The organism is Streptomyces sp. WMMB303 (genome assembly GCF_029351045.1).
In the GTDB taxonomy this organism is placed as follows: Bacteria; Actinomycetota; Actinomycetes; order Streptomycetales; family Streptomycetaceae; genus Streptomyces.
Genome location: NZ_JARKIN010000001.1, coordinates 1,764,362 through 1,821,398 on the forward strand (window position 1 = coordinate 1,764,362; position 57,037 = coordinate 1,821,398).

Annotated in this window: 51 protein-coding genes and 1 pseudogene (2 of these 52 cut by a window edge); 26 read left to right on the forward strand and 26 right to left on the reverse strand. The window is 71.8% G+C overall.

Going from position 1 to position 57,037, the window contains the following annotated elements; genetic code table 11:
- Together P2424_RS07955 and P2424_RS07960 are read right to left on the reverse strand one after the other, a co-directional pair.
- Positions 1-4: the 5' portion of a S8 family peptidase gene (locus P2424_RS07955; RefSeq protein ID WP_276475074.1), read on the reverse strand. Its footprint begins 1,211 nt before the window's first position; 4 of the gene's 1,215 nt are visible here — the first part of the coding sequence; its start codon is at positions 2-4; its stop codon lies off the left edge, out of view.
- Positions 5-132: 128 nt separating this feature from the next.
- Positions 133-1,185 (reverse strand): LuxR C-terminal-related transcriptional regulator, encoded by a 1,053-nt coding sequence (locus P2424_RS07960; RefSeq protein WP_276475075.1) that lies wholly within the window; start codon positions 1,183-1,185, stop codon positions 133-135.
- Positions 1,186-1,327: 142 nt separating this feature from the next.
- Here P2424_RS07960 and P2424_RS07965 point away from each other — a divergent pair, with 142 nt between their 5' ends.
- The 3 genes from P2424_RS07965 to P2424_RS07975 all read left to right on the forward strand — a co-directional run bounded on the left by P2424_RS07965 (position 1,328) and on the right by P2424_RS07975 (position 5,493).
- The gene (locus P2424_RS07965) at positions 1,328-1,867 is read left to right on the forward strand and encodes a hypothetical protein (protein WP_276475076.1); all 540 of its coding nucleotides are present in this window, start codon (positions 1,328-1,330) and stop codon (positions 1,865-1,867) included.
- Positions 1,868-1,979: 112 nt separating this feature from the next.
- Positions 1,980-3,566 carry a multicopper oxidase family protein gene (locus P2424_RS07970; RefSeq protein WP_276475077.1) on the forward strand — a complete coding sequence of 529 codons (1,587 nt, stop codon included), beginning with the start codon at positions 1,980-1,982 and terminating at the stop codon, positions 3,564-3,566.
- Positions 3,567-3,741: 175 nt separating this feature from the next.
- On the forward strand, positions 3,742-5,493 hold the full coding sequence (locus tag P2424_RS07975; protein WP_276475078.1) for an NAD+ synthase: 1,752 nt from the start codon (positions 3,742-3,744) through the stop codon (positions 5,491-5,493).
- Positions 5,494-5,584: 91 nt separating this feature from the next.
- Here the strand turns inward: P2424_RS07975 and P2424_RS07980 are convergent, their stop codons facing one another.
- A complete protein-coding gene (locus P2424_RS07980; RefSeq protein WP_276475079.1) occupies positions 5,585-6,784 on the reverse strand; it encodes an MFS transporter in 1,200 nt (399 codons plus the stop codon).
- Between the two features lie 272 nt (positions 6,785-7,056).
- Positions 7,057-8,106 carry an endonuclease/exonuclease/phosphatase family protein gene (locus P2424_RS07985; protein ID WP_276475080.1) on the reverse strand — a complete coding sequence of 350 codons (1,050 nt, stop codon included), beginning with the start codon at positions 8,104-8,106 and terminating at the stop codon, positions 7,057-7,059.
- A 377-nt stretch (positions 8,107-8,483) separates the two neighbouring features.
- On the opposite strand from P2424_RS07985, the gene panB reads away from it, so the two are divergent.
- The 3 genes from panB to P2424_RS08000 all read left to right on the forward strand — a co-directional run bounded on the left by panB (position 8,484) and on the right by P2424_RS08000 (position 11,350).
- Positions 8,484-9,311, forward strand: coding sequence for a 3-methyl-2-oxobutanoate hydroxymethyltransferase (gene panB / locus P2424_RS07990; RefSeq protein ID WP_276478874.1), 828 nt, complete (start codon positions 8,484-8,486; stop codon positions 9,309-9,311).
- A gap of 153 nt (positions 9,312-9,464) precedes the next feature.
- Complete coding sequence (locus P2424_RS07995) at positions 9,465-10,466, forward strand: ATP-binding cassette domain-containing protein (RefSeq protein WP_276475081.1); 1,002 nt, start codon at positions 9,465-9,467, stop codon at positions 10,464-10,466.
- Positions 10,463-11,350, forward strand: coding sequence for an ABC transporter permease (locus P2424_RS08000; RefSeq protein ID WP_276475082.1), 888 nt, complete (start codon positions 10,463-10,465; stop codon positions 11,348-11,350). The genes P2424_RS07995 and P2424_RS08000 overlap by 4 nt, the downstream gene beginning before the upstream one ends.
- A 102-nt stretch (positions 11,351-11,452) precedes the next feature.
- Here the strand turns inward: P2424_RS08000 and P2424_RS08005 are convergent, their stop codons facing one another.
- The 3 genes from P2424_RS08005 to P2424_RS08015 all read right to left on the reverse strand — a co-directional run bounded on the left by P2424_RS08005 (position 11,453) and on the right by P2424_RS08015 (position 16,509).
- On the reverse strand, positions 11,453-14,821 hold the full coding sequence (locus tag P2424_RS08005; protein WP_276475083.1) for a BTAD domain-containing putative transcriptional regulator: 3,369 nt from the start codon (positions 14,819-14,821) through the stop codon (positions 11,453-11,455).
- 242 nt (positions 14,822-15,063) lie between these two features.
- On the reverse strand, positions 15,064-15,429 hold the full coding sequence (locus P2424_RS08010) for a hypothetical protein (RefSeq protein WP_276475084.1): 366 nt from the start codon (positions 15,427-15,429) through the stop codon (positions 15,064-15,066).
- 123 nt (positions 15,430-15,552) lie between these two features.
- Complete coding sequence (locus P2424_RS08015) at positions 15,553-16,509, reverse strand: LysR family transcriptional regulator (RefSeq protein ID WP_276478875.1); 957 nt, start codon at positions 16,507-16,509, stop codon at positions 15,553-15,555.
- Between the two features lie 145 nt (positions 16,510-16,654).
- Here P2424_RS08015 and P2424_RS08020 point away from each other — a divergent pair, with 145 nt between their 5' ends.
- Together P2424_RS08020 and P2424_RS08025 are read left to right on the forward strand one after the other, a co-directional pair.
- Positions 16,655-17,635, forward strand: coding sequence for an EamA family transporter (locus P2424_RS08020; RefSeq protein ID WP_276478876.1), 981 nt, complete (start codon positions 16,655-16,657; stop codon positions 17,633-17,635).
- A gap of 172 nt (positions 17,636-17,807) precedes the next feature.
- Positions 17,808-18,605, forward strand: a complete 798-nt coding sequence (locus P2424_RS08025) for a site-2 protease family protein (RefSeq protein ID WP_276475085.1) — start codon at positions 17,808-17,810, stop codon at positions 18,603-18,605.
- 10 nt (positions 18,606-18,615) lie between these two features.
- Here P2424_RS08025 and P2424_RS08030 read toward each other — a convergent pair whose 3' ends face one another.
- Positions 18,616-18,822 carry a hypothetical protein gene (locus P2424_RS08030; RefSeq protein WP_276475086.1) on the reverse strand — a complete coding sequence of 69 codons (207 nt, stop codon included), beginning with the start codon at positions 18,820-18,822 and terminating at the stop codon, positions 18,616-18,618.
- 70 nt (positions 18,823-18,892) lie between these two features.
- Positions 18,893-20,374: an MFS transporter gene (locus P2424_RS08035; RefSeq protein WP_276475087.1), complete on the reverse strand. Its 1,482-nt coding sequence runs from the start codon at positions 20,372-20,374 to the stop codon at positions 18,893-18,895.
- Positions 20,375-20,573: 199 nt separating this feature from the next.
- On the opposite strand from P2424_RS08035, the gene P2424_RS08040 reads away from it, so the two are divergent.
- Positions 20,574-21,287, forward strand: a complete 714-nt coding sequence (locus P2424_RS08040) for a VOC family protein (protein WP_276475088.1) — start codon at positions 20,574-20,576, stop codon at positions 21,285-21,287.
- A 121-nt stretch (positions 21,288-21,408) separates the two neighbouring features.
- Here the strand turns inward: P2424_RS08040 and P2424_RS08045 are convergent, their stop codons facing one another.
- The 6 genes from P2424_RS08045 to P2424_RS08070 all read right to left on the reverse strand — a co-directional run bounded on the left by P2424_RS08045 (position 21,409) and on the right by P2424_RS08070 (position 27,451).
- On the reverse strand, positions 21,409-22,122 hold the full coding sequence (locus P2424_RS08045) for a hypothetical protein (RefSeq protein WP_276475089.1): 714 nt from the start codon (positions 22,120-22,122) through the stop codon (positions 21,409-21,411).
- 13 nt (positions 22,123-22,135) lie between these two features.
- Complete coding sequence (npdG, locus tag P2424_RS08050; protein WP_276475090.1) at positions 22,136-22,849, reverse strand: NADPH-dependent F420 reductase; 714 nt, start codon at positions 22,847-22,849, stop codon at positions 22,136-22,138.
- A gap of 135 nt (positions 22,850-22,984) precedes the next feature.
- Complete coding sequence (locus tag P2424_RS08055; RefSeq protein ID WP_276475091.1) at positions 22,985-23,494, reverse strand: hypothetical protein; 510 nt, start codon at positions 23,492-23,494, stop codon at positions 22,985-22,987.
- Positions 23,495-23,594: 100 nt separating this feature from the next.
- Positions 23,595-26,009: a DUF6571 family protein gene (locus P2424_RS08060; RefSeq protein ID WP_276475092.1), complete on the reverse strand. Its 2,415-nt coding sequence runs from the start codon at positions 26,007-26,009 to the stop codon at positions 23,595-23,597.
- Between the two features lie 13 nt (positions 26,010-26,022).
- Positions 26,023-26,280, reverse strand: coding sequence for a hypothetical protein (locus P2424_RS08065; RefSeq protein ID WP_143081796.1), 258 nt, complete (start codon positions 26,278-26,280; stop codon positions 26,023-26,025).
- A gap of 358 nt (positions 26,281-26,638) precedes the next feature.
- Positions 26,639-27,451 (reverse strand): TrmH family RNA methyltransferase, encoded by an 813-nt coding sequence (locus P2424_RS08070; RefSeq protein WP_276475093.1) that lies wholly within the window; start codon positions 27,449-27,451, stop codon positions 26,639-26,641.
- 391 nt (positions 27,452-27,842) lie between these two features.
- On the opposite strand from P2424_RS08070, the gene P2424_RS08075 reads away from it, so the two are divergent.
- From P2424_RS08075 to P2424_RS08090, 4 genes are all read left to right on the forward strand, one after another.
- Positions 27,843-28,037, forward strand: coding sequence for a type A2 lantipeptide (locus tag P2424_RS08075; protein WP_276475094.1), 195 nt, complete (start codon positions 27,843-27,845; stop codon positions 28,035-28,037).
- A 199-nt stretch (positions 28,038-28,236) separates the two neighbouring features.
- Positions 28,237-29,043 (forward strand): HlyD family efflux transporter periplasmic adaptor subunit, encoded by an 807-nt coding sequence (locus P2424_RS08080; protein WP_276475095.1) that lies wholly within the window; start codon positions 28,237-28,239, stop codon positions 29,041-29,043.
- 182 nt (positions 29,044-29,225) lie between these two features.
- Entirely contained in the window at positions 29,226-31,343 is a 2,118-nt protein-coding gene (locus P2424_RS08085; protein ID WP_276478877.1) for an NHLP family bacteriocin export ABC transporter peptidase/permease/ATPase subunit, read from the forward strand.
- Between the two features lie 8 nt (positions 31,344-31,351).
- Positions 31,352-34,327 carry an NHLP bacteriocin export ABC transporter permease/ATPase subunit gene (locus P2424_RS08090; protein WP_276475096.1) on the forward strand — a complete coding sequence of 992 codons (2,976 nt, stop codon included), beginning with the start codon at positions 31,352-31,354 and terminating at the stop codon, positions 34,325-34,327.
- Positions 34,328-34,348: 21 nt separating this feature from the next.
- Here P2424_RS08090 and P2424_RS08095 read toward each other — a convergent pair whose 3' ends face one another.
- Positions 34,349-34,588: a hypothetical protein gene (locus P2424_RS08095; protein ID WP_276475097.1), complete on the reverse strand. Its 240-nt coding sequence runs from the start codon at positions 34,586-34,588 to the stop codon at positions 34,349-34,351.
- A 317-nt stretch (positions 34,589-34,905) separates the two neighbouring features.
- Between P2424_RS08095 and P2424_RS08100 the strand changes: the two are divergent.
- The 4 genes and pseudogenes from P2424_RS08100 to P2424_RS08115 form a co-directional block, all read left to right on the forward strand.
- Positions 34,906-35,709, forward strand: a pseudogene (locus P2424_RS08100) (helix-turn-helix transcriptional regulator); the annotation flags it as partial.
- 28 nt (positions 35,710-35,737) lie between these two features.
- Complete coding sequence (locus tag P2424_RS08105; RefSeq protein ID WP_276475098.1) at positions 35,738-35,938, forward strand: DUF397 domain-containing protein; 201 nt, start codon at positions 35,738-35,740, stop codon at positions 35,936-35,938.
- Between the two features lie 25 nt (positions 35,939-35,963).
- A complete protein-coding gene (locus P2424_RS08110; protein WP_276475099.1) occupies positions 35,964-36,974 on the forward strand; it encodes a hydroxyacid dehydrogenase in 1,011 nt (336 codons plus the stop codon).
- Positions 36,975-37,071: 97 nt separating this feature from the next.
- The gene (locus P2424_RS08115; protein WP_276475100.1) at positions 37,072-38,448 is read left to right on the forward strand and encodes an MFS transporter; all 1,377 of its coding nucleotides are present in this window, start codon (positions 37,072-37,074) and stop codon (positions 38,446-38,448) included.
- Positions 38,449-38,536: 88 nt separating this feature from the next.
- On the opposite strand, the gene P2424_RS08120 is transcribed toward P2424_RS08115, so the two are convergent.
- On the reverse strand, positions 38,537-38,770 hold the full coding sequence (locus tag P2424_RS08120; protein ID WP_069991323.1) for a hypothetical protein: 234 nt from the start codon (positions 38,768-38,770) through the stop codon (positions 38,537-38,539).
- Positions 38,771-38,871: 101 nt separating this feature from the next.
- Here P2424_RS08120 and map point away from each other — a divergent pair, with 101 nt between their 5' ends.
- On the forward strand, positions 38,872-39,729 hold the full coding sequence (map, locus tag P2424_RS08125) for a type I methionyl aminopeptidase (protein WP_069991322.1): 858 nt from the start codon (positions 38,872-38,874) through the stop codon (positions 39,727-39,729).
- Positions 39,730-39,874: 145 nt separating this feature from the next.
- The gene (locus P2424_RS08130; RefSeq protein ID WP_276475101.1) at positions 39,875-40,561 is read left to right on the forward strand and encodes a biliverdin-producing heme oxygenase; all 687 of its coding nucleotides are present in this window, start codon (positions 39,875-39,877) and stop codon (positions 40,559-40,561) included.
- A gap of 60 nt (positions 40,562-40,621) precedes the next feature.
- Here P2424_RS08130 and P2424_RS08135 read toward each other — a convergent pair whose 3' ends face one another.
- Genes P2424_RS08135 through P2424_RS08145 form a run of 3 tightly spaced genes read right to left on the reverse strand, consistent with a single transcriptional unit; the run spans position 40,622 to position 43,807 of the window.
- On the reverse strand, positions 40,622-41,161 hold the full coding sequence (locus P2424_RS08135) for a hypothetical protein (protein WP_276475102.1): 540 nt from the start codon (positions 41,159-41,161) through the stop codon (positions 40,622-40,624).
- Entirely contained in the window at positions 41,158-43,323 is a 2,166-nt protein-coding gene (locus tag P2424_RS08140) for a hypothetical protein (RefSeq protein ID WP_276475103.1), read from the reverse strand. The genes P2424_RS08135 and P2424_RS08140 overlap by 4 nt, the downstream gene beginning before the upstream one ends.
- 22 nt (positions 43,324-43,345) lie before the next feature.
- A complete protein-coding gene (locus tag P2424_RS08145; RefSeq protein WP_276475104.1) occupies positions 43,346-43,807 on the reverse strand; it encodes a hypothetical protein in 462 nt (153 codons plus the stop codon).
- A 196-nt stretch (positions 43,808-44,003) separates the two neighbouring features.
- Between P2424_RS08145 and P2424_RS08150 the strand changes: the two genes are divergently transcribed.
- Positions 44,004-45,197: an RtcB family protein gene (locus P2424_RS08150; protein ID WP_276475105.1), complete on the forward strand. Its 1,194-nt coding sequence runs from the start codon at positions 44,004-44,006 to the stop codon at positions 45,195-45,197.
- A gap of 49 nt (positions 45,198-45,246) precedes the next feature.
- Here the strand turns inward: P2424_RS08150 and P2424_RS08155 are convergent, their stop codons facing one another.
- Genes P2424_RS08155 through P2424_RS08165 form a run of 3 tightly spaced genes read right to left on the reverse strand, consistent with a single transcriptional unit; the run spans position 45,247 to position 47,453 of the window.
- Positions 45,247-45,822: a TetR/AcrR family transcriptional regulator gene (locus tag P2424_RS08155; protein ID WP_276475106.1), complete on the reverse strand. Its 576-nt coding sequence runs from the start codon at positions 45,820-45,822 to the stop codon at positions 45,247-45,249.
- A gap of 1 nt (position 45,823) precedes the next feature.
- Positions 45,824-47,233: an amidase gene (locus tag P2424_RS08160; protein WP_276475107.1), complete on the reverse strand. Its 1,410-nt coding sequence runs from the start codon at positions 47,231-47,233 to the stop codon at positions 45,824-45,826.
- The gene (locus P2424_RS08165) at positions 47,220-47,453 is read right to left on the reverse strand and encodes a hypothetical protein (protein ID WP_276475108.1); all 234 of its coding nucleotides are present in this window, start codon (positions 47,451-47,453) and stop codon (positions 47,220-47,222) included. The genes P2424_RS08160 and P2424_RS08165 overlap by 14 nt, the downstream gene beginning before the upstream one ends.
- 132 nt (positions 47,454-47,585) lie before the next feature.
- Between P2424_RS08165 and P2424_RS08170 the strand changes: the two genes are divergently transcribed.
- Positions 47,586-48,512, forward strand: coding sequence for an MBL fold metallo-hydrolase (locus P2424_RS08170; RefSeq protein WP_276475109.1), 927 nt, complete (start codon positions 47,586-47,588; stop codon positions 48,510-48,512).
- A 107-nt stretch (positions 48,513-48,619) separates the two neighbouring features.
- Here the strand turns inward: P2424_RS08170 and P2424_RS08175 are convergent, their stop codons facing one another.
- Both P2424_RS08175 and P2424_RS08180 read right to left on the reverse strand, forming a co-directional pair.
- Entirely contained in the window at positions 48,620-48,982 is a 363-nt protein-coding gene (locus P2424_RS08175) for a MerR family transcriptional regulator (RefSeq protein ID WP_276475110.1), read from the reverse strand.
- Between the two features lie 95 nt (positions 48,983-49,077).
- Complete coding sequence (locus tag P2424_RS08180; protein WP_276475111.1) at positions 49,078-49,860, reverse strand: SDR family oxidoreductase; 783 nt, start codon at positions 49,858-49,860, stop codon at positions 49,078-49,080.
- Between the two features lie 348 nt (positions 49,861-50,208).
- Between P2424_RS08180 and P2424_RS08185 the strand changes: the two genes are divergently transcribed.
- Positions 50,209-51,723, forward strand: a complete 1,515-nt coding sequence (locus P2424_RS08185; protein WP_276475112.1) for a sugar transferase — start codon at positions 50,209-50,211, stop codon at positions 51,721-51,723.
- A 145-nt stretch (positions 51,724-51,868) separates the two neighbouring features.
- On the opposite strand, the gene P2424_RS08190 is transcribed toward P2424_RS08185, so the two are convergent.
- Positions 51,869-52,858: a GDP-L-fucose synthase gene (locus P2424_RS08190; protein ID WP_276475113.1), complete on the reverse strand. Its 990-nt coding sequence runs from the start codon at positions 52,856-52,858 to the stop codon at positions 51,869-51,871.
- Between the two features lie 162 nt (positions 52,859-53,020).
- Here P2424_RS08190 and gmd point away from each other — a divergent pair, with 162 nt between their 5' ends.
- From gmd to P2424_RS08210, 4 genes are all read left to right on the forward strand, one after another.
- Positions 53,021-54,037 (forward strand): GDP-mannose 4,6-dehydratase, encoded by a 1,017-nt coding sequence (gene gmd / locus P2424_RS08195; protein ID WP_276475114.1) that lies wholly within the window; start codon positions 53,021-53,023, stop codon positions 54,035-54,037.
- Between the two features lie 136 nt (positions 54,038-54,173).
- The gene (locus P2424_RS08200) at positions 54,174-56,261 is read left to right on the forward strand and encodes a DNRLRE domain-containing protein (protein ID WP_276475115.1); all 2,088 of its coding nucleotides are present in this window, start codon (positions 54,174-54,176) and stop codon (positions 56,259-56,261) included.
- Positions 56,258-56,788 carry a hypothetical protein gene (locus P2424_RS08205; RefSeq protein ID WP_276475116.1) on the forward strand — a complete coding sequence of 177 codons (531 nt, stop codon included), beginning with the start codon at positions 56,258-56,260 and terminating at the stop codon, positions 56,786-56,788. The genes P2424_RS08200 and P2424_RS08205 overlap by 4 nt, the downstream gene beginning before the upstream one ends.
- Positions 56,789-56,856: 68 nt before the next feature.
- A protein-coding gene (locus tag P2424_RS08210; protein WP_276475117.1) for a glycosyltransferase family 2 protein crosses the window boundary here: on the forward strand, positions 56,857-57,037 show its beginning. Its footprint extends 761 nt past the window's final position; the window shows 181 of its 942 coding nt (coding positions 1-181); it begins with the start codon at positions 56,857-56,859; the stop codon falls past the right edge of the window.

Below are 57,037 nucleotides of genomic sequence, written 5' to 3' on the forward strand. Positions count from 1 at the left end.
CCATGGGGAGGGTTCCTCCTCGTGTGGGGGGTGCGCATGTGGGGTGCGCGATCGGCACGCTAGAGGCATGGTCACGAGCAGGACAAGAGTTCGATGGATCGCCCGACCGAAGAGCAATTACCCAACGAGCGGTCATACTTGGCGATTCGGGCGTGACTCGGATGCCCCTGACTGCCGAAGCCAGCCGAGGCTCGCGGCACGCATCCCGAGCTGGAACCGGGTCGTCGCCCCCAGCCGCCCCATCAGCCCGTGCAGCCGGCGCTGGAAGGTGCGGTAGCTGATGCCGAGTTGCCGGGCCATCACCTGGTCGGTCAAACCGGTGGCCAGCAGGGCCAGCAACTTGGCCTCCTGCGCGGTCGGGCCGTCCGGGGCACCGGGGCTGCGGCCCGAGAGGTACTCCGAGATCGGCAGCGCCCGGCCCCACAGCACCTCGAAGAAGTCACACAGCACCTCCAGCAGTCCGGAGGGGTGCACGACGACGCTGCTGGCCAGCTCGTTCGGCGCGGCGCGCAGCGGGATCAGCGCCATGCAGTCGTCGGCGATCAGCATCTTCGTCGGCGTGTCGGCCATCACCCGGGCATCCTCGCCCAGTTCGGCCGCGGCGCCGATGTCCGTGTCGAACCGGTGGGAGGTGGCGAGCCCGTCGGTGTCGTAGATGACCCGGTAGTTGACGCCGCGCCGCAGCATCTGGGCCTGCACCGGCATCATGCCGGTCTTCGGGTCGAGCCGGTCGGGGTCGCTGTTGGCGTAGGGCGGCCGGTCGATGCCCCGGATCTCGGCGCGCGCACTGCGCTGGAGTTGGTCGACCTGGCGGATCACGGCGGCCCGCCCCGTGACGATCTCCACCAGTTCCAGGGGGTCACGGCCCGCCGCCTGGGCACGGAACCGGGCGGCCAGGTGCTGGATGTGCCGCCGCGTACGATGGATCTCCTCCTCGCGGGCGAGCAGCAGCGACTCGAAGGCGATCTCCGGCGCCACCGGCAGATAGCGCTCGGCGCCTCTGCTGCCCCGGTCCGCGGGGAAGCGCCCCACCAGGTTGAGTCTCTCCAGCGCGGCGAGTGCGGCCCGCACCCGCGCGGCTCCCACTCCCGCCGCCGCCCGCAACTCGCTGACGGTCACGGCGCCGTCCACCAGCGCCTCGTAGACCTGCTGCTGGACGGGATCGAGATCAAGAGCCTCCAACATGCTGGGCATCCTGTGTGCGGTGGCGAGTTCACGTCAATGACCGAACGCCGCCATCGCCTCGTCATATATGCAGGAACCCTGCGAATTCCGACGCGGGACACCGGCGGGATACCCCCGCCGGGCATCCGGCTAGGGTGGCCCCATGCGACCCATGCTGACCGGCGAGCGCACGACCCGCGCCCGCGGCACGTGGTGCGGGCGCCTTCTCCTGCTCGCCGCCCTGCTGTTGGGGATCGTCAGCATGCACACCCTCGGGCACCCCGCCGCCGGACCACGGGAGTCGCCGCGGGTCGCCGCGGACCTCTCCGCGTCCGCGGTCCACGGCGGGAGCACGGAACCGGTCCGGGCCGAGGACGGAGCACTCCCTCCGGCGCATCCGGCGCACCCGCCCCGCCTGCGGGACGGCGCCACCGACCCGGCGGCCGGGTACGAGGATTCCACGCCCCCGGAGCCGGAGCACGGCGGCGGGCACGGGACGGGAACCGACCCGCTCTCCGTCTGTCTGGCCGTACTGGGCGCGTGGACGGCCGCCGCGCTGCTGGGCGCCGCCGTCTCCGTCCTGGCACCGCGCGGCACGGACGGGCGGGAGCCCTGCCGCACCCGGATACGGCGCGCGCTGCGTCCACTTCCGCCGCCGGACACCTCGTCGAGACTCGCGCGGCTGTCGGTCCTGCGGATCTGAGCGGGCCCGCAGGCACACCGCACCGCCGCGCGGGCGGCCACCGGCCGCCCCGGGGTGCGATGTGCCTGCGCCCGTGTTCAGCGCTCGACACCACACCACACGAGGTATGCGCATGCGTTCCCTTCCCGCCCGCCGGACCGTTCTGGGCGCCGCCGCCCTGGCCGCCACCGGTCTGACCGCCGGCTGCGCCGACCGCGGCCGACCCGACACCGCCGACGCCGAGGGCACCGGCGGCCACGTCCGGCCCGACGGCCCCGAGGTCCGGGCCGCCGAGGCCCGGCGCCCGCACGGCCGCACCCGGCGGGTGCGGCTCACCGCCACCCGCACCCGGCTCGCGCTGGGCTCCGGAGTCACCGTCCCCACCTGGGCCTACGGAGACCGGATCCCCGGCCAGGAGATCCGCGCCACCGCGGGCGGCACCCTGGAGCTCACCCTCGCCAACCACCTCCCGGCGGCCACGTCGGTGCACTGGCACGGGCTGGCCCTGCGCAACGACATGGACGGCGTCCCCGGGCTCACCCAGCGGGAGATCCGGCCGGGCGCGGACTTCACCTACCGGTTCGCCGTCCCCCACCCCGGCACCTACTGGTTCCACCCCCACTCCGGCCTGCAGCGGGACCGGGGACTGTACGCGCCGCTGATCGTGGAGGACCCGAGGGAGCCGCTGCGCTACGACAAGGAGTGGGTGGTCGTCCTGGACGACTGGCTGGACGGCGTGGACGGCGCCACCCCCGACAGCGTCCTGGCCGCACTGCGCCGCGGCATGGGGCACGGCGGAGACGGCTCCGACGGAGACGGCAGCGGGGACGCGCACGGCATGCACGGCATGCACGGCATGCTGGGCACCGGCGCCCGGCCGTCCGCCGCGGCCGGGCCGTCCACCGCCGCGGGCACCGGCAGCCCGCTGCTGGGCGGCGACGCGGGCGACGTGGACTACCCGCACCACCTGGTCAACGGCCGCACCCGGACGGACCCGGAGACCTTCCGCGCGAAGCCGGGCGACCGCATCCGCGTCCGCCTGATCAACGCGGGCGGCGACACCGCCTACCGGGTCGCGCTGGGCGGGCACCGGATGACCGTGACCCACACCGACGGCTACCCCGTCGAGCACACCGCCACCGACACGCTGCTGCTCGGCATGGGCGAGCGCTACGACGTCCTGGTCACCGCGGGAGACGGCGTCTTTCCCCTCACCGCGCTGGCCGAGGGCAAGAAGGGGACCGCCCGCGCGCTGCTGCGCACCGCGCCGGGTTCCGCGCCCCCGGCCGCGGCCCGCCCGCAGGAGCTGTCCGGCACTCCGCTGACCGCGGGGAGGCTGACGGCCGCGGACGCGGTCCGGCTCGCTCCCCGCCAGCCGGACCGGACCGTCACCCTGCGGCTGACGGGCTCCATGGCCCGGTACGACTGGGGCATCGGCGGCCGGCAGTACGACCCCCGGCGGCGGCACCCCGTGACGGCGGGCGAGCGGGTGCGGCTGCGCTTCGTGAACACCACCAGCATGTGGCACCCGATGCATCTGCACGGCCACACCTTCGCGCTGCCGGACGGCGGTCCCCGCAAGGACACCGCGATCGTGCTGCCGGGCAGGACGCTGGAGGTGGACTTCGACGCCGACAACCCGGGCCTGTGGCTGGCGCACTGCCACAACGTCTACCACAGCGGGTCGGGAATGATGACGGTCCTCGGCTACCGCGCGTAGTACCCGGGCGCGGTCCCCGGGCGCGGTCTCCGCACGAACGGCGCACCGGAGCCTGCCGGACGGCGCGGTGCGGGTCCCGGGTGCGTCCCGGGCCCGCCCCCGGGGGCCGGCCGGGGACCGGCACCGGATGGGTGCCCCGAGCCATAACGTCAGCCCGACGATTACACTCGGGTGCGTGGCTCACCTACGTCTCGCGCTGAATCAGATCGACTCCACCGTCGGCGACCTGGAGGGGAACGCCGCCGCGGTCCTCCGCTGGACCCGGCACTCCGTCGAACGGGGCGCCCACCTGGTCGCGTTCCCGGAGATGATGCTGACCGGCTACCCGGTCGAGGACCTGGCGCTGCGCAGGTCGTTCGTGGAGGCGAGCCGCACCGCCGTGCGGGAACTCGCCCGGCGGCTGGCCGACGAGGGGCTCGGCGAGGTGCCGGTCGTCGTCGGCTATCTGGACCGCTGCGCGCAGGCCCGGCCGCACTACGGCCAGCCCGCGGGCGCTCCGCAGAACGCGGCCGCCGTGCTGCACCGGGGCGAGATCGTCCTGACCTTCGCCAAGCACCACCTGCCGAACTACGGGGTCTTCGACGAGTTCCGGTACTTCGTGCCGGGCGACACCATGCCGGTCGTCCGGGTGCACGGTGTCGATGTCGCGCTCGCCATCTGCGAGGACCTCTGGCAGGAGGGCGGCCGGGTCCCGGCGGCGCGCAGTGCGGGGGCCGGACTGCTGCTGTCGGTCAACGCCTCGCCCTACGAGCGGGACAAGGACGACACCCGGCTGGAGCTGGTGCGCAAGCGGGCGCAGGAGGCGGGCTGCACCACCGCCTACCTGGCGGAGGTCGGCGGCCAGGACGAACTGGTCTTCGACGGCGACTCGATCGTCGTGGACGCCGACGGGCAGGTGCTGGCGCGGGCGCCGCAGTTCGAGGAGCGGTGCGTCGTCCTGGACCTGGAGCTGCCCGCGGCCGCCGCGGCCCCGCCGTCGGGCGAGGTGGACGACGGGCTGCGCATCGACCACCGGGTGGTCTCCGCCGAACCGCTGCCCGCCTACCCGCCGGAGGCCGTCGGCAGCGAGGCACCGCGGCTGGCCGACGACGAGGAGATCTACACCGCGCTGGTGGTCGGACTGCGCGCGTACGTGGTCAAGAACGGCTTCAGCTCGGTGCTGATCGGGCTCTCCGGCGGCATCGACTCGGCGCTGACGGCCGCGATCGCCTGCGACGCGGTCGGAGCCGAGCACGTGTACGGCGTCTCGATGCCCTCACGCTACTCCTCCGAGCACTCCCGGGAGGACGCGGCCGAACTCGCCGAGCGCACCGGACTGCACTTCCGCACCGTCGAGATCGAGCCGATGTTCGCGGCCTACATGGACTCACTGGGCCTCACCGGGCTCGCGGAGGAGAACCTCCAGGCGCGACTGCGCGGCACGGCGCTGATGGCCCTCTCCAACCAGGAGGGCCCCATCGTGCTGGCCCCGGGGAACAAGTCGGAGCTGGCGGTGGGCTATTCGACGCTGTACGGAGACGCGGTGGGCGCCTACGGCCCGATCAAGGACGTCTACAAGACGAACGTGTTCCGCCTGGCGACCTGGCGCAACCGCGCGGCCGAGGAGCGCGGCCACACTCCGCCCATCCCCGAGCGCTCGATCACCAAGCCGCCCAGTGCCGAGCTGGCCCCCGGGCAGGTGGACAGCGATTCGCTGCCCGACTACGACATCCTCGACCGCATCCTGAAGCGCTACGTCGACGGCGACCAGGGCGCCGAGGCGATCATCGCGGCGGGCTTCGACGCGGAGACCGTGACCCGGGTGCTGCGGATGACGGACCGGGCCGAGTACAAGCGCCGGCAGTACCCACCGGGCACGAAGATCTCCCCCAAGGGGTTCGGCAAGGACCGCCGCCTGCCGATCACCAACCGGTGGCGGGAGGGCTGACGGCCCGGCCGCAGCAGCCGTCGGCCGCGTGCGGCCGGCGGCCTTCCGGTCGCCGGCTCCGACGGGCCGCGAAGTCCGGAACCCGGGGCCCTCAGCCGCCGGAGGGGACCTCCACCGGGGCCTCCTGCGCCCGGGCGACCACGCGCGAGTCGCCGCGGTCCAGTACGCCCGCCGTCACGGCGATGGCGAGTCCGGTCAACGCGAGCACGGCGCCGACCAGGGTGGGGGAGGTCCAGCCCCAGCCCGCGGCGATGACGACACCGCCGAGCCAGGCGCCGCCCGCGTTGGCCAGGTTGAACGCCGAGTGGTTGGAGGCGGAGGCGATCGTGGGCGCGTGTGAGGCCGCCCGCATCACCAGCATCTGGACCGGCGTGGTGATCAGGAAGCCGACCGCGCCCAGCAGCCCGACCAGCAGCAGCGCCGCCCACTTCACCGGTGCCGCGAAGTGGAAGGCCACCATGAGCACGGCCATCAGCCCGAGGGCCGCGTACAGGGTGCGGCGCGGGGCGCGGTCGGTCAGCGGCCCGGCGATCAGGGTGCCCAGGGTCATGCCGATGCCGAAGAGCGCCAGCACCCAGGTGACCGACGTCTCGGCGAGTCCGGTGACCTCCGTCATCATCGAGGCGAGGTAGCTGTAGACGGCGAAGACGCCGCCGAAGCCGAAGACCGCGGTCAGCAGTCCGAGGACGACCTGGCGGTTGCCCAGGGCGCGCAGTTCGTGGCGCACGCCGCCCTGGTGCTCCAGCGGTATCCGCGGCACGAGCAGCGCGAGGGCCGTCATGGCGAGCAGCCCGATGAGGGTGACGACCACGAAGGTGGCGCGCCAGCCGAGTTGCTGGCCGAGCGCGGTGCCGCCGGGTACGCCGACGATGTTGGCGACGGTCAGCCCCAGGAACATGGTGGCCACGGCGCGGGCCGCCCGGCCCTCCCGGACGAGCCGGGCCGCGACCACCGCGCCGACCCCGAAGAAGGCACCGTGCGGCAGTCCCGCCAGCAACCGCCCGGCCAGCAGGGTGCCGAAGCCGGGAGCGAGCGCCGAGGCGAGGTTGCCGAGCGTGAACAGGCCCATGAGCAGCAGCAGCATCAGTTTGCGCGGCACACGGGCGCCGACGGCGGTCAGCAGCGGGGCGCCGAGGACGACGCCGAGGGCGTAGGCGGACACCAGGTATCCGGCGGTCGGCACGGAGGTGCCGAGATCGTCGGCGACGTTCGGCAGCAGGCCCATCATCACGAACTCTGTGGTGCCGATACCGAAGGCGCCCACGGCGAGTGCGAGCAGAGCCACAGGCATGCGGAGAGAACCTTTCGAAGCGGGCGGGGCCCCGGCGGGATGCGGCGTCGCGTGCCGGGCACCGGGGAGTACCGCGCGCCGGGCGGCAGGGCGGCCCCGGCGCGGCACGGTGCGGTGTAAGAGGGTGAGGTGGTGCGGAGGGGAAGGAGCGGACAGTGGCCGGAGGCGGCACTGCCCCCTATGTATTGCTCCGCAACAAAGTCTCGCAGCCAGATGTTCCAGGGTGCAAAACGAGCCCGCCGCCGGCGGCCGCCGGAGCGGTCCCGGCCGGTTCAGTCCGCCAGGTCGATCGTCGCCGCGATCGGCAGGTGGTCGCTGTCCGTCGCGGGGAGCGTCCAGGCCGAGACGGGGTCGGCTCCCTTGAGCATGATCTGGTCGATCCGGGCCATCGGGAAGGAGGCGGGCCAGCTGAACCCGAAGCCGTCGCCCGCCGCACCCTGCGCGGAGCGCATCTGGGAGGTGATGGGCGCGAGCGCACGGTCGTTCATGGTGCCGTTGAGGTCGCCGAGGAGGAGAACCCGATCGGCGCGGTCGCGGGCGATCGCCTCGCCGAGCGCCTCGGCGCTGCCGTCCCGCTGCCCGGCGGTGAAGCCGGAGCGGAACTGCACGCGCACCGAGGGCAGATGCGCGGCGTAGACGGCGACCTCGCCCTTCGGGGTGCGCACCGTGGCACGCATCGCGCGTGGCCAGCCCATCTTGATGTCGACGGTCCTGACGCCGGAGAGCGGATACTTGCTCCAGATCCCGACCGTGCCCGTGAGCTTGTGGTACGGGTGCGTGCGCTCGAGGGCCGCCCGGTAGGTGCCGGCCTGTGACGAGGAGACCTCCTGCAGCGCGATGACGTCGGCTCCGGAGTCGACCAGCGCCTCGGCGGTGCCGCGCGGGTCGGGATTGCCGGCGTTGACGTTGTGGGTGACGACGGTCAGATCGCCGGCGGCGCCGCCGGTCTTGTCGCTGAAGAGGCCACCGAACAGGTTCACCCACATCAGTGCGGGCACCAGCAGTGCGACCAGCGCCGTGGCCGAGCGGCGCAGCACAGCCGCGACCAGCAGCACCACGATCAGCAAGCCGCCCCAGGGCAGGAAGGTCTCCCACAGCGAACCCAGGTTGCCGACCGCGTTGGGCACCTCGGCGTGCAGGAAGAACGCCAGCCCCAGCAGCAGCGCGACCGCCGCGAGGACCAGGCCGCGCCGCCAGGTGCCCGGACCCCATCGGCCCGGAGCGCCGCCCCCCGGCAGCCGGCCGGACCAGCGGGACCAGAGTCCCCGCCGCCCGTCGCCGTCCTCGCGGTACGTGGCCTCCGACGTGTACGCGCGCGCCATCCGCCGTCCTCACTTGCCTGTGCTGGTGCTCGATGAACGATAGGCGATAACGGTTTTCATCCAGTCGAACCCTGCGGTCCCACCGGCGCTTCCGCCCTGACTCCGGTTTGCGGAGTCGAGAGGAGGACGAGGCGCGGCGCTCCGGGAGTTCCGGCAGGTCGGGGCCGGACCGCGACTGTGACACAACCCGGACACCCGGTGGCGGCAGCGGTTCGCCGCGGCGCGCCCGCAGGCCGTTCACCCCGGTGTCGCGGCGGACCCATTCATGATCCACTTCTAGACGGGGCCCCTACCGGACCGCGGAGGGGCGTGCCAGCATGGACCTGGATCCGGAGACGCCGTTGGGGCGCTTCGAGACGACAACAGGAGTCAACGCCATGCCGCAGACGCTCTACGGGGGCACCCGTAATCGCCGTGTGACCGTGCGCGACCTCGCACTCGCCAAAGAGCGGGGCGAGAAGTGGCCCATGCTCACCGCCTACGACGCGATGACCGCCTCCGTCTTCGACGAGGCCGGTATCCCCGTCATCCTGGTCGGCGATTCGATGGGCAATTGCCACCTCGGCTACGAGACGACCGTGCCGGTCACCATGGACGAGATGACGATGCTGACGGCCGCGGTGGTGCGGGGCACCAGCCGCGGCCTGATCGTCGCCGACCTGCCGTTCGGCTCGTACCAGGAGGGGGAGGTGCAGGCGCTGCGCAGCGCCACCCGGTTGGTCAAGGAAGCCGGCGCGCAGGCCGTCAAGATCGAGGGCGGGGAGCGCTCGGCCGACCGGATCGGCCTGCTGGCGCGCTCCGGCATCCCCGTGATGGCACACATCGGGCTCACCCCGCAGTCCGTGCACGCCATGGGCTACCGGGTGCAGGGGCGCGGCGAGGAGGCGGCTTCGCAGCTCATGCGGGACGCCAAGGCCGTGCAGGACGCCGGAGCCTTCGCGCTGGTCCTGGAGATGGTCCCCGCACCGGTCGCCGCCGAGGTGACCCGGGACCTGCAGATCCCGACGATCGGCATCGGCGCCGGGAGCGAGTGCGACGCACAGGTTCTGGTGTGGACCGACATGGCGGGCCTCACCCCCGGCAAGCTGCCGCGCTTCGTCAAGCAGTACGCCGCGCTGCGCTCGGTGCTGGGTGACGCGGCCCGCGCGTTCGCCGAGGACGTCACCACCGGCGCCTTCCCGGCCGCCGAGCACTCCTACGAGTGAGCCGGACCGGCGCCGCCCCGCCCCCGGGCACCCGGTGACGGTGGTGCGCAGCGCAGCGGCCCGCCGGTGACGGCGGCAGCCCGCCGACAGCGCTTCCCGGTGCTGTCGGCGGGCTGTCGGTCGTTTGTCAGTGGCGGCTGTCATATTGGCCGCATGACGCGAGAGAAGACGACGAACGCGGTCGAGGTCCGCGGGCTGGTCAAACACTTCGGGGAGACGAAGGCGGTCGACGGCATCGACCTCGACGTGCGCGAAGGCACCGTGATGGGTGTGCTGGGCCCCAACGGCGCGGGCAAGACGACGCTCGTCCGGATGCTCTCCACCCTGCTGCAGCCCGACGGGGGCACGGCGAAGGTCGCCGGGTACGACGTGGTGCGCCAGCCCCGCGAGCTGCGCCGCACGATAGGTCTGACCGGCCAGTACGCCTCGGTGGACGAGAAGCTGTCGGGCTGGGAGAACCTGTACATGATCGGGCGGCTGCTCGACCTGTCCCGCTCCCAGTCCCGCGAGCGCGCGGACGAACTGCTGGAGCGGTTCTCCCTGACCGAGGCGGCCCGGCGCCCCGTGATGAAGTACAGCGGCGGTATGCGCCGCCGGCTCGACCTGGCGGCCTCCATGATCGGCCGCCCCAGGGTGCTCTACCTGGACGAGCCCACCACCGGTCTCGACCCCCGCACCCGCAACGAGGTGTGGGACGAGGTCAAGAACATCGTGGCCGACGGCAACACCGTCCTGCTCACCACCCAGTACATGGAGGAGGCGGAGCAGCTCGCCGAGGAGCTGACCGTCATCGACCGCGGCCGGATCATCGCCGAGGGCCGGGTGCCCGAGCTGAAGGCAAAGGTCGGCGGCCGCACCCTGGAGGTCCGCCCGACGGACCCCGGCGAGCTGCAGCGGATGGTCGGCGCGCTGGCCCAGGCCGGGCTGGACGGGCTGGCGGGCGCCACGGCCGACGAGGCGGCGGGCGTGGTCAGCGTCCCGATCGTCAGCGACGAGCAGCTCACGGCCGTGGTCGCGCTGTTGGGCGAGCGCGGCTTCGCGATCGCCGACATCGCCACCCATCTGCCCAGTCTGGACGAGGTGTTCCTCGCCCTCACCGGCCAGAAGGCCACCCACCAGGACGACGACAACGAGCTCGAGGAGGTCGCGGCGTGAGTACCGCCACCGTCAAAGCGCCCCAATCCGGGGAGTCCCCGACCGGGTCCGGGACGGGCAGCGGCTCCGCGCCCGGGAAGCCCGGCACGGTGGAGGGCCGGATCGGGCTCAAGGCCAATCTGCGGCACATCGGCGCGCTCGTGCGGCGCAACGCCCTGCAGATCAAGCAGGACCCCGAGTCGATGATGGACGCGCTGTTGATGCCCATCATCTTCACGCTGCTGTTCGTCTATGTCTTCGGCGGCGCCATCGGCGGGAACGGCGCCAGCGGCGACCGGGACCAGTACGTGCAGTATCTGATCCCCGGCATGATGGGCATGATGGGCATGTCCATCGCCATGGCGGTCGGCACGGGCATCAACGAGGACTTCCGCAAGGGCGTGATGGACCGCTTCCGGGCCATGCCGATCGCCCGCTCGTCGGTGCTCATAGCCAAGTCGGTCGTCGAGATCGGCCGGATGCTGGTCGCCGTGACCGTCCTGCTGACCGTGGGCTTCCTGAACGGCTTCGAGATCAACGGCCACTGGCTGGGGATGCTGGCCGCCATCGGACTGACCGCGCTGTTCGGCGCCTCACTGCTGTGGATCTTCATCCTGCTGGGTCTGACGATGAACACGGCGCAGGCCGTGCAGGGTGTCTCGTTCCTGGTGCTGATGCCGCTCCAGTTCGGTTCCTCGGTCTTCGTGCCGCCGGGCACCATGCCCGACTGGCTGAAGGCGTTCACCGACGTCAATCCGCTCACCCACCTCGCCGATGCGGCACGCGGGCTGATGCTCGGTCAGGGCGAGGTCGCCAACCCGGTGATGTGGACGGTGATCTGGTCGGTGGGGCTGACGGTCGTCACCGCGCCGATCGCCATCGCGAAGTTCCGCAAGAAGACCTGAGGATGCCGGGTGCCGCCGTCGGCCCTGCCGTGGCGGTCCCGGTCGGCAGCGGGGTCGGCGGCGGTCCCGGGCGCGCGGCGCCCGGGACGGCTGCACCCCGGTTCAGGCGTCGCGCACCAGCGCGACGGCTTCCGCCAGAGTGAGGCCCGCACCGGAAGCGTAGGCCCGCGCGTACGCTCCTCCCGCGGGCAGTGCTTCCCGCACGGCCGCTTCGGCGGCCCTCCGCGACTCACGCTCGACGGGGTGCGGGAAGTGCCCCTCCGGCAGCTTCGAGAGGCCGTCGTAGCCACCGATCAGGCGCCCGCCCTCGGCGGCCCGGCCGAGCAGGGCCAGGGCCCGTGCGGCGGTGAGCAACTGGCTCAGTGTCAGGTGCGGGGCGATGGCCTCCGCCACCACCTCGCGGGTCTTGACGATCGACTCCTGGACGGTGGCCAGCGCCTCGGCGCCCCGGCCGTCCTCGACGTACGTCCAGGCCAGCACACCCTCGATCATCCCCGCGAAGAGCTGCGGGACCCGCTCGGCGAACTGGTCGACCAGCGGGATCAGCAGCGCCCGCGCCCGGGCGGTCCGGCCCAGCCGGGTGAGGTGGATGGCCCACTGCACGGCAGCGAAGTTGGGGCCTTCGCCACCCATGTGCTCCGATTCCTCTGTGGCCTCCTCCATCAGCCGCTCGCCCTCGGCGACCTGTGCCGGGTCACCCAGCTCCACCAGCACCGAGCCCAACCGGGACTTGAGCTGCGGCACCTGGCTGTACGCCCCGAGCTGATCGGCCCGGGCGATGGCGTGCCGGCAGTCCTCGGCGGCCCGTGCGAACTCCCCCCGGGCGGTGAGCGCCTCGGCGCGGCCCGAGAGCGCCTCGGCCTCTCCCCAGGCGTCCCCGACCCGGCGGAAGATCTCCAGGCTCTCCGCCGCGTCCATGGCCGACCGGTCCCAGGTCTCGGGGTGATCGCTGGTGAGTTTGGCGCGGAGCTGGAGGGCGAAGGCCAGCTCCCATTCGTAGCCCAGTTCGCGGCAGCCCGCCACGAAGGCGTCGGACAGTTCCGCGAGCTTGCCCACCTCACCGGTCATCAGCCAGGCGAAGAACCACATGCAGCCGGGGATCCGGCACACCTGCGGCATGCCCGGTGAGTAGACCCGGGTGATGGTGCGCAGCTCCGCCTGCCGCTGCGGACTCGACAGCTCCTGCACGCCCTCCTCCGCGTCCGCCAGCACCATCAGCCGCGCCCCGCGCCGGGCCTCCCACAGCTGCTCCTCGCTCATGGGCGGCGGTTTCGCGGTGCACGGCTCGTAGAGCGGCGGCGCGGGGCGGACCGGGGTGGCGAAGGGGTCGGGGCCGAGTGCCAGCGCGGCGTCCCCCCAGTGGCGCGCGTCGCCGCGGTGGCCGCGCAGCTGCCAGAACCAGCTCATGGACAGGATCATGCACAGCGCCTCGTGCTCGTCCCCGGTGGCGACGGCTCGGCGCAGTGCGGCACGGATGTTGTCGTGCTCGCGCTCCAGCCGGTCCAGCCAGGCGACCTGCTGTGGCCCGCGCAGCAGCGGATCGGCGTTCCGGGCCAGTTCGCGGTAGACGACCAGATGGCGGCGCTCGGCGTGCTCCCGTTCGCCCGGTACCGCGTCCAGCTTCTCGGCGGCGTACTCGGCGACGGTCTCCAGCAGCCGGTAGCGCATCCCGGCCGCGTCGTCGGGGGCGGCCACCACCAGCGACTTGTCGACAAGGGAACTCAGCAGTGCGGCGATGTCCCCGTCCGTCCGCTCGGCCAGATCCGCGCACACCTCCTCGACCTGCTCAAGCCGGCAGCCACCCACGAAGACCGACAGCCGGCGCAGCACGTCCCGCTCCGCCGCGTCCAGCAGCTCCCACGACCAGTCGACCACCGCGCGCAGCGTCTGCTGTCGCGGCAGCACCGTCCGATTGCCGCTGTTCAGCAGCCGGAACCGCTGGTCGAGACGGCGGGCGAGCTGACCCGGGGTCAGCGAACGCAGCCGGGCCGCCGCCAGCTCGATCGCCAGCGGCAATCCGTCCAGCCGGCGGCAGATCTCCGCACACGCCGCCGGATCGTCCTCGACCCGGAACCCGGGACGCGCGGAGGCACCCCGTTCGGCCAGCAGCCGCAGCGCCACCGGGTCCGGCAGCGGCTCGACCGGGCGGACGAACTCACCCGGCACACCGAGCGGTTCCCGGCTGGTGGCCAGCACGCTGACCCCCGGGCACTCCACCAGCAGCCGCTCCACCACCCGCGCCGCCGCCCCGACGAGATGCTCGCAGTTGTCCAGCACCAGCAGCATCCGGCGGGCCGCGCAGCGTTCGGACAACTGGGCCAGCGGATCTCCCGCCGTGGGGTCGGAGGCCGCCCGCAGCCCCTCGGCCGTGGTGCCGGTCAGCAGCGTCTCGCGCCCACCGAGCGCGGTGAGCACCGCCTCCGCCGTCGCGCCCTGGTCGTCCGGGTCCCGTACGGCGGCGAGTTCGGCAACCCACACGCCGTCCGCCCACTCAGCGCCGCGCTCCGCGCGGGCCCGCGCCGCCGCCTCCAGCGACAGCCGCGTCTTGCCCGCCCCACCGGGTCCGGTCAGCGTCACCAGCCGCGCCGCACCCAGCTCCCGGCACAGCGACTCGATCTCGCCCTCCCGACCCACGAACGAGGTCAGACCGGCCCGCAGATTCCCCGGCGCCCGCCGGGAGGGCCGTCCCGCGGCGGGCTCCGCGGAACGCTCCGGGACGGGCGCCGGAGGATCGTCGGCCAGCAGGCGGGCGTGCAGCTCGCGAAGTTCGGCACCCGGGTCGGTGCCGAGCTGGTCGGCGAGCCGGGCGCGGACCGCCTCGTAGGCGGCCAGCGCCTCGGCGGTACGGCCCGCGTCGCGCAGCGCGCGCAGCAGGACCGCCTGCAGCGGCTCGTCGATCGGGTGCTCGGCGGCCAACTGCCGCACCGAGGGCAGCACTTCCTCCGCCCGGCCGAGTGCGAGCGCCGCCTCGGCCCGCTGCCGGCGGGCGCCCAGCGCACGGTCGGCGGCGCGGACACCGGCGGCCCCGCCCCCGTCGGGAAGGTCGCTCAGCGCGGGACCGTGCCACAGGGCGAGGGCGTCGTCCAGGAGGTCGGCGGCCTTGGCGGGATCGTCGTCGGCGAGCGCGGCGGCCCCTTCGGCCGCCAGCCGCTCGAAGCGGTACAGATCGATGTCGTCGCGGTCGGCCACCAGCCGGTAGCCGCCTTCCCCGGAGCCCACCGCCTCCCGGCCCAGGGATCTGCGCAGCCGTCCGACGAGCGCCTGGAGCGCCGCCGTCTCATCGGCCGGCGGGTCCTCGCGCTCCCCCCACACCGATGCAGCGAGCTCGCCGGAGCGCACCGTGCGGCCCCCCGCGAGGGCGAGCGCGGTCAGCAGGGCGCGCAGCCGCGCTCCCCCGATCGGCACGGCGGTGCCGTCCTGGCGGAGGGCCTGGGTGGTTCCCAGAACGCGATAGAGGTAGCGCACCCTCACATACTGCCATCGGCCGCCCGGAACCCGGCGGGCAGACGGCCGGCAGACGGCGGGCACGGTCCGCTCCGGCGCCTTCCGGGCGACCGGGAGCGATTTCCGGGGACGGTTTCCGGAGATCCGGGGGCCGGAGCGCGGACGGGAGGCAGACCGCGGGCCGCTGGGGCGTGCGCGTGCCACCGGACGCCGAACGGGCCGGGCGCACAGTGGAGTCCGTGCGACCCGGCCCGTGGCGTGCCCGTCGATCAGGCGCGGCGGCAGTCCTTACCGCGGACCCACTTGGGGGTGTTGGCGTAGCCGGAACCGCCGTGCCTGCTCATGCAGAGCACCTTGTGGTGGCCGTGCCGGGTCTTGATGGTGAACGGTCCGCGGATGTCGCCGCGACGCGGGGCGTTGATCGCGTGGCACCGGCCGCTGCCGACCGCGGCGTGGTGGTGGTCGCGGTGGTCCCACTCCAGCCGATCGCAGACGTAGCCACGCTTGTGGTGGTGACCGCCGTCCGGCCCGTCACCGGCCACCGCCGCCACCGGGGCCATGCCCACCAGCGCGGTCGCCATCGCCGCCACCACGGTCAGGGCCCGTGCGCGGCGGGTTGTTGCCGTCTTCCTCATCTGGCTGTCCTTTCCACTTCCCGCGTCTGCTCCGCCCCTGTCGGCGGGACGTCGGGAGATGTGCGTTCGCACCGGTTCAGAACAGCAGGCTTCGCGGCTTCTGGTCCGGAATCCGCCGTAACATCACTCTTTGAGCGAGTCCACACCACCCTGTCGGTGGCATTGGCAGCGCGCGGGAGAGGGAACGGCGCTCGCCGCCTCGCGCAGGACGCGCAGCGCCACCCTGACCGCCGGGCGACGCAGCAGCCCGTCCCGGGTGACCGCGAACAGCCGGCGGGTGGGCGTGGGCTCCAGAGGACGCAGCGCCACCCCGGCGGGCAGCGGCCCCCGCCCCAGCCGGGGCAGCAGGGCGATGCCCAACCCCGCCGCGACCAGGGCGACCTGAGTCTGGAACTCGGCCACGTAGTAGGCGACGTCCGGCTCCTGGCCCGCGGTGCGCAGCGTCGTGTGCAGCCAGTCGTGGCAGACGGTGCCCGGCGGCTGGCACACCCAGCGACGGCCGGCCAGATCCGCCGTCTCCAGGGTGTCCAGCGCGGCCAGCGGATGTCCGTCCGGCACCAGCACCTCGCAGGTGTCCTCGCCCAGCGGAACGCTGCGCACTCCCTCGGGTGCGGGCATCGGGGCGATGTCCCAGTCGTGGGCCAGGGCCAGATCGATCTCACCCTTGGCCACCAGCCCCACCGACAGGTGCGGATCGACCTCCGACATCCGCAGGTCCAACTGCGGGTGCTCGGCGGCGAGTTCGGCCAGCACCCGGGGCATCAGCCCGCGAGCGCCGCTGGGGAAGGCGGCGAGCCGCAGTTGGCCCGCAGGGTACCCCTTGCGCTGCTCCAGCGCGACCTCGGCCCGTTCGACGAGGCCGAGCACCTCCTCCGCGGTACGCACCAGCATCAGCGCGTCGTCGGTGAGGGCGATGCCACGCCCGGCCCGCTCCAGCAGTGCGGTACCGGTCTCCCGTTCCAGCTTGGCGACCTGCTGGGAGACGGCGGACGGGGTGTAGCCGAGCGCCTGCGCGGCCTTGCCCACCGAACCGTGCAGGTGGACGGCGTGCAGCGCACGCAGTCTGGACAGGTCGAGCACGACTCTGCGCCCCTCTCCGGTTTCCGCGCCCGCACGGCGGGCACGGCGATCCAGCAGCACGGACGATTCAGCATTGCTGAATCCAACCATGAAGAAGCCTGTGCTGGTACTGAACGGTCCGGACCGCGACGATCGAAGCATGCGTCTGCGTCCCCTCCACTGCGCCCTCGCCGTGCTCGTCGCCGCCGTCTGGGGCGTCAACTTCGTCGTCATCGAGGTCGGGCTGCGGCACTTTCCGCCGCTGCTCTTCTCCGCGCTGCGCTTCCTGGTCGCCGCGCTCCCCGCCGTCTTCCTCGTCCGCCGGCCCGGCGTCGCGCTGCGCTGGATCGTCGCTGTCGGACTGGCCCTGGGGGTGGCGAAGTTCGGGCTGCTGTTCATCGGGATGCGCGCCGGGATGCCCGCGGGGCTCTCCTCGCTCGTCCTCCAGGTGCAGGCGGTCTTCACCGCCGTCTTCGCCGCCGCGTTCCTGCGCGAACGCCTCGGCCGGGTGCGGCTGGCCGGTATGGCGGTGGCGCTCACCGGGATCGCGGTGGCCGGCGCGGGGCAGGGCTCGGCGGGTCCGCTGGGCGGCTTCCTCCTGGTCGTCGCGGCGGCCGCGGCCTGGGGCGTGTCCAACGTACTGACCCGCAAGGCGGCACCCCCGGACGCGCTCTCGTGGATGGTGTGGGTGAGTCTCGTCCCCCCGCTGCCGCTGGCGGTGCTCTCCCTCCTCTTCGAAGGCCCCGCCGCCGACCTCGCGGCGCTGCGCTCCCTCGACCCGGGCGGACTCGGCGCCGTCTGCTTCGTCGCCTGGGTCGCGACCCTCTTCGGCTTCGCCGCCTGGGGATTCCTGCTGCGGCACTACGACGCCTCGTCCGTGGCGCCCTTCTCGCTGCTGGTGCCGGTCTTCGGCATGACCTCGGCAGCGGTACTGCTGGGCGAGCGCGTCACCGCGCTGGACGCCCTGGCCGCCGCGTTGCTGATCGGCGGGGTCACGCTGGTGTCCCTGGCGGGACGGCGCGGCGGACAGCTGGTGGCGGCCGGGGCACGCGGGGCGGCGACGGCAGAGGAGCCCCCGGCAGCATCCTCCGCGACGTCCCCCGCAGCGCCCGGAGCAGCGCCGAAGTCCGCCGCGGGGGCGCCGTAGCGCTGCTCCGAGGCCGCCGCGGAGCGCGGGAACCGAGCCGGACCCGGCGGCGGCAGGGCACACGGGGTACAGAGCGTCCGACACGGGTCGATGCCCCGCTCCCTGCGCACCAACGGCCGGTGTCGGGCGCGGGGTTCGCGGGGTCCGGCCGCTGCGGGTACGGTCTGGCCCCATGACCAGCACCGCCACCCACCCGGACCACCACCGGATCAGTCCGGTCTTCCTCGGACTCGTCGCGATCATGGCGGTCTCCGGCTGGGCCGTCTGGGCCGGCTGGGCCGAGGTGACGGGCGTCGCCGTGTTCTTCTTCGTGGTCTCCGGATGGATCATCTCGCTGTGCCTGCACGAGTACGCGCACGCGCGGTCGGCGCTGCGGGCCGGAGACGTGTCCGTGGGGGCGAAGGGCTATCTGACGCTCAACCCGCTGCACTACACGCACGCCATGCTCAGCATCGTGCTGCCGGTGCTCTTCGTCGTCCTCGGCGGCATCGGTCTGCCCGGCGGTGCGGTCTACATCGAGCGGGGCCGGATCAGGGGCCGCTGGAAGCACAGTCTGATCTCGGCGGCCGGACCGCTGACGAACGCGCTGTTCGCGGCCGTGCTCACGGCGCCGTTCTGGCTCGGCGCCATGCACGACGTCCCCGTCGCCTTCCGCTGCGCACTGGCCTTTCTCGCGCTGCTCCAGGTGACCGCGGCGCTGCTGAACCTGCTGCCGGTCCCCGGCCTCGACGGTTTCGGGGTCCTGGAACCCTGGCTGTCGCCCCGCGCCCGGCAGCAGGCGGAGCCCCTCGCCCCGTTCGGGCTGTTGATCGTCTTCGGATGCCTGTGGATTCCGCAGGTCAACGAGGTCTTCTGGGACTTCGTCGACACCCTGCTGCGGGGTCTGGACGTCTCCGAACCGGAGACCTACCTGGGGCTGGAGTACTTCCGCTTCTGGGAGGGCGAACCCCAGAACGTGTTCGTCCCCTGAGCGAGCCGCCTCAGATGTCCCGGTGCTCCGCGGCCCGGGCCGTCCTGCGGTGGTAGTACCAGGCCATGTTCGAGGTCAGGCCCGCCAGCAGTACCCAGACGACACCGAGCCAGCTCCCGTTGGCGAAGGAGACCACGGCCGCGACGGCGGCCAGGACACAGATGAGGGTCGCGTAGCGGGCGAGGCCCTTGGGCATGCGGCGGGCGGGGGCTGGCATGGCTCGGTCTCCAACGAGGGGTGCGGTGGTGCGCTGCGTACGCACGGATGTGCGCACCCGATATTGTCCCTCACCCCTCCCGGCGGGCGGCGCGGCGCCCGTACAGGACGTCGGCGACGGCCACCACCAGCGCGGCCGCGACGAAGCACACGGCGGTGAGCAGACCGTAGTCCAGTGCGGTCGCCCAGTTGCGGCTGCCGGCCAGCCGGGCGAAGAAGACCGCGCCCACCGCGGCGATCCCGGCGGCCGAACCGATCCGCTGCCCGGTCTGGATCACTCCTCCCGCCGCCCCGCCCTGCGCGACCGGCACCGAGCGCAGGGCCAGGGTCTGGTTCGGGGAGATGACCAGCCCTGAGCCGAGCCCGGCCCACAGCATCGGCCCGGTCAGCGCCCAGCCCACCCCACCGTTCTGCACCTCGTGCACCGCGAGCGCCGCGCCCGCGAGACCGGTCAGGACCAGACCCAGCCCGACGGCGATCAGCGGACGGCCCACGCGGGTGATGAACCGGCCGCCGATCGCCGACGAGATCGCCGAGCCGACGGCGAAGGGCGTCAGGGTGAGTCCGGCCTGCAGCGCGGTGTAGCCCATGCCGTTCTGCAGAAAGAGGGTGAAGATGAAGAAGATCGTGGTGAACCCGGCGAAGTAGACCAGCCCCAGCAGGGCGCCCAGCGAGTAGGAGCGGTCCCGGAAGAGCCGCAGGTCCACCAGGGGTTCCCCGCCCCGCCGCTGGTAGACCCGCTCCCACCCCACGAACGCGCAGATCAGCAGCGCGCCGACGGGAACCAGCAGCCACTTGCCCTGGCCCTGCCACTGCCGCTCCTCCACCAGGGGCAACATCAGCGCGAGCACCCCCGAGCCCAGCAGCGCCACACCGACGGGGTCGAGGCTGTGCCGGTGCCCGGTGTCGCGCTCGGCACAGGCGTGCGGCACCAGCCGCAGCGCGAGCAGGAACGCGACGATGCCGATGGGCAGGTTCACGAAGAAGACCCAGCGCCAGCCCTCCGTCGCGCCGAAGATCTGGATGAGCAGCCCGCCCAGCAGCGGTCCGACGGCGGTGGACAGGCCGATCGTGGAGCCGAGCAGGCCGAACGCCTTGCCGCGCTCGGCCCCCCGGAAGAGCTGCTGGATCATTCCGGAGATCTGCGGCATCAGCAGTCCGCCACCCACCCCCTGCACCGCGCGGGACCCCACCAGCCATCCGGCGCCCTGGGCGAAACCGCAGGCCATGGATGCGGCGGTGAACAGGACCAGCCCGCCGAGGAAGGCGGTGCGTCTGCCCAGCGCGTCCCCGACCCGGCCGGCGGGAACGAGGACGAGCCCGAAGGTGAGGGCGTATCCGGAGACGACCCAGGAGAGGGCGGACTGCGAGGCGGCCAGCCCCTTCTCGATCGCGGGCAGCGCGACGTTCACGATGGAGACGTCCAGCAGGGACATGAAGCCGACGATCAGGCACACCGACAGCGCCTTCCAGCGCCGCGGATCCGGCGTGTACGGCTCCTCGTCCGCCGTCGTCCCGGCCCGCCCGGAGGCGGGTTCGGGCTGCTGTGCCATCAGTTCCTCCCCGGCGGGCGCGCGCCGCGACCCGCCTTCGCCGACCCCATCATGGTCGGGGTGCGGTCCGCATGTCCGCGACGCGCCCGGCCCGGGACCGCCGGGTCGGCAGCGGTGTGCGTGACCTTCCGGTGCGCGGGCGCGCGCGCAGCACACGAACGCACGCTCCAAAGTATTCAAGTTTGACTAGAGTGAAGGCATGGGAGAAACCACCGTTCCGATCCTGCCCTGCCGGACCCTCCAGCCCGTCCTCGACTTCTACACGCCCCTCGGCTTCGAGGTGACCTTCCTGCAGCGGCGCCCCAACCCCTACGCGGTCGTCCAGCGCGGCGGCATACACCTGCACTTCTTCGGCATGAAGGACTACGAGCCGACCGCGTCGTACAGCACCTGCTGCATCCGGACCGACGATGTCGACGCCCTGCACGCGGCCTTCCGGACCGGGCTCAGAGCGGCCTACGGGCGCGTCCCCGTCCGCGGACTGCCCCGCATCGGACCGCTCAAGGACACCTCGTACGGCGCCCGGCAGTTCCTGATGACCGACCCCGGCGGCAACTGCCTGCGCATCGCCCAGCCGAAAGACGACGCCCCGCGGCACCGGCCGGCGCCGCGGGGCACCTTCCCCCGCGCCCTGCACCACGCCGCCCTCCTCGCCGACTCCAAGGAGGACCTGCCCGGCGCCGCGCGGATCATCGACCGCGCACTCGGAATCCGGGACGAGCAACCCGCGCCCACGGAGCTGCTGCGCCTGCTGGTACTGCGCGCGGACCTCGCGCAGCGCAGCGGAGACACGGAAACCTCGCGCCGGGTGCAGGCCGAGGCCGAGAAGGCCGCCGGTCGGCTGACGGCCGGGGAACGGGAGGCAGTGCGCGACGACCTCAGACGGCTCGCGACGCTGCGGGACGGGATGTGAGCATCGGGCCGGACCCGGGCCCGGGCCCCGGACCACGAGGCCCGACGGACTCGACAAACCCGACGGGCCCGGGCGGGGGCGGAGCTGAGCGGTCGGCGTCAGCGCGCGAGAGCGACCGGCATCAGCGGTGCCGGTCGACCGCCGGACCGCGGTCCGGCGCCCGGCCGCGGGCCTGGCCCGCGAGCCGGGTGGCCAGCTCCGTCACCTGCTCCTCGGAGAGCCGGGTGCGGTGCTCGCCGATACTGAGGACGAGGGCGACATCGCCCTCCCCGGTGACCGGCAACCGCACCGCGGCGACGTTCCCGCTGGAGGCGAGCAGGGCCTCGCCCCGCTTCGCGCGCTGCGCCCGGCCCGCGTAGTCGAGCAGGTCGTCCATGGGGATGCCCGCGTCGTGCTGGATCTGCGGAAGCAGCACGCTGACGGCGTACCCCTTGGCGACACCGACGGTGAAGAGGCGCACCTGCTCCTCGCCGAGGCGGTAGCCGCAGTCCACCAGCGCACCGTCCGACTGCGCCAGCGGCGAGTCGGCGCCGTCGGGCAGCTCGCCCTCGACGGAGCCGTCCTCGACACCGCCGTGCACGCCCGCGGCCCGCGCCGCAGCGGCCACATCGTAGGGGACGGGACAGCGGGATCCCGGCTCGGCGGCCATCCGCCCGACGGCGGCGACACTCAGCGGCGCGGACGCGGACCGCTCACCCCGGCCGTCACCGCGGTTGTCACCGCCGCCGTCGTCACGCCCGCCGCCGTCCTCACCCAGGCCGGAGCAGCTCGCGAGCACAGCGGCGATCACCACGGCGACCGTCAGGCCCCCGCCGGGGATCCGCCACCTGCCCACCCCGCTGCGCTCCTCAGATGTCGGTGAGCCGGACACCCGCGTGCGCCTTGTAGCGCCGGTTGACGGAAATGAGGTTGGCCACCAGGGACTCCACCTGGTGCGCGTTGCGCAGCCGCCCGGCGAACACCCCGCGCATCCCGGGGATCCGCGAGGCCAGCGCCTGCACGATCTCGCAGTCCGCCCGCACCTCGCCCAGCACCATCACATCGGTCTCGATCTCCTCGACCTCCGGGTCGGAGAGCAGCACGGCGGACAGATGGTGGAACGCGGCCGTCACCCGCGACTCCGGCAGCAGCGCGGCCGCCTGCTGGGCGGCGCTGCCCTCCTCCGGCACCAGCGCGTAGGCGCCCTTCTTGTCGAACCCGAGCGGGTTGACACAGTCCACCACGAGCTTGCCGGTCAGCTCCTCGCGCAGCGACTCGACCGTCTTGGCGTGCCCCTCCCACGGGACGGCGACGATGACGATGTCGGACTCCCGGGCGCAGGCGGCGTTGTCCGCGCCGCGCACCCCGTGCCCGATCTCGTCGGCGGCCTGCTGCGCCCGCTCGGCGGCCCGCGACCCGATGATGACGGCCAGCCCGCTCCGCGCGAGCCGGTACGCCAGCCCGCGCCCCTGGTCCCCGGTGCCCCCGAGCACCCCCACCGTCATCCCGGACACGTCGGGCAGCTCCCAGGGATCCTTCTTGGGCGCGGCGGCTTTGGCATCGGACGAGGCAGCAGAAGTCATACGGCGCATCCTGCCATCGCTCGCCGAGGGCTACGCGGCGACCACCTCGTGAGGGTGATCACGTCGCCGCCACCCGACGTGAAGATGATCACTCCCTCATCGAGCGCATTCCAGACACCGGAAACAAGTAGCCGATCACCCACCTTGGCAAGGCAGCTTCTTCTCGATCTGAACTGCGGCAACCTGAGCGAGCTCTCCGAATACCTTGTGGGCTCGATCGGGGTCGTCGTTGAGCGGTGTGTCGTTCGCATAGATGTCAACGAGGAACCTGGTGACCGATCTTTCGGGGCTCTTCTTGGCCCGCACACAGTTAATTGCCGCAACAGCACCGGAGGACCAAGTCACTACGTCATAACGACCGAGATATTTTCTCGAATCAGCTTGGGAGTCGTGCTCTTCGATCAGCTCGCCCGGAGTGCTCGACTCAATGGAATCATTCCGTCTCGCCCATCTCCCCATCACGTACACCGTAACGTCGCCGTCCACGAAGTAATTACAGCCTTGCGAGTCTTTCGGATTCCCCCACTTCCAGTGCTGATCCTCCTCAACTTCCTTGCCGGGACCGAAGAGTGGAGCATAGTACCGCTTGGGAACATCAAGTTCGCAGAGTTTCCTCGGAATCACGTAATCCCGCTCGGGAGACACACCACAGGAAGAGCTGAGCAAAAGCGCAACGGATACCCACAGAAGAGTGCGAACAGTTACACTTCCCTCACCTCGACACCGCTCATGACGGATGATACCGCTACGAAGCCGGGCTGACATTTCCATGGGACCCAGCGGTGTGCGAGCCATCGTTGAACCAAATGAGAGACCCCTTCCGGGCGCCATCCTTGACTCCTTCCAGGATTTCCTCATCCAACTCTTTCTCTTTACCGAACCTCTCAGCCCAATCTCGGGAAAAATCGACAACATTCTTACGAGAATTCGCGTATTCGTACCTACCTTCATCCTCTGCATTGTCGGCGATTTGCGGAATATCTTTTTTGATCAACTTCATAATCGCAGTATTAGCGTCTTCCTGCGCCCAGCCCGTCGGCGTAGCTATATGCGCTTCGGGGCCCTGCTTAGGAAGGATGCTTCCCGTACCGACGCCGATGAACCTGTTGGCCCATTTATTCACCTTATCGGCACGCTCATTGAAATCCCTGGCACTACTGACTTTGTCCTCGTAAAGCGCATCCGCCTTGGCTTCACTGAGAGCGCCTGAAACATGTGCCCCGCCTGCTACCGCGTCATCTGCCAGACTTTGTGCGTCACTCCTGTCGGTCCCCGGTCCCATATCGTTGATCACATCATGGAGATGTTCGAGGGTGTAATTTTGCTGTGAAGCCTGGATAACGGCGTAGGCATGGGGATCGCGCCCCAATTTGTTCAAGAACCCTTCAAGGGCCCCGCTGTCGAAATTCGCACCTGCACCCTTCGCCTGATATTCGTCATCTCCCGTCACATTCCGTTGCACATCTGCCGGGTAGTCGGCGATCAGCTCGCCGAGCATGCCTCTCATGCCGGCGAGATCTCCCTTCTTGTCTTTGCTCTCGGTGAGCGGATGCGTCTCGTCTCCATCCACCGGTTTACCGAGGACGCGAACTGTCTCCTCCATCACACCGGCGTTCGCCTCCGAGTGGGTGGGGGGCTTCATCGGTGACGGGTCATCCGGAAGCCGCCCGGTCGCCCCGGCTCGCAACGCGGCCTCGAGGCCTTCCCGGGCGTGTTTGTCGAGCACGTCGTTACTGTGGTAGACGTCCGTGTCCACAATCTTCCAGTCCCGGTCCTTGAGCAGGTATTTCAGGCGGTCATTCTTCTCGGCATGATCGTCGGTCAGGTCCGGGTCCGAAGCCGGATCCAAATATGCCGCCGCAGTCTCGGGATGCCTGGACATGATTTTCAGCAGCCCGTCGTAGGGGTCGTTCTCGAAGCGTCTTCCGGCCATTTCACCCACCCTGCCGGCATCCGAGGTCTTCTTTCCGAAGCCGCCGTGATCCCAGACATTGGGATCCTTATCTTCTGCTTCGCGGATATCGTCACCCAGATCGTGAAGCATTTGCGGAGAGTATCCGTGACCATGCTTCATGAGCGTGACGAGACTCTGATATCCGCGGCCGGTGGTCCAAGTGCTGTTGACACCGCCGCCCTCTTGCAGTTTGTACTTCCACTCCTCTGCCCCAGCCTTGCGCATCCGGCTTCGCCAGTCGCCGTAGAAGTCACCGTCCTTGCTGTGCAGCCACTCACGGTACTTCTTGGCGTACTGCTGGGTGCCGAGCTCTATTTTCTTACCGTGACCGTCCCGGAAGTCCGGGACCTTGGTGGCCGTGGCCAAGGAATTCGCAAACGACTTCTCCATACCCAGGTACTGGTCTTGGTGTCCCTTGTCGGTGCGATAGGCGAGCGCATTCAGCTGATTCGTTGCTCTGATCAGTCCATTCGGTCCGAGGGTGTCAAGCATGGTGCGAGTGAAATACTCGTCGTCGGAGTTTTCGCGGAGCATCACAGCGAGCTCATGCCGCTCCTTAGCGCTGAGGGAACCGCCCTTCTTCATGAAGTCCAGGCGACTGGCCAAATCGGCCGATCGTTTGGCCGCGTACTTCTCGACATCGCCGACGGCTTTCCCGTTGAAGCCGCCCGACTCCCCCTTACCGTCCTTGTCCCGCGCCGCGGCCTTGAGTGCCTTCATGTTGTCGTAGTCGACATCGTCGACGTGCTTGACGGCCTTCTGGATCCGGTGGTTCCACTTGGTCTCCTCGCCTGCACGGCCAGGATCGCGAAGCGCGCTCTGCGCTTCTTCCTCAGTCATTTCGCTGGTGTCGAGATTGCACTTGCCGTACGCGTCGACCTTCATGCCACCGTCTTTGACGGCCTGGTCACGGACCTTCTTCAGGTGCTCCCGGGCCTCGGTCAGCCGACTGTGCGAATCGTCCAGCAAATCGGCAATCTTCTTCGCCTGGTGCTTCGCCGCGGAGAGTTCGTGGAGAGTTGGTCTCGACGACTTCCAGAAAGCGTCCGCAGCCTCGCCTGACCACCCTTTCAGCTTGCCGCGCACGTGATCACGGTAGTTGTCCCGCAGCGTGCCGCAACGCTTCCCCATCGCACGCCAGTTCTTGGCCGTCTCGCTCAGAGCGGAAAAATCCGCGTTCATGACGTCGTGGTACGTCAGCTCCATGAAAGCCCCACCCTCACAGGTCGTCGAGGCGGCTTCCGCCGTCCGGGGACGCCACGCTGCCGAAACCACGGACGCGGTCGATCTCTTGATTCTGGAAGACGGTCTTCGTCGCGTTGAGGGCGTGCATCTCGCTGCGCAGTCGAGTCGCGGCCTTCTTCGCCGCCTCGTCCCAGCGCTCCAGGCAGAAGTCGAGCCCCTTCCGGGTGTCCCAGCCCCGCAGCACTCCAGGCGTGGTGTTGCTGCTCCCGAACACGTCCGTGGACGCCGTCACCGCCTGTCCACCCTCACGGACCACGGCCGGGCCCAAGTTCGTCTCGATATACTGAGCGGCCGCGCGTTTGTCGGCCGGGGTTACGGCCAGATCAGCACGGCCCGATCCCTCTTGATGGCCCGGCGCTCCGTCAAGTCTCATGCGGGCCGACTCACTGGTGTGCCCCCACTGCTCCTCCAAGGACAACGTATTCCCCCCTGCTGGTCAGTGCACTCGATCCCCCGTTGCCCGGCGCTCCGCAGCCATCCGCGAATGTGCGCACCGTGACGAAGCGAGCACTCTACCGGCCTGTTCGTCCGCCGGGTCAACCGCACCGGCGGTCGGGCCGATTCCGAGCAGCACCGGTACCGGGGGGTGCTCATCTTCGCTGGCGGGCTGCCTCGTAGAGGGCTGCCGTTGCCGCGCCGGCGGCGTTGAGGGACGAGGCGGCGCCGTGCATGGGGATGTGGACGGTGCGGTCGCAGCGCTGTCGCCAGGTGGCGCTGAGGCCGGTGGTCTCGTTGCCGACCAGGAGGAGGAGCGGGCCGGTCAGGTCGGTGTCGAAGAGTGGGGTCTCGCCGTGTTCGTCGGTTCCGACGACGGTGACGCCGCGGCCGGCGAGCCAGTCGTCCACCTGGCGCGGGGAGGCGACGCGGACGGCGGGCAGGGAGAAGAGGGAGCCGGTGCTGGCGCGGACGGACTTGGGGTCGTAGACGTCGGCGGCGTGGCCGCTGACGACGAGCCCGTGCGCGCCGAAGGCGTCCGCGGCACGGATGAGGGTTCCGATGTTGCCGGGGCTGGTGGGACGGTCGAAGAGGACGCCGAGGAAGTCGGGGCCGACGGGGATGCGGGACAGGTCGTCCTGCGGCAGTCCGGCGACGGCGACGAGTTCGGCGTCGCCCTCCTCGCGCTCGCTGAGTTCGGCCAGCAGTTCGGGGGCCACGGCGACGCGCTCGCCGGGGACGGGCGAGTCGAGGAGGTCGTGCGCCCACTTGGACAGCCTGCGGCCCTCGGCGTAGAGCAGGGCGCTGATCGGCCAGTCGGCTTCCAGCGCCAGGGAGATCGGTCGGACCCCCTGGACCAGGAACTCCCCCGCGCGCTGCCGCTTGGTGCGGTTCGTCAGCAGGGACTGCCACTGCTGGAAGCGTGCGTTGCGAGTGGTGACCCGGGTACGCCGGTGGACGGTGCGCATCCCGCCGAGAATATCGGGTGCCGGGGCGGCCCTCGGGTTCTCGTCGGCTTCCCCGCGGCTTCCGGCGGCGCCGCGCGGGACCGCACGCGGTGGCCCGGGGACGGCACGCCACCCTCCGGAAGCGCCTCACAAGGAGGCAGGGCTGTGCCGTTTCATCGACAGGCGGTGCACCATGTGGAGATCTTGAGACGAGTGGCGCCTCAAGTGGCGGGCACCTGCGGCGACGTGTTTCTCTTTCTGGGCAGTCGGGCGGAACCAGCGCTACCGGTTCGTGTTCGCCCGGTTTTCCGGGTGTGCCCAACGCCCGGCTGATGAGCGCCCCGATCGGCATTTTCCGCCGCCCGGGGCGAGTCCCCCTCATAACCCGAAAGCAATGAAGGGAAGCGCATTCATGCGTCACCAGATCGAGACCGCCGAGCTTGCCGACGCCGAGCTGGACGCCGTCTCCGGCGGCCTGCTGAACGAGACCCTCGGTTCGGTCGGCGGCACCGTCGACGGCGTCGAGGGCCTGGTCGGCAACACCGTCAACGGTGTGAGCACCAACGGCCTCCCGAGCGTCGGCGTCTCCCTCGGCGCTCAGTCCTGACCTCTCGGCCAGGAGACAGGTGTCCTTGACCGACACCTTTCCCGCGTCATCCCGGAAGTGTTCCCAATTCCTCTGACGTGGGGCCATGTATAAGCCCCGGAACCTCGTTCCGGGGCTTATGCGCACGTTCACGTGCCGCTTTTGACACCCCGGTGAACGATCGCGGAAGAAACGTGAAGGCAAGGTAAGGAAAGGTGCCGTGGAGTTCCGCAAGAAGGCGCTTGCCAAGTTGCAGTCGCCCGAAGAACTCGACGTTCCGGTGCGTTTCGCACGGCCGCAGGGCCTGCTCGTCCTCGTCGTCACACTCGTGGTGATGGCGGCGGGCTGCGTGTGGGCCGTCACCGGAACCGTCTCGTCCAAGCTCACCGCACCCGGCGTCCTGACCCGGGCCGAGGGCAGCTACCTGCTGCAGAGCCCCGTCTCCGGCCAGGTGACCGCCGTGCACGCGGAGGCCGGGCAGCAAGTGGACAAGGGCGCGCCGGTGGTGAGCGTGCACACGGCCGACGGCGTGCGCGCCGTCCGCGCGGTGGCCCGTGGCCGGGTCACGTCCCTGGCGGCCGAGACCGGTGCCGTGGTGACCACGGGCGCGGACGTGGCGACCGTCGAGCGCGTCGAGGGGCCGGACGATCCGCTGGTGGCGATGGTCTACGTGCCCGCCGACAAGGGCACGACCGTGCGGGTGGGCGCCACGGTGGACCTGACGGTGGGCTCCGTGTCCGCCGACCGGTACGGCCTGCTGCGCGGCACGGTGCGGGCCGTGGGCCGGACTCCGCAGAGCGAGGAGCAGATCAGCGGCTTCCTGGGGGACGAGGAGCTGGCGCGCAGCTTCACCCGCGGGGGCCGCCCGCTGGCTGTCCAGGTGCGGCTGGACCGCTCCGCGTCGACGGCTTCGGGATACGTCTGGTCCCGGGGCGGGGGTCCCGAGTCGGCGCCCGAGTCCGCCACGCCGGTGCGTGGAGCCGTCCACCTCGCGGCGCAGCGGCCCGTCGACTGGCTGCTGCCGTGACCGCTCGTCAACGGGCCCCCGAGCAGGCCCCCGAACCGAACCCGGAGCCGGGCCCGCGGCAGCGCGCGCAGCAGCACCGGCGCAGACATCGCGGCGGCCCGGCGCCCGCGCCCCGCACCGGGCGGCCGTCGGCCGCGCCCAAGGGCAATCAGCGCAGCGTGCGGACGCCCACCGTGCTCCAGATGGAGGCCGTCGAGTGCGGCGCCGCGGCGCTGGCCATGGTGCTGGGGCACCACGGGCGGCACGTGCCGCTGGAGGAACTGCGCATCGCCTGCGGCGTCTCCCGGGACGGCTCCCGGGCCAGCAGCCTGCTGAAAGCCGCACGCGGCTACGGGCTGACGGCCAAGGGGATGCAGATGGAGCCCGCGGCGCTGGCCGAGGTGCGGGCACCGGCCATCCTGTTCTGGGAGTTCAACCACTATGTCGTCTTCGACGGGCTCGGCCGCCGCTTCGGCCGCCGCGGTGTGCACATCAACGACCCGGCCCGCGGGCGCAGATTCGTGCCCATGGAGGAGTTCGACTCCGCCTTCACCGGCGTGGTGCTGACCTTCACCCCCGCCGAGGACTTCCGCCGGGGCGGCCGCAGGCCGGGGGTGACGGCCGCGCTGCCCGCACGGCTGCGCGGCACCTCGGGCGCGATGCTCGCGGCGCTGGTGGCCAGCTTCCTGCTGGTCGTCGTCGGCGCCTCGGTGCCCGCGCTCAGCCGCACCTACATCGACAGCTTCGTCTTCGGCGGGCAGGACTCGCTGCTGAAGGTGCTGTTCACCGCCATGGGCGCCGCCGTGCTGCTGACCGGCGTCCTGACCGCGATCCAGCAGGGCAACCTGCTGCGTGCCCGGTTGATCTCCTCCACGCTCAGCAGCGCCCGGTTCCTGCGGCATCTGCTGCGGCTGCCGGTGACCTTCTTCGCGCAGCGCAACCCGGCCGACCTCGTCCAGCGCCTGCAGTCCAACGACACCGTCGCCGAGACGCTGGCCCGGGACCTGGCGGCGGCGGGGGTGGACGCGGTGGTCGTGGTGGGCTACGCGGCGCTGCTGTGGACCTACGACCCGCAACTGACCCTCGTCGGCGTGGGTGTGGCGCTGCTGAACGTGGTGGCGATGCGGGTGGTGGTGCGGATGCGGGCCACCGGCACGCAGAAGCTGCGTGCCGAACGGGCCAAGCTGACCAACATCTCCTACAGCGGTCTGCAGCTCATCGAGACGATGAAGGCCACCGGCGGGGAGGACGGCTACTTCCGCCGCTGGGCGGGACGGCACGCCGGCACGCTCGACGTGCAGCAGCGGCTGGGGGTGCCGAGCGCCGCGCTGGCCGTCACCGCGCCCACCCTGGCCACCCTCAACAGCGCCCTGATCCTGCTGATCGGCGGGACGCGGGCGGTGGAGGGAGCCATCACGGCAGGGCTGCTGGTCGCGTTCCAGGCGCTGGTCACCAGCTTCACCGCGCCGCTGACGCGGCTGAACTCGGTTGCGGGCCGCATCCAGGACTTCGCCGCGGACGTCGCCCGGCTCAAGGATGTGGAGACCTTTCCCGCCGATCCGCTCTACACCCGGCGCGAGCCGCCCGCCAGCACCCGGCGGCTGGCCGGGCACGTGTCGCTGGAGAACGTCACCTTCGGCTACAACCCGCTGGACAAGCCACTGCTGAGCGGGTTGTCGCTGGCCGTGGGGCCCGGCCGGCAGCTCGCGCTGGTGGGCGGCTCGGGCAGCGGCAAGTCCACCGTCTCCCGCCTGATCGCCGGTCTGTACACCCCGTGGGAGGGCACCATCCGGATCGACGGGCGGCGGCTGGAGGACCTGCCGCGCGGAGCGCTGGCCGCCTCCGTCTCCTTCGTCGACCAGGACGTGTTCCTCTTCGAGGGCACCGTGCGGGACAACGTGGCGCTGTGGGACCCCTCGATCACCGACGACGCGGTGGCGGAGGCGCTGCGGGACGCCGCGCTGCACGAGGATGTGGCGCGCCGCCCCGGCGGCCTGCACAGCCGGGTCGAGCAGGACGGCCGCAACTTCTCCGGCGGCCAGCGGCAGCGGCTGGAGATCGCCCGCGCTCTGGTGCGGCGGCCCAGCATCCTGGTGCTGGACGAGGTCACCAGCGCGCTGGACGCCGAGACCGAGTCCGTCATCATCGACAATCTGCGGCGGCGGGGCTGCGCCTGCGTGCTGATCGCACACCGGCTGAGCACCGTGCGGGACAGCGACGAGATCGTGGTGCTGGACAGCGGCACCGCGGTGGAGCGGGGACGGCACGAGCAACTGCTGGCCGCGCAGGGGCCGTACGCGCGACTGGTCGAGGAGCACTGAGGCATCCGGTGACGTACGCCCATCCGACCGGGAACATGCCGCAGCACCCCGCGGTGGACCCGGCCGCGGAACCCGCGGTGCACGGCGGGACGTACCCCGCGGTGCCCGGCACGGGAACCGATGCGCTGAACGACGTGGTGGTCGCGCACTTCGGGCAGCTCGGCGAGGCCGTCCCGCACACGCCCGCCGGCGGTGCCGCGCTGGAGGGGCCGCACGTGCTGTGGCTGGTGGCCGGCGGCGCCATGGACGTGTTCGCGGTGGACGCCGCGGGGCAGGGCCACTGGCACTTCCTGGGGCGGCTGGAGGCGGGCACCCTGCTGCTCGGCCCCGTCCAGGGCCCGCGGCACACGTTGGTGGGACGCCCGGTGCGCGGTGCGGTACTGCGCCGGATCCCGCTGCTGGAGCTGTTCCCGCAGTATCAGGAGGGGTACGGCACCGGCGGATACACCGCCCACGACACCGGCGCCCACCCGGCGTACGGCACCGCCGGTGCGGCGGCGTACGGCGATCGGACCGCGCTCGGCCCGCTGGAGGACGCCTTCGCACGGGGCATGGGGCGCGGGCTGCGGGCGCTGTTCGAGGCCCCGCTGGACGGCCGCCCCGGTATCGAGCCGCCCGGAACCGGGCAGAACCCGGCGACCGACGACGACATCCTGTGGATGCCGCTGGCGCCGGGCAGCGTGCGGTACGGCACCTCGGGCGAGCTGCTGGTCGACGGGCCGACGTGGCAGCTCATGGTCGACCAGCTCGCCCGGCTGCTGTCCACCCTGGACCGCTGGATCGACCAGCTGGAGCGCGCCCACGAGGACCGCACGGCCGCCGGGATGGAGGCGGGCGAGACGGTACGCGCCGAGGCCGACGAGGCGCTGCTCGCCTCGATCGACACCTCCGCACGGGGCGGGCCCGGCGGCGCGGGTGAGCGCACCGAGGACAGCACGCTCGCGGTGTGCCGGGCGGTCGCCGAGGCGGCCGGAGTCACCCTGCGGCCGCCTCCCGAAGGGCTCTCCCGGGACGACCGCATGGAGCCCGTCGAGCGGCTGGCACTCACCTCGGGGCTGCGTACCCGCCCGGTGAAGCTGTCCGGCGAATGGTGGAAGGAGAACGCCGGCCCGTTGGTGGGTCACCGTGCCGCGAGCGGCGCGCCGGTGGCGCTGCTGTGGCGGCGCGGCCGGTACGAGGCCGTACAGCCCGGCAGCGGCAGCCGGTGGCGGATCGGCCCGTCGAACGCGGGCGCCTTCGCGCCGCGCGCGGTGATGTTCTACCGGCCGCTGCCCGAACAGCCGCTGTCCGCCCGGCGGCTGCTGCGGTTCGCGCTGCACGGCGCCCGCGGCGATCTGCTCACGCTGGTGCTGAGCGGGCTCGTCGCGGTGGGCCTAGGTGCGCTGGTGCCGGTGGCCACCGGGCAGGTGCTCGGCGCGTACGTACCGGCCGCGGAGAAGGGCCTCATCGTGCAGGCCGCCCTCGGGCTGGTGGGCACGGCGGTGGTGGCGGCGGCGTTCATGCTGCTGCAGAACACCGCGCTGCTGCGGCTGGAGGGCCGGATCGAGGCGAGTCTGCAACCGGCGGTGTGGGACCGGCTGCTGCGGCTGCCGACGCGGTTCTTCGCCGAGCGCTCCACCGGGGAGCTGGCCAGCGCCGCCATGGGGGTGAGCGCCATCAGGCGGGTGCTGTCGGGCATCAGCTCGACCGTCGTGCAGTCCGGCACCCTGGCTGCGGTCAACCTGGTGCTGCTGCTGGCCTACAGCGTGCCGCTCGCCCTCGCGGCGCTCGGTGTGCTGACGGTCGTCGCGGTGGTGTTCGCCGCGACCGGGCTGTGGCAGCTCCGCTGGCAGCGCCGGCTGGTCAAGCTCAACAACAAGCTGAACAACCAGGCGTTCCAGACGCTGCGGGGGCTGCCGAAGCTGCGGGTGGCGGCGGCCGAGTCGTTCGCCTACGCGGCCTGGGCCACGGAGTTCGCCCGCAGCCGGGAGTTGCAGCGGCGGGCCGGGCGCATCCGCAATCTCAGCACGGTCGTCAACGCGGTCTATCTGCCCCTGGCGATGCTGCTGCTGTTCGTGCTGCTGGCGGGACCGGCCCGGGGCACGCTGTCCCCCAGCGGGTTCCTCACCTTCACCACCGCCATGACGCTGCTGCTGACCTCCGTCACCCAGTTGACCAACGCGCTCATCTCGTGTGCCGCCGTACTGCCGATGTACGAGCAGCTCAAGCCGGTGCTGCGGGAGCTGCCCGAGGTGCGCGGCGGCAGCGTGCAGCCGGGCACGCTCTCGGGCGCACTGGAGGTGCGGGACGTGGCGTTCCGCTACTCCGAGGACGGGCCACCGGTCCTGGACGGCGTGTCCTTCCGGGTGGAGCCCGGGGAGTTCGTGGCGATCGTGGGGGCGAGCGGCTGCGGCAAGTCGACGCTGCTGCGGCTGCTGATCGGCTTCGAGAGGCCGGCCTCGGGCGAGGTGCGCTACGACGGGCAGGACCTCTCCTCGCTGGACCAGGCGGCGGTGCGCCGCCAGTGCGGGGTCGTCCTGCAGAACGCGCAGCCGCACGCGGGCTCCATCCTGGAGTGCATCTGCGGTGCGGAGACCTTCCCGCTGGAGGAGGTGTGGGAGGCGGCACGCAGGGCGGGGGTCGCCGACGACATCAAGGCGATGCCCATGGGGCTGCACACCATGCTCTCCGACGGCGGCGGCACCGTCTCGGGCGGGCAGCGGCAGCGCCTGATGATCGCTCAGGCGCTGGTGCGGCGGCCGCGACTCCTCTTCTTCGACGAGGCCACCAGCGCGCTGGACAACGCGACCCAGCGGGTGGTCACCGAGTCCACCCGGGAGCTGCGGGCCACCCGGATCGTCATCGCCCACCGGCTGTCCACGGTGCTGGACGCCGACCGAGTGATCGTCATGTCGGAGGGCCGGGTCGTCCAGCAGGGCACACCGGCACAGCTGCTGGCCGACACCGAGGGCCTCTTCCACGAACTGGTGCGCCGCCAGCGGTAGGGGTTGCGGTGAGCGTTGTGGTCAGGTGCGGCCTCGGTTTCCCGCCGGACCTGCGGCGTCCCTGCACCTACGACGCACGGCGACGGGCTCGGGCCGGTGAACGGCCTGCAACTGGTCGCCGTACCGGTAGACGACGAGGGGCGGTTGGCCGTCCTCCCGGACCTTGAGCCGGTAGATGAACGGCGCGGGTCCCGTCACCTGGATGATCTCGCCCGTCCTCCCGGTCTTCCTGTCCTGCGCCGCGTCACCCACGGCCCACATCTCACACACTCCCGAGCCGTGATTCGGTCGGCGCGTGCTTTCGGTGCAGATGTGCAGAAAGAGCGCTTCGAGGTCAGCCCGCGACTTCGGGTCCCAGGCAGCCCTGCTGATCATCATTCGGAACCATTCACAGTCCTGACAGAGCACCGACTGCTCCTGCTGAGAACCCTCTTGCTCCATGCTTCCCACCTGCTGCGGTACTTGCTGGCTACTTTCTGTGGTGAGAAGAACACGGAAGGATCTAAGATGGCGCGGGTTGAGCGGAAGTATTCAACGTAGGAAGCGTTGGATTGCCCCTGCCTGAAAGGTCAACTCGCATGTCACGCCCGAGGAAGAGTCAGCCTGGGAAACCAAGGTTGAACCACGAGCCAAGCGGCGCGCTCGGTGAAGACGTGCTGCGGTTCCGGGAAGCCCGGCGCATGTCGCAGGAAGCGTTAGGGCACGCGACGGGCTACAGCAAGAGCTATGTGAGCAAGGTCGAATCCGGGTCGCTCATCCCCTCGCAGCGCTTCGCGGAGGGGTGCGACAAGGTGTTCGGCACAGGAGGACTCTTCGCACGACAGCTTCGCCGCATCATCGAAGGCGAGCATCCGTCGTGGTTCGCGCCCTTCATCGACGCAGAGCACGAAGCCGAGGTGATCGAGGACTACTCAACCCTCTTCATCTACGGCCTGCTCCAGACTCCGGAGTACGCGCGGGCGGCGTTGGAGGCAGTCACGCCTGGGGCAGATCCTCGGGAACTGGATGCCAAGGTGGCGGGCCGCATACGGCGCCGCGACGCGATGAACCGAGAGGCATCGCCCCGGATCTGGGTTGTGCTGCATGAAGCCTGCTTGCGCGCAAACGTCGGAGGGCCGGACGTAATGGCTGCCCAACTTCGCTCCCTCCGGGACGCAGTCACGCGTTACCCGACACTGACACTGCAAGTCCTGCCGTTCTCCGTGTCGGCCGCGGCAAGGGCAACTCCCTTCACGCTGCTGGGCTTCGAGAGCGGGCAGCTCTCGGTTCATGTGGAAGGGCCGCAAGGTGGGCGCCCGTATGACGACAGGGGAGCGGTGACCATGTCGCGCGGTGTCTATGATCACTTGCGGGCAAGTTCTCTCGGCCCGCATGCTTCATTGGACTTCATCGAGACCGTGAGGGAAGCATATGAGCGAGAAGCCCGTATGGATCAAGTCCAGCTACAGCGACGGAGGGGGCGGCAACTGCGTCGAGTGGGCCCCGGCTCTCGCGTCCGGCGACGGGATCGTCCCAGTGCGTGACAGCAAGGACACCGCCCGCGCCCCCCTCGCGTTCTCGCCCGACGCCTGGCGGGCGTTTGTCGAAGGTATGCAGACCTCCGGGCGCTGACCACCGCCGACACCTCGGGAGCAGAATGCCCCGCACCAAGCCAGTCGCCGCGCTCGCGATGGACGAGAGGGCGGCGGAGGCCGTGCTGAAGCCCGCCACACGGCTCCGGTTCGGCGAGGTGGTGGACCTCGCCGAACCGGTGCTGAGCGACTTCACCACTCAGGCGGCCCGCAGAGTCCTCCCCGAGGTGGAGCTCCTCATCACCGGCTGGGGCTGCCCGCCGCTGGACGCCGCCGTGCTCGCCCGCGCCCCGGAACTGCGCGCCGTGGTGCACACCGCGGGCAGCGTGCGGGGGCACCTCACCCCGGCGTGCTGGGCCCGCGGCATCGAGGTCTCGACCGCGGCGGCCGCGAACGCCGTCCCCGTCGCCGAGTACACGCTCGCGATGATCCTGCTGGCGAACAAGCAGGTGCTGCCCTCAGCCCGCACCTACCGGCAACGGCGGGCCCGCGAGGACTGGCTCTTGCCCGATCCGACGCTCGGCAACCACCGCCGCACCGTGGGGATTCTGAGCGCCTCCCTGGTCGGCCGTCGCGTCATCGAACTGCTCCGCGCCCACGACCTGCGGGTCCTCCTGTACGACCCGTACGTGGCCGAGGCCGAGGCGGCGGCGCTGGGAGCGGCGAAGGCCGAACTGGCCGAGGTGTTCGCAGCGTCGGACGTGGTGAGCGTGCACACCCCGCTCCTCCCCGCGACCCGCGGCCTGGTGAGCGCCGAACTGCTCGCGCTGCTGCGGGACGGCGGCACCCTGATCAACACCGCGCGCGGTGCGGTCGTCGACCAGGAGGCGCTCACCGAGGAGGTGCGCGGCGGCCGGCTGCGGGCTGTGCTGGACGTCACCGAGCCCGAAGTGCTGCCGCCGGACCACCCGCTGTGGGAGTGCGAGAACGCGCTGATCACTCCGCATCTGGCCGGTTCACAGGGCAACGAGCTGGACCGGCTGGCGGAGTCGGCGCTCCAGGAGGTACGGCGCTGGTCGGCGGGCGAGGGCTTCGCGCACGCCGTGCCTCCCGACAGCAAGGAGCTGCTGGCCTGACCGGGCCGGGGGCGGTACCGGTGGGCGGGTGCCGACGGCGCCGCGCGGCGGAAATCCGGTTGCCGCCGCCGCGCGGGCGGCGGAAGGATGCCCCCTCGTGCTCCCCGATCTCTCCCCGTGGCGGGAGTCCCGCGACTTCCGCATCCTGTGGACCGCGGGCCTGGTCACCACCTTCGGCAGCTTCCTGACGTTCGTCGCGCTGCCCCTCCAGGTCAAGGAGCTGACGGGCTCGGCGACCGCGGTGGGTGCGCTGGGGGCCGTGGAGCTGGTACCGCTGATCGTCTTCGGGCTGTACGGCGGAGCGCTCGCCGACGCGTTCGACCGGCGCACCCTGGTGCTGGGCAGTGAGATCGCCATGGGCGCGGTGGCCCTGGGGCTGCTGGTCAACACCCTGCTCCCGCACCCGATGGTGTGGCCGCTGTACGTCGCGGCGGCGCTCAGCAGCGCGCTGAACGGCATCCAGCGGCCCGCGCTGGACGCGCTCCTGCCGCGGATCGTCGCGCACGAGCAGCTGAGCGCGGCGGCGGCGCTCAACGCGCTGCGCTGGCAGGTGGGCGGGGTGGCGGGCCCGGCGCTGGCCGGAGTGCTGCTCGCGTACGCGGGGCTGGAGACGGCGTACGCGATCGACCTGGCGAGCTATCTGCTGTCCGTGCTGATGGCGCTGCGGCTGGCCGCCTCGCCGCCGGGGCACGACGCGGAGAAGCCGTCACTGCGCGGGATCGCGGAGGGCGCGCGGTACGCGTGGGGCCGCAAGGACCTGCTGGGCACCTACGCGGTGGATGTGGTGGCGATGCTCTTCGCGTTCCCGCTCGCGCTCTTCCCCTTCCTCGCCGACCAGTTGGACGCGGAGTGGGCGCTGGGTCTGATGTACGCGGCGCTGCCGTTCGGCTCGATGCTGGTGAGCGCGACCAGCGGCTGGTCCTCGCGGGTGCACCGGCACGGGCGCGCGGTGCTGCTGGCCGCCGCGGGCTGGGGCGCGGCCATGACGGCAGCCGGGGTGGTGCGCAACGTGTGGCTGGTGCTGTTCTTCCTCGTGCTGTCCGGCGCCTTCGACATGGTCAGCGGGATCTTCCGCTCGACGATGTGGAACCAGACCGTCCCGGACGCGCTGCGTGGCCGGCTCGCCGGGATCGAGTTGCTGTCCTTCTCCGCCGGCCCGCAACTGGGGCAGGTCCGCTCGGGCGGGGTGGCGTCGCTCACCTCCGTCCGCACGTCCGTGTGGTCGGGCGGGCTGGCCTGCGTCGCGGGCGTGGCGCTGCTGGCCGCCGCCCTGCCGCAGCTCCTGGCCTACGACGCGCGCACCAGCGGGTACGCGCGGGCCGTACGGGAGGCCCGGGAAGCCGGACGCTCCGGGGAGATCGGGAGCCCCGAAGGGGCCGACGGCGGCCCGAAGCCCCCGGAGGACGCCGCTGCCGGGGGCGGACCGGCTGGTACGGAGCGCCCGGCGGACGGGGCGCCCGGGGCGCGGGCCTGAGGCGCGAGCCCGAGGTGGTGCGGGCCGCCGCCCCCGCGGGTCGGCCCTCGGGCTCGTCCGCGGGTCAGCCCTCGTACCCGCTCTCGGCTCAGCTTTCGTCCTCGTCCCGGCCGCGGCCGCCGTCCTGCCAGCGCGGGTCGTTCTCCCACTCGGAGGTGCGCTCCCGGGCCGTCTCCAGGGCGTGGGCCGCCTCCTCACGGCTGGCGTAGGGGCCCATCCGGCTCTTGCCGGGCGACTGCGGCCCCTCCTCGACGGTGCCGGTCTCGATGTTGAAGAACCACTCTCCGGGCTTGCCGACCGTCTTGCGCTTGAACAGAGCCATGGCCTCATCGTCCCGCACCCGCACGCCGGACGCAGCCCCGCGGAGCCGGGAACACACGGCGGCCCGGAACAGGGTGGACGGCCCGGATTACACTCGCGGGCATGTCTGGCCAGTCACTCCTCGTTCCCGGCACGGTCTCTCCGCCCCGGGCCGTACCCGCCTCGATCCCGCGCCCCGAGTACGTCGGCAAGCCCGCACCCACGCCCTACGACGGGCCCGAGGTGCAGGACGCCGCGACGGTGGAGAAGATGCGCCATGCGGGGCGCATCGCCGCCCGCGCCATGGAAGAGGCGGCCAAGCACATCGCCCCCGGCGTCACCACGGACAAGCTGGACGAGGTGGCGCACCAGTACATGATCGACCACGGGGCCTACCCCTCCACACTGGGCTACCGGAAGTTCCCCAAGTCGCTGTGCACCTCACTGAACGAGGTGATCTGCCACGGCATCCCCGACTCCACGGTGCTGCGCGACGGCGACATCGTGAACCTGGACGTGACGGCGTTCGTCGGCGGGGTGCACGGCGACAACAACGCCACCTACCTGTGCGGCGACGTGGACGAGGAGTCCCGGCTGCTGGTGGAGCGCACCCGCGAGGCGCTGCACCGCGCGATCAAGGCGGTCAAGCCGGGGCGCCGGCTCAACATCGTGGGCCGCGTCATCGAGTCGTACGCGAAGCGCTTCGGATACGGCGTGGTCCGCGACTTCACCGGGCACGGCATCAACACCTCCTTCCACTCCGGGCTGATCGTGCCGCACTACGACGACCCGCGGGCCACCACGGTGCTGCGGCCCGGGATGACCTTCACCATCGAGCCGATGCTGACGCTGGGCACCCACGAGTGGGACATGTGGGAGGACGGCTGGACGGTCGTGACGAAGGACCGCAAGCGCACGGCGCAGTTCGAGCACACGCTGGTGGTGACGGAGACGGGCGTGGAGATCCTGACGCTTCCGTAGCGCCTGACGCTTCCGTAGCGGACGAACGGGGCAGGGGTTTTCCGACAGAGTGTCGGCAACTGCTTGACTTAGGTAAACCTAAGTAGCAGGATCGCACCGTGTCGGAGCCCCGCACGCCCGCTGCCGTCCACTTTTGGAGTCAGCCTTGCCGTCCACCGCATCCCCCTCCCAGGACACCCCGGCGGACTTCTCCGCACTCATCCGCGCCGCCTCCCACGAGCAGCACTCCGAGGTCAGGACCTCCTGCTTCATGAGCGAGCTGCTCGGCGGCAAGCTCGGCCTAGGAGCCTGGACGCGCTACACCGAGCAGCTCTGGTTCCTCTACGCCGCGCTGGAGGAACCCGTCCGCGCACTGGCCGAGGACCCGGTCGCCGGCCCCTTCGTGCGCGGCGAGCTGCTGCGGCTGCCCGCGCTGGAGCGGGATCTGACCCATCTGCACGGCGGCTCGGACCACTGGCGCCGGGAGCTCCTCCCGCTGCCGGCCACCGCCGCGTACGCGGCCCGCGTCACCGAGGTCGCCCGCACCTGGCCCGCCGGGTACGTCGCCCACCACTACACCCGCTACCTCGGGGACCTCTCCGGCGGCCAGATCGTCCGCGACACCGCGGAGAAGACCTGGGGCTTCACCCGCAAGGGCGACGGCGTCCGGTTCTACGTCTTCGACGCCATCGGCAACCCGGCCGCCTTCAAACGCGAGTACCGCGCCCTGCTGGACGCCCTGCCCTGCGACGACGCGGAGAAGCGCCGCGTCGTGGACGAGTGCCGGCACGCCTACGCGCTCAACGCCGCCGTCTTCGAGGAGCTGGGCGAGCGCCTCCCGAACGCCGCCTGACGCACCCCGGCCGCCGCCGGACACCGGGCCGACCGGCCCCGGGGTCTGCACCGCGCCGCGTCACTTCGCGGTGCAGGCCTCCTCCTTCTTCTCACCGCGGACGAACGCCTCCGCGAAGCGGAGGGTGTTGCGGCGGGTGGGCTCCGCGCCCTCGCCGCCCTCGGTGAAGGAGAACCGGAAGGAGAGCGAGTCGGCCCAGTCGGCACCGCACGGCGCGGACAGCTGGATGCGGCGGTCTCCCTGGACGGCCCAGTGCGCGCCGGTGACGCGCACGCTCTTCGCGTGCTCCAGGGACTTCAGGGACACCCTCTTGTCGTCGGCGGTGAGCGGCTTGTCCAGCTCGGTGACCGTGACGTCCACCACGGAGGCACCGTCGACGACGTTCATGCCGCAGGAGGTCGCGGTCCCGTCGACCGAATCCTGGGACTGGTGCAGCTCCGCACCGTCCGGCAGCAGCGGCTCCACCGCCTCGGGAGGCATCCGGATCCCGCAGAACTTCTCCGGCACCGCGTACTCCCGGCCGCCGGAACATCCTGCGACGGCCAGCAGCGCGACGGCGGCCGAGACCGCCCCCGCCCGCCGGACGATGCGCACCTTCACTGGTCTCCCCACTCCTCGCGGGCGTTGCTCTTGCCGTCGTTCGCCGCGCCGTCGATCTTGTTCCAGGCGCCGTGGTCCTCGGAGAAGCCGGGGGTGTTCTCGGCGTACTCGGAGTTGGTGCTGCTCCACTCGTGCTGAAGCCCCATGAGTCGGTTCTTCTGGTACGCGGAGACGTCCTTGTTGTCGTCGGTCGCCCCGGCCTCGATCCGGTCGTTCTCGTCCTGGACGAGGTATTTGCTCAGACCGAACGCAGCGTTCGCCACGTGACCGCTGCCGTAGGGCAGGAAGGACGCGGCAGTCGCTGTGAAGATATAGCCGCCGGTGCCATAGGGTGACCAGCCCGCAGACCTGAGGTCATCGGCCTTCTTGTCGCCGATCGCCTGGTAGCGGGCCTCTTCCAGGAAACCCACCGTACGACCCGAGCGGTTGAGGCTGTCCTCGGGGTCCTCCTTCTCCGTATGGATGTCCTGGACCATCGCGGCGTTCATGGACTCGTTGAGCACCCGGTAGCTGTCCGGATCACGGGAGATCTGTTTGCTGACCTCCAGCAGGTCGGCCCGGTCCAGCACCTGCTCCCGCGGCGAACCGCCCATCGTCATATGAGCGTCGTCGCCATGGTTACCGATCAGCTTGGCCATGTCGTCGCGGAGTTCGGCGGGCATCTCGTCCTTCTGGCCCGCGAGTCCCTCCAGCGCGTTGTCGAACACGCCGTCGTGCTCCGCGGTGTGCTCGACGTAGGTGGCCGTCGGGTCGTCCGGGTTCATGCCGCTGCCCGCCGCGAACAGGGCGTCGCCCAGGGCTTCCCGGGAGGGGAGCTTGACCCCGTCGTCGGGGCCCATGCTGTCGGGGCGCTCCTCGTCGAACCACGTCCGGCCGCCGTGGTCCATGTCCTTGAGGAAGTAGTCGGCCTTCTCCGGGTCGTTGAAGAACTCGGTCGAGGCGTCGGGGTTGTGGCTGAGTGCCTTCAGGTAGCCGGTCATGGGGTCGGCGCCGGTGGACTTGTCGCCCGGATCCAGGTCGGTGCCCATGCCGACGAGGCCCCAGGCGGAGGGCGCGTCCGACTTGCTCCTCTCGAACTTGTACATCTCGTCGCCGTACCGGTCGAGGAAGCCCCGGTCGAACCTGCCCTTGCCCATCAGGCTGCTCATGATCTGGAACCCGTAGGGCTTGGTCATGAGGCCCTCATGGCCGAACTGCTTGGTGCCCGCGTTGATCACCTCGGTCTCCCAGGCGCGCATCCCGGGGGTGTCCTGACGGGTGGCGTTGCCCAGGGTCATGCTCAGGTTGCCCTGGATGTGGTCGAGCAGTGTGGCGCGCTCTCCCTCGGGGGTGTCGCCGTGGCCGGGGTCGACCAGGTCCCGCCAGAACTGGAGGGTGCCCTCGCCGCCCATCCTGGTCGCGAAGTGGGTGGTGAAGGCCGGGTTGTCGCGCTGGTTCTCCAGTGCGGTGTTGAAGCGCTCCAGCTGGTCGTCGGGCAGCTCCCAGACCTTGACGTCGCCGTCCTTCAGCTTCTTCGCCCAGTAGTCGGCCGCGGCCTCGCCCTGGCGTGCGTCGGCGTTCTTGACGCTGTCCGCGCCCGTGCCGGAGAAGTCGTACTTACGGTTGGCTATGTACCGCAGCTCCTCGGAGACGATGCGGTCGGTCTCGCCCGCGTCCCACAGCACCCGCTCGATCCGCTTCTCGGCCGCGCGGATCTGCGCTTCGGTGGGCGGTTCGATCTCCGCGTCGCCGGCGACCGCGGGCGGGGGCACCGAGGCGACGCCGAGGCCCTTGTCGTTGATGTAGATGTTGTCCTTGGCGACATCGTCGACGATCTTCTCCAGATCGCTCTGATGGTCGGTGAAGGCGCTGTGGGCCGTCTTCAGCAGCCCGTGCACGTCCTCCGCCTCCCTGCGCAGCTCGCGGAACTGCCTGGCGGTCTTGTGGGCGAACTCGCCGGTCGCCGTGGCGTTCTGCCCTGCCCAGTCCGCGCCGAGCACGGCCGCCAGGAAGTCCTGCGCCGTGGTGTCGGGCGTGCCCTTGGCCGCTGCGCCCTTCCCGCTGCCGTCGTACAGGTCCCGCAGTTTCTCGACCATGGCTTTCCAGTCGGTGACCGCGGTGTGCAGCTTTCCCAGCTTCAGGTCGCGCAGTTGCGCGAAGCCCATCTTCTCCGTCTCGGCCACAGTACCGTCCCCCGTCGGGTGCCTACTTGATCCGGTCGTCCAGCGTCGCGATGGAGGACATGGCTCCGGTGATCTTGTCCTCGTCCTTGTGGTGCGCGGCCCTGGTGTAGTCGAGGTGGTCGGAGAGCTGTCCGCAGGCGTCCTTGAGGGTCTTGAGTTTGCTCTCCCACGCCTCGTTGAGGTCGCCGAGCGCCATGCCCATCTCCAGGCCCTCACCACTTAACGAGGTCGCGGCCTCGCCCGAGGCGGCGGCCGCGTGCCCGCCGTCGCTGCCCAGCTGTTGGCGCAGGCCGTAGGCCAGGTTGCCGAGCTTGCCCAACTCGTCGTCCTTGACGACGAGATCCAGGCCGCCGCCGGTACCGCACACCGGATGGTCGGCCGCCGGGTAGCCGTTCAACCGCATCCTGGTGTCACCTGCCGCGCGTGCCTTCGCCTCTTCCCATTCGGTGAACGACACGTCCACACCCCCGTTCGATCCGTGCATAGTGAAAAAATCAACGTAGGGGGCCGCCCGGTGCGCAGCAACCCGGGTCAGGCGCCCGCCACGCGGAAAAACCTTTGCCGCCGCAGGGGCTTTCCTGCCCACAATGAAGGCCGGGAAGCCCGGCACGGGGGAGCGGGCTTCCCCCTCTTCTCGATGAGATCTCATCGATGTTCTGTTACGGGGGAGTTGAACGACCATGACATACGTGGAGATGGCCGGTGCCCGGGTACCTATCCGGATGTGGGCGGATCCGGGCGCCGTGGAGGACGTCGCGCTGCGGCAGCTCCAGAACGTCGCCACGCTGCCCTGGATCAAGGGCCTGGCGGTGATGCCCGACGTGCACTACGGAAAGGGTGCCACTGTCGGCTCCGTCATCGCGATGCACGGCGCCGTCTGCCCGGCGGCCGTGGGGGTGGACATCGGATGCGGGATGTCGGCGGTGCGCACGTCGCTGACGGCGAACGACCTGCCCGGTGACCTCTCTCGGCTGCGTTCGAGGATCGAGCAGGCCATCCCGGTGGGGCGCGGCATGCACGACGAGCCGGTGGAGCCCGGTCAGGTGCACGGGCTGCCGACCACCGGCTGGGACGACTTCTGGGCGCGGTTCGACGGCGTCGCCGAGGCCGTGCGGTTCCGGCAGGAGCGGGCCACCAAGCAGATGGGCACGCTCGGCGGGGGCAACCACTTCGTGGAGGTGTGCCTGGACACCGAGGACCGGGTGTGGCTGATGCTGCACTCCGGTTCCCGCAACATCGGCAAGGAGCTCGCGGACTTCCACATCGGCCAGGCGCAGAAGCTCCCGCACAACCAGGGCCTGGTCGACCGCGACCTCGCCGTGTTCGTCAAGGACACCCCGCAGATGGCGGCCTACCGGCACGACCTGTTCTGGGCCCAGGAGTACGCCAGGCACAACCGGGCGCTGATGATGGGGCTGCTGCAGGACGTGCTGCGCAAGGAGTTCAAGAAGGCCGGGCCCGCCTTCGAGGAGACCATCTCCTGCCACCACAACTATGTGTCCGAGGAGCGGTACGACGGGCTGGACCTGCTGGTCACCCGGAAGGGGGCGATCCGTGCGGGCAGTGGCGAGTTCGGGATCATCCCCGGCTCGATGGGCACCGGCTCGTACATCGTCAAGGGGCTCGGGAACGCGGCCTCGTTCAACTCCGCCTCGCACGGTGCCGGGCGGCGCATGAGCCGGAACGCGGCCAAGCGGCGCTTCACCGAGCGGGACCTCGCGGAGCAGACCCGCGGGGTGGAGTGCCGCAAGGACGGCGGTGTCGTGGACGAGATCCCGGGCGCCTACAAGCCGATCGAGCAGGTCATCGACCAGCAGCGTGATCTCGTCGAGGTCGTCGCCAAGCTGCGGCAGGTCGTGTGCGTGAAGGGCTGACCCGGCGGGCTGGCCGGCGCCCGGCGGCCCGGCGGGAGCGGCGCGGGGACTACTGCCGGCCCTCCGCCACGCACGCGGCCGCCAGGCGGCGCGCGTAGGCCGGGTCGAGACCGCCGGGCCGGAAGAGGATGCGGTACATCATCGGTGCCACGACGCGGTCGAGGACCGTCTCCACATCGGGCAGCCGGCGCTCCCCGCGCGCGTCGGCCCGCCGCAGGACGACGCCGATCTGCTCGGCCGCGTAGGCCGAGCAGCGGCCCGCGTTCTCCCCTTCCGGGTCGCCGAGCAGCGCGTCGCAGAGGTAGGCCCGGCCGGGGGGCGAGGCCATCTCGTCCAGGAACTGCTCGGCCCAAGCGGCCAGATCGGCGGCCAGTTCGCCGTGATCCGCGGGGTCCGTCTCGGGCCGCAGATGCTCCACGGCGACGTCCGAGAGCAGTTCCCGCAGGTCGCCCCAGCGGCGGTAGACGGTGGAGGGGGTGACCCCGGCGCGAGCGGCGATCAGCGGCACGGTCAGCGCGCCGCGGCCCACCTCCGCCTCCAGCGCGTACACGGCCTCGTGCACCGCCTGCTGGACCCGGGCACTGCGCCCGCCCGGGCGCGCCATCGCTCTGGCCATGGGGGCCATGCTAAAGCACAGTCGTTGCGTGAGTGCCGGCTCCGCCCGGGGTGCGGCCGACCGGTGCGAGCGCGCCCGGCTGCCGGGTCCGCTCGTAGGCGTGCCCGGCGTGCAGGAGCACCGCCTCCTCCAGCGGGCGGCCCATGAGCTGCATCCCGATCGGCAGTCCCGCCCGGTCGTGGCCGACCGGCACGGTCAGCGCGGGCACCCCGGTGATGTCGGCAGGCGCGGAGAGGCGCACGTAGCTGTCCGAGACGCTCTCGACGGTGCCGTCGGGCCAGGTGAGGTCCGCCCGGCCGACCTCTGCCGCGGTGGCGGGGACGGTCGGCGCCGCGACGACATCGACCGCCTCCAGCATGCGCAGCCAGCTCTGCCGCATGAGGGTGCGGGCCCGCTGGGCGCGCAGGTAGTCGGCTGCGGGCAGCAGCGCACCGGCTTCCAGCAGGATCCGCACGTCCGGGGCGTACAGCTCGGGGACGGTGCGCAGCGTCCGCTCGTGGTAGGCGGTGGCCTCGGGGACCATCAGGCCCCACTGGACGGCCTGGACGTAGCGGGCCATCGGGATCTCGACGTCGACGAGTCGCGCGCCGAGATCCTCCAGCCGGCTGATCGCCTGCCGGACGGCCGCCTCGACCTCGGGGTCGACGCGGTCGAAGAAGTAGTTGCCCGGCACCCCGACGCGGAGCCCGGTGAGGTCGTGGGCGGGCCCGGGCGGCGGGCCGGGGTCGCGCGGGGTGTCTCCGGTGAGCACGGCCAGGGCCAGGGAGGCGTCCTCGACGGTGCGGGTGAGCGGGCCGACGTGGTCCAGCGACCAGGACAGCGGGGTGACTCCGTGCCGGGGGACGAGACCGAACGTGGGCTTGAGGCCGACCACGCCGTTCAGCGCGGCGGGCACCCGGATCGATCCGCCGGTGTCGGTGCCCAGTGCGAAGGTCGCAGCGCCCGCGGCCACCGCCACGGCGGAACCGCCGCTCGATCCCCCGGCGACGCGCCGCTGGTCCCAGGCGTTCCGCGTCTGGGGCGTGGTGAGGCCGTACGCGAACTCGTGGGTGTGGGTCTTGCCGACCAGGGCCGCTCCCGCGGCGGTCACCCGCGCGGCGACCGTGCTGTCGGTGCCGGCCCGGTGCCCGGAGCGCACCCGGGAGCTCGCGGTCGTCGGTTCACCGGCCACGTCGATCAGGTCCTTCAGCCCGACGGGGATCCCCGGCAGGGTGACCGCCGCGGGGTCGGCGGCGAGCTTGTGCCCGGCCTCGCGCGCGGCTCGGCGGGCCCGTTCGGCGGTGACGGTCACATAGGCCCCCAGCTCCGGTTCGGTCGCCGCGATCCGGTCCAGTACCGAGTCCACCAGTTCCAGGGGGGACAGCGCGCGGGCGCGGAGCTGCTCGGCGGCGTCGGTGAGGGTGAGTTCATACGGCTGCACGGTGCTCCCCCGCGGCGGGTGTGTCCGGGTGGTCGGCTTCGGGGCGGTAGTCCGCCGCGGGCGGTGTGTCGGCGAAGTCCAGTTCGCGCAGCACGGAGACGACGGTGTGGATGTGCTCGGCGGTGGCCGCCACCTGCGCGTGGCGGTCGCCGGGCAGCGGCAGTCCGGTGCGGGCGGCCCAGCGGGCCGCTTCGGGCGGGGTGACCCCATCGGTCGGCATCGGTGCTCTCCTCCGGTCGGAGCGGTGCGGCGGGTACGGCGGCCTGGCCCGGGGCGGGGCCGACGACCGGGGTGCGGCATCACAAAGGCGAACCTTTTGCGTTAGCTGCACCGTAGGAGCTACGGTGCGTTAATGCAAACAGTTAGCTTTAATTCCGACGAGGCCGCCCCCTTCTGGACCGTGGGCGAGCTCGCGGTCCACCGGGTGGACGAGGTCCCGCTGCCCGCCCCCACCGGCCGCTGGCTGCTGCCCGACGCCACCTCCGAGGTCGTCGCCCGGCACGACTGGCTGCGGCCCGATTTCGCCGACCGCGACGGCGCGCTGCGCCTGGCCAGCCACAGCTTCACCGTCTCGATCGGCGGGCTGCGGGTCCTCGTCGACACCGGTATCGGCAACGGGAAGCCGCGGGCGAACCCGGCCTGGCACGAGCTGCGCACCGACTACCCGCAGCGCCTCACGGCCGCCGGATTCCCGCCGGACTCCGTCGATCTGGTACTCCTGACCCATCTGCACACCGACCACGTCGGCTGGAACACCCGCGCCCAGGACGGCGGCTGGGTACCCACCTTCCCCAACGCCCGCTATGTCACCTCCCGCACCGAGCGGGAGTTCTGGGCCGGACACCCCATGGACGAGGCGCGGACGCAGATGTTCCGCGACTCGGTGCACCCCGTCGAGGAGGCGGGGCAGCTCGACCTGGTGGACCTCCCGGAAGCGGGGCTCGACCTCGTACCCGGCCTGCGGCTGCTCTCCACCCCCGGGCACACCCCCGGCCACTTCGCGGTCCGGCTCGACAGCGCCGGAGAGGCCGCGCTGATCACCGGCGACTGCGTCCACCACCCCGTGCAGGTGCCGGAGCCCGGGATCGGGAGCTGCGTGGACATCGACCCCCGGCAGTCCGAGGCCACTCGGCGCACCCTGCTGGCCGCCCTCGCCGGCACCGACACCCTGGTCCTGGGCACCCACTTCCCGCCGCCCACCGCCGGCCGGGTCACCGGCAGGGCGGGCAGCCACCGGCTGACCCCCGTCCCTCCGGGCGCGGGCCCGGGGGGCGACTGACGGGGGCAGGGGCCGGGAGGCGGGCCGCCACGGCCACGCGCCGATCCCGGGACGCGCGGCCCGAGGAGCGGCCCGGGGCGTCTCCGTGAGCCCGGCGCGCGCCTCCGTCAGCCCGCCGCCCGCACCGTCGTGCTGCGCAGCGCGGCCCGCAGCCGGTCGCGCACCTCGACCTGAGCTGCGATCCGGGCCTCCAGGACGGCGAGCCGCTGCTCCGCGATCCGCAGCCCCTCCGGCGAGGGCGGAGCCGCGGCCATGTCGCCGTCCAGGCAGGCGGCGAAGCAGCCGACGTCCTCCAACGTCAGCCCGGCCCGCAGCAGGTGGCGGATGTTGCGGACGCGGACCTCGGCCGACGCGTCGTAGCAGCGGTATCCGTTGGGGGCGCGGCGGGAGGTGAGCAGCCCGGCCTGCTCGTAGTGGCGCAGCGCCCGCGCCGTCGTCCCGGTCCGCCGGGCCAGTTCGCCGATCCGCATGGCACCGCCACCTCCCGGAGGGAGTAATACCACAGCGGGTGACAGCACGGCGCCGGCAGTCGGCGTGCGTTCCCCGGTTGCCTCGCGCAGCCCCCTCACGCCAGCACCGCGCCGCCGTCCACCGGCAGCACGGCGCCGGTGACGAACGAGGCCTCGGGCGCGGCCAGCCCGACCACCGCCCAGGCCACTTCCTCGGGCCTGCCGACGCGGCCCAGCGGGGTGCGGGCGATCTGCCAGGCGCGGATCCGGCGGCGCTGCTCGGGGTCGAGCCCCCGGTGCTCGCCGATGGGGGTGTCGACCGCGCCCGGTGCGACGGCGACCACCCGGACACCGCGCGGCGCCAGTTCCACGGCCCAGCTCCGGGTGAGCAGTTCGAGTGCGGTCTTGGAGGCGGCGTAGAGCGGGTTGCCCGGCCAGGCGCGCTGGCCGACGGAGGTGCTGATGTTGACGACAACGCCCTGTCCGGAAGCGGCCTCCAGCGCGGGGAGCGCTGCCTGGGTCAGCAGGACGGGCGCGGTGAGGTTGGTGGCGAACTGGGCCTCGACGCCCGCACGGGTGTGGCTGCCCAGGCTCTCGCCGCCGACGATGCCCGCGTTGTTGACGAGGACGTCGAGCCGCCCGGTCAGCTCCAGCGAGGCAACCACGATCCGGTCGGGGGCGTCCTCCTCGGTGAGGTCGGCCGGGTACGGGGTGATGGCACCGGCGCCGGGCTCCGCGGCGGTCTCGCGGAGCGGCTCCGGGCGGCGCCCGACGGCCAGTACGTGTGCGCCGCGCGCGGCGAAGGCCCGTGCGGTGGCCCGGCCGATACCGGTGCCGGCGCCGGTGACGACGACGGTGCGGGGCCGCTGGGAGGTACTCGTCTCGGTCATCTCGTCCATGCCCGCATCCTCGGACCCTGCCGTCTGCGTCAAGGTCAAGTCCGGTCCGCGATCGGGCGGTCCGGCCGTGGCCTCCGGCGCGGCGTCGGATCCGTGCGGCGTGGCGCGGCGAGCAGCGTTACCGGGAGGGGATACTCCCCGGCGAATCACCCGCAAAATACGCGCACCGTCCGACAACCCCCTCCACACTCTCCGCACTTCTCATGGTGAAGTGAACACGCGGGCACACAGAGTGCTCATATGACTTAAGGTCTGGAGGTCGGCGCATCCCCGTATGTCCGGGGAGGTTTCGGTGCGCCGTGGGGGTTCCGCGTACCTGGGGGGTTCATGCGGCGCGACTCTGCGTTCGTGTCCGAGGTGGGGAGACCGGCCGAGCCGGGAGCCGGAAGAACCGGACGAAGCAGCAGGGACACGACCCCGGGGCGGCACGCCTTCCGCGGCAACCGGGACGGCAGCCAGGACAAGGCCGGCTGGTACGGGCCGGTGGCACTGGCGGTCGACACCGCGGGGGTCGCGCTTCCGGTGGCGCTCTGCTTCCACCGGGCCGGGCTGCCCCACACCGGGGTGGCCACCGCGACGGTCACCCTGATGTGGCTGACCGTACTGGCCGCCCACCGGCGGTACGGGCGCCGCTGGCTCGGCGAGAGCCGCGGAGTGCTGACCGCCCTGCACGACTGGCTGACCCTGCTGGGGCTGCTCGCCGTCGTCCGGGTGCTGACGGGAGAGGGCTCGCCGCCCGCCGTCGCCCTGCTGGCCCTCGCCCCCGCACCGCTGCTCACCACGGTCTGCCGCGCGCTGACCCACCGCCATCTCACCGGCCAGCGCCGGGAGGCCCACGTCGTGCAGCGCGCGCTGGTCGTCGGCGAGGGCAGCGCCGTGGACCGCGTGGTCGAACAGCTCGCCAGCCGCACCGACCATCCGTACGTCGTCATCGGAGCCGTCCCGGTGGGCCCGAGTGCCAACCGGAGCGGGGTACCGGAAACCGGGCGGCTGGAGGCGGTCGCGGCAGGCCCGGACGGCGGCGGCCCGGACGGCACCGCCGTGGTCTCCGCCGCCCGGCAGTACGCCGCCGACACCGTGCTGGTCGCTCCCGGCTCGCTGCTGTCCGGCCAGCGGCTGCGCACCCTCACCTGGGCGGTGCAGGACGCGGGACTGCCGTTGGTGATCTCCTCCGGGCTGGCCGATGTGGCCCTGCGCCGAGTGCGCCCGTCCACCGCGGCCGGACTGCACCTGCTGCACGTCGACCCGCCGCTGCGGCGCGGCCCGCAGCTCGCCCTCAAGTCGGCGCTCGACCGGACGGGAGCCGTCCTGGGGCTGCTGCTCCTCGCGCCGCTGCTGGCGCTGATCGCGCTGGTGGTACGGCTCGACTCACCGGGTCCCGCGCTCTACCGGCAGACCCGCGCGGGCCACCGCGGCGCACCCTTCACCATGTGGAAGTTCCGCTCCATGGTCGTGGACGCGGAGCGGCTGCGGCCGCAGCTCGCCGCCGCCAACGAGGTGGACGGGCCGCTGTTCAAGGTGCGCGCCGACCCCCGGATCACCCGGGTGGGACGCGTACTGCGCCGCACCTCCCTGGACGAGCTGCCGCAGTTGGTGAACGTGGCGCGCGGCGAGATGTCGCTGGTGGGCCCGCGCCCCCCGCTGCCGGACGAGGTGGCGGCCTACGGTTCGACGGCGCTGCGGCGGCTGCTGGTCAAGCCGGGGCTGACGGGGCCGTGGCAGGTGAGCGGACGCTCGGACCTGTCCTGGGACGAGAGCCTCGCGCTGGATCTGCGCTACGCGGACAACTGGTCGCTGACCACGGACCTGGACCTGCTGGCCCGCACGGTACGCGCCGTGGTCGACGGGCGGGGTGCGTACTGACATGCGGCCGGAGGCAGCACAGCAGGGAGGAGCGGCGGCGCGGCCGTGCGCGTGTGCGCCGGGGCGTCGGCGACCGGCGACCGCGGCGCGCGCCGGGGCGCACCGGCCGGAGTCCGCGCTTCCGGTGGGGCAGGGAGGAGAGGCGTCAGGAAGCGGCGGTGCGCAGCCACCACTCGTAGGTGGAGCGGATGCCCTCCCGCAGCGGGATCGAGGGGCGGAAGCCGAGCGCGAACAGCCGGGAGACGTCCAGCAGTTTGCGCGGCGTACCGTCCGGGCGGGCGGTGTCCCATTCGACGGCGCCCCCGTATCCGACCACGTCGCGCACCGTCTCGGCGAGCGCGGCGACGGTCAGATCCGTGCCGCAGCCGACATTGACCGGCATCGCGTCGTCGTACTCCCGCAGCAGCAGCACGCAGGCCCGCGCCAGGTCGTCGACGTGCAGGAACTCCCGGCGCGGCGTTCCGCTCCCCCACAGCACCACCCGCTCCGCACCGTCCCGCGCGGCGTCGTGGAAGCGGCGGACGAGGGCGGGCAGCACGTGCGAGGTCTCCAGGTCGAAGTTGTCGCCGGGGCCGTAGAGGTTGGTGGGCATCGCCGAGATGTAGCCGGCCCCGTACTGGCTGCGGTAGGCGCGTATCTGGCTGATTCCCGCGATCTTCGCCAGCGCGTACGGCTCGTTCGTCGGCTCCAGGGCGCCGGTGAGCAGGGCCTCTTCGGTGATCGGCTGCGCCGCGTGCTTGGGGTAGATGCAGGACGAGCCCAGGAAGAGCAGCCGGGGTACGCCCGCGGCGTGCGCCCCCGCTATGACGCTGAGCTGGATGCGCAGATTGTCCTCCAGGAAGGGCACGGGCCGGGTGGCGTTCGCCATGATGCCGCCGACCTTGGCCGCCGCCAGCACCACCGCGTCCGGGCGCAGTGCGCGCAGTCGGCGCCGGGTGTGCTCCGCGTCCCGCAGATCGAGCGCCGCACGGTCGAGGGTGAGCGCCTCGTACCCCTCGGCTGCGAGCCGGCGGACCACGGCAGAGCCCACCAGCCCGCGGTGTCCGGCGACGAACACCCGGGCACCGGGCGGCAGCAGGGTGTCCGCCGGGGCCGGGGGCCGGGCGGGCATGGCGGGGTGCGGCGTCGACTCCATGCCGCCGGATTCTGCCAGTCGGCACCCCCATTACGGGAGACAGCCGTCAAAAACCCTGAAACCACCCGGCAGGTTCCGGCGGAAGCGGCCGCTCCCGCCGCCTCGTCACCACCACTCACCACCACTCACGACCACTCACCACCACTTTCACCAGGACGGCAGATGGCGAAGAGCGCACTGATCACCGGCATCACCGGGCAGGACGGGTCGTACCTGACCGAGCTCCTGATCGGAAAGGGCTACACGGTGCACGGCCTGCTGCGCCGCTCCTCGTCCTTCAACACCGGACGCATCGACCACCTGTACGAGGATCCGCATGACGAAGGCCGCTCGCTGGTGCTGCACCACGCGGACCTCGCCGACGGCGTCGCCCTGGTCAACCTGCTGCGCGACCTGCGGCCCGACGAGGTCTACAACCTGGGCGCGCAGTCCCATGTGCGGGTCTCCTTCGACTCCCCGCTCTACACCGGCGACGTCACCGGTATGGGAACCGTGCGGTTACTCGAGGCGATCCGGGCCAGCGGGATCGACACCCGGATCTACCAGGCGTCGTCCTCGGAGATGTTCGGCACGGCGCCGCCCCCGCAGCACGAGGCGACCCCGTTCCACCCGCGCAGCCCCTACGGCTGCGCGAAGGTCTTCAGCTACTGGTCGACGGTCAACTACCGCGAGGCGTACGACCTGTTCGCGGTGAACGGGATCCTGTTCAACCACGAGTCGCCGCGCCGCGGCGAGACCTTCGTGACGCGCAAGATCACCCGGGCCGTCGCCCGGATCCGGGCCGGGCTCCAGCGCCACCTGTACCTGGGGAACCTGGACGCGGTGCGGGACTGGGGCTACGCGCCGGAGTACGTCGAGGCGATGTGGCGGATGCTGCAGGCCGACGAGCCCGGCGACTACGTCGTCGCCACCGGAGTCGCCGCCACCGTACGGGAGTTCCTGCACGAGGCGTTCCGGGCGGGCGGTCTGGACTGGCGGGAGCATGTGCGGTTCGATCCGAAGTACCGGCGGCCGGCCGAGGTCGACGCGCTTATCGGCGACGCGGCGAAAGCGGAGGCCGAGCTGGGCTGGAAACCGCGGGTGACGTGGGGGGAGCTGGCGCGGATCATGGTCGAGGCCGACATCTCCGCGCTCGCGGCGGAACTCTCGGGCGAGGCGGTGCGCGTCGACCGCGGCTGACGCCCGCACCCGAGGGGACACCCTGCCCGCCGCGCACCGAGGCGGGCGCAGAGCGCACCGGAGCGCAGCAGTACCGAAGCCCGCGGGAGAGGCGGCGGCGCTGCACGAGGCACCAGCGAACAGTGGGGAACAGCAGATGAAACGACGTACGGCCCCGCGCACGGTCACGGCGGCGGCAGCGGTACTGGCTCTGGCGGCCGCCGCGCTGATCGGCCCCGCCCTCACCGAGCGCGGCACACCGCAGGCGCACGCGCTCACCCCGCCGGTCGCGATGACGGCCGACGACTTACCGACCTGGCAGACGAACGGCGTCGTGTGGGCCATGGCCCAGTCCGACGGCGTCGTCTTCGCGGGCGGCACCTTCTCCGCCGTCCGGCCGCCGGGCGCGGAAGCCGGCACCGACGAGCGGCAGGCCGTCAACTTCGCGGCGTTCGACGCCGCGACCGGCGCCCCCACCGACTGCCGGCTCGACTTCACCGTGGGCAGCGGCTCCGCGACGGTCCGGGCGCTGGCCGTCTCACCGGACGGCGAGACCCTCTACGCGGGCGGCAACTTCGCCGCCGTCAACGGCACCCACGTCAGCCGCGTCGCCGCGATCGACATCCCCAGCTGCACGGTGAAGCCCGAGTTCAACGTGTCGGTCTCCTCGACGGTGCACGCACTGGCCGCCACCGACGACACCGTCTACCTGGGCGGCGCCTTCACCTCGGTGGACGGGCAGAGCCGCAGCAAGTTCGCGGCGCTGAGCACGGACGGCGAACTGCGGCCCTGGAAAGCCGACGCGGACGCGACGGGACGCGCCGTCGAGGTCACCCCGGACGGGCGCAGCGTCGTACTCGGCGGCGATTTCGCCCGCGTGCGGAACACCGACTCGCACGCGCTGGCCGTCGTGGACGCCGACTCCGGCGCGCTCAAGCACGGTTACGGGCGCTCCTTCGTGCCGCGCAACTCGGTGGTCAAGGGCCTGTACGCGGACGAGACCGGGATCTACACCGCCAACGAGGGCACCGGCGGCGGCGTGTTCGACGGGCGGATCGCGCTGAACCTGGACGACTTCTCGCAGCGCTGGCGGGACACCTGCCTGGGCGCCACCCAGGACGTGACCGTCTACAAGAAGGTGCTCTACAGCAGTTCGCACGCGCACGACTGCTCCAGCATGGGCGAGTTCGGTGAACTCCACGAGCGGCAGCACCTGCTCGCCGAGTCGGTGGACGACCCCACCCCGCTGCTGTCCTGGTTCCCGGACACCGACGACGGCCCGCTGAACGTGGAGCAGGTGGGGCCGCGCGCCATGGTGGTCTCCTCCCGCGGCGGCACGGACTACATGTGGGTGGGCGGCGCGTTCTCGCGCATCGCCAGCAACGGCAACACACCGCAGCAGGGCCTGGTCCGGTTCGCCAACGGGCCCGACACCGGCGCCCCGACCGTCCCCGAGGACGTGAACGCGGCCAACGTCCTCGGCGGTGTGCGGGTGTCCTGGCCGGCCAGTACCGACCTGGACGACCGCACCCTCACCTACCGCGTCTACCGCAACGGCGGCTCCGAGCCGGTGGGCACCGTCCGGGGCAACTCCTCGTTCTGGGACCGGCCCACCGTCAGCTTCACCGACACCACCGCCGACTCCGGCACGGACTACACCTACCGGGTCACCGCGAGCGACGACGGGGACGCCAACACCAGCTCCCGCTCCGTCGGCGCGAAGGTGCGGACCCCGGGCACGCCCTCGGAGACGACCGTGGAGCAGGAGGCGAGCGCCGACGCCTATGTGAACGGCTCCTCGGTCAACTCCGCCTACGGCACCCACATGCAGCTCGCCGTGCGCGGCTCCGCCCCCTACGAGAGCTACGCACGCTTCGCCGTGCCGTCCGCGCCCGACGGGATGGAGCTGGCCGAGGCCCGGCTGACCGTCACCACCAGCGGCGACAGCTACGCGGCCAGCGGTGACACCGTCCGGGTCCGCCCCGTCACCGGCAGCTGGACCGAGGCCGGGGTGACCTGGGCCGAGCGGCCCGCGGTCGGCTCGACGGAGCTGGGCTCGCTGGACGGCGCGCCGGAGCGGAGCACGGCCTACGACATTCCGCTCAGCACCGAAGCGGTCGGCGACGCGGAGGGCGAGAACCTCGATCTGGCGCTCACCAGTACGGGCAGCGACAGTATGTGGCTGGCGGCCCGCGAGTCCGGGGGCACCGGCCCCAAGCTCACGCTGACCTTCAGGAAGCCGTGAGCGCCCGCGGGGCGGCGCCGGCGGCGGCAGTTCTGGTGGCGGCCGTCCTGGCGCTGACGGCCGGCTGCGGAGCGGGCGGGGACGACGGCGGGGAGGCCGCGAAGCGCCCCCGGGCCGAGAAGAGCGCGGGGCACGGTGAGAGTCCCGCCGCGGCGCCGGAGAACGAGCCGCCGCCCGGGGGCGGGCGGGAGCAGCGGCCAAAGGACGCCGAGGACCCGCAGGAACCGGAGAACCCGGACGGCGAGGACGTCCCGAAGGTTCCGCGCGCCTCGCTCTCCCCGGCCACCGGCTCGTTCACCGAGAAGGAGAAGGAGTATCTGGTCGGCCGGGTGCCGCAGGGGCTGGAGCCCGCCGCGGTGCTGGAGGCCGGGCGCACCGCCTGCGCCCGGCTGCGCAGCACGGCCGAGGCCAGCAGGAAGGACGCCATCAGCGCGCTGAAGGCGGGCGAGATCGACAACGCCGAGCCCGCGGTGAAGCACCTGTGCCCGCGGTTCGAGCCGCTGCTCGAAGCGGCGGGCCGGAAGTGACCCGCCGCGAGCCGCCCCCGGAAGCCACCCGAGAAGTGCCGCCCCAGGAAGCTACGGAGAGAGCCCCCGTGCAGAAACTGCCCGTCGTCGTCGCGATACCGACCAGGAACGAGGCGGAGAACATCGCCACCACCGTCCGGTCGGTGATCGACCACTTCGCGCATGTCGTCGTGGTCGACTCGGACAGCACGGACGACACCCGCGCGCTCGCCGCGGCGGAGGGGGCCGAGGTGCTGCCCTACACCTGGG

Bases quoted from the DNA above. Each gene is read 5' to 3' on its own strand.
- P2424_RS08060 (WP_276475092.1), bottom strand. From the start codon at position 26,009: ATGGAGCTGACGTACCACGACGTCATGAACGCGGATTTTTCCGCTCTG.
- P2424_RS08200 (WP_276475115.1), top strand. From the start codon at position 54,174: ATGAAACGACGTACGGCCCCGCGCACGGTCACGGCGGCGGCAGCGGTA.
- npdG (WP_276475090.1), bottom strand. From the start codon at position 22,849: ATGACTTCTGCTGCCTCGTCCGATGCCAAAGCCGCCGCGCCCAAGAAG.
- P2424_RS08070 (WP_276475093.1), bottom strand. From the start codon at position 27,451: ATGCGCACCGTCCACCGGCGTACCCGGGTCACCACTCGCAACGCACGC.
- P2424_RS08040 (WP_276475088.1), top strand. From the start codon at position 20,574: ATGGGAGAAACCACCGTTCCGATCCTGCCCTGCCGGACCCTCCAGCCC.
- P2424_RS07970 (WP_276475077.1), top strand. From the start codon at position 1,980: ATGCGTTCCCTTCCCGCCCGCCGGACCGTTCTGGGCGCCGCCGCCCTG.
- P2424_RS08025 (WP_276475085.1), top strand. From the start codon at position 17,808: ATGACCAGCACCGCCACCCACCCGGACCACCACCGGATCAGTCCGGTC.
- P2424_RS07960 (WP_276475075.1), bottom strand. From the start codon at position 1,185: ATGTTGGAGGCTCTTGATCTCGATCCCGTCCAGCAGCAGGTCTACGAG.
- P2424_RS08175 (WP_276475110.1), bottom strand. From the start codon at position 48,982: ATGCGGATCGGCGAACTGGCCCGGCGGACCGGGACGACGGCGCGGGCG.
- P2424_RS07965 (WP_276475076.1), top strand. From the start codon at position 1,328: ATGCGACCCATGCTGACCGGCGAGCGCACGACCCGCGCCCGCGGCACG.
- P2424_RS08095 (WP_276475097.1), bottom strand. From the start codon at position 34,588: ATGTGGGCCGTGGGTGACGCGGCGCAGGACAGGAAGACCGGGAGGACG.
- P2424_RS08010 (WP_276475084.1), bottom strand. From the start codon at position 15,429: ATGAGGAAGACGGCAACAACCCGCCGCGCACGGGCCCTGACCGTGGTG.
- P2424_RS08075 (WP_276475094.1), top strand. From the start codon at position 27,843: ATGCGTCACCAGATCGAGACCGCCGAGCTTGCCGACGCCGAGCTGGAC.
- P2424_RS08085 (WP_276478877.1), top strand. From the start codon at position 29,226: ATGGAGGCCGTCGAGTGCGGCGCCGCGGCGCTGGCCATGGTGCTGGGG.
- P2424_RS08165 (WP_276475108.1), bottom strand. From the start codon at position 47,453: ATGCCGACCGATGGGGTCACCCCGCCCGAAGCGGCCCGCTGGGCCGCC.
- P2424_RS08120 (WP_069991323.1), bottom strand. From the start codon at position 38,770: ATGGCTCTGTTCAAGCGCAAGACGGTCGGCAAGCCCGGAGAGTGGTTC.
- gmd (WP_276475114.1), top strand. From the start codon at position 53,021: ATGGCGAAGAGCGCACTGATCACCGGCATCACCGGGCAGGACGGGTCG.
- P2424_RS08190 (WP_276475113.1), bottom strand. From the start codon at position 52,858: ATGGAGTCGACGCCGCACCCCGCCATGCCCGCCCGGCCCCCGGCCCCG.
- map (WP_069991322.1), top strand. From the start codon at position 38,872: ATGTCTGGCCAGTCACTCCTCGTTCCCGGCACGGTCTCTCCGCCCCGG.
- P2424_RS08170 (WP_276475109.1), top strand. From the start codon at position 47,586: ATGCAAACAGTTAGCTTTAATTCCGACGAGGCCGCCCCCTTCTGGACC.
- panB (WP_276478874.1), top strand. From the start codon at position 8,484: ATGCCGCAGACGCTCTACGGGGGCACCCGTAATCGCCGTGTGACCGTG.
- P2424_RS08035 (WP_276475087.1), bottom strand. From the start codon at position 20,374: ATGGCACAGCAGCCCGAACCCGCCTCCGGGCGGGCCGGGACGACGGCG.
- P2424_RS08145 (WP_276475104.1), bottom strand. From the start codon at position 43,807: ATGCACGGATCGAACGGGGGTGTGGACGTGTCGTTCACCGAATGGGAA.
- P2424_RS08180 (WP_276475111.1), bottom strand. From the start codon at position 49,860: ATGGACGAGATGACCGAGACGAGTACCTCCCAGCGGCCCCGCACCGTC.
- P2424_RS08105 (WP_276475098.1), top strand. From the start codon at position 35,738: ATGAGCGAGAAGCCCGTATGGATCAAGTCCAGCTACAGCGACGGAGGG.
- P2424_RS07985 (WP_276475080.1), bottom strand. From the start codon at position 8,106: ATGGCGCGCGCGTACACGTCGGAGGCCACGTACCGCGAGGACGGCGAC.
- P2424_RS08150 (WP_276475105.1), top strand. From the start codon at position 44,004: ATGACATACGTGGAGATGGCCGGTGCCCGGGTACCTATCCGGATGTGG.
- P2424_RS08030 (WP_276475086.1), bottom strand. From the start codon at position 18,822: ATGCCAGCCCCCGCCCGCCGCATGCCCAAGGGCCTCGCCCGCTACGCG.
- P2424_RS07980 (WP_276475079.1), bottom strand. From the start codon at position 6,784: ATGCCTGTGGCTCTGCTCGCACTCGCCGTGGGCGCCTTCGGTATCGGC.
- P2424_RS07995 (WP_276475081.1), top strand. From the start codon at position 9,465: ATGACGCGAGAGAAGACGACGAACGCGGTCGAGGTCCGCGGGCTGGTC.
- P2424_RS08155 (WP_276475106.1), bottom strand. From the start codon at position 45,822: ATGGCCCCCATGGCCAGAGCGATGGCGCGCCCGGGCGGGCGCAGTGCC.
- P2424_RS08110 (WP_276475099.1), top strand. From the start codon at position 35,964: ATGCCCCGCACCAAGCCAGTCGCCGCGCTCGCGATGGACGAGAGGGCG.